Origin of the sequence: Streptomyces gottesmaniae (assembly GCF_031845845.1) — a bacterium.
Taxonomy (GTDB): Bacteria; Actinomycetota; Actinomycetes; order Streptomycetales; family Streptomycetaceae; genus Streptomyces; species Streptomyces akebiae.
On record NZ_JAVRFJ010000009.1, the window covers coordinates 172519 to 230189 of the forward strand.

Annotated in this window: 43 protein-coding genes (2 of these 43 only partly in view); 19 read left to right on the plus strand and 24 right to left on the minus strand. The window is 71.2% G+C overall.

Features of this window, described 5'->3' with window-relative positions:
- From gltX to RM704_RS13055, 3 genes are all read right to left on the minus strand, one after another.
- Positions 1-1404: the 5' portion of a glutamate--tRNA ligase gene (gltX, locus tag RM704_RS13045; protein WP_078937079.1), read on the minus strand. The gene continues 72 nt to the left of window position 1, outside the view; only the first 1404 of its 1476 coding nucleotides appear in the window; its start codon is at positions 1402-1404; the stop codon falls past the left edge of the window.
- A complete protein-coding gene (locus RM704_RS13050) occupies positions 1397-2173 on the minus strand; it encodes a fumarylacetoacetate hydrolase family protein (RefSeq protein ID WP_033526887.1) in 777 nt (258 codons plus the stop codon). Before RM704_RS13050 ends, gltX begins: the two co-directional genes overlap by 8 nt.
- A gap of 204 nt (positions 2174-2377) precedes the next feature.
- On the minus strand, positions 2378-2557 hold the full coding sequence (locus RM704_RS13055) for a hypothetical protein (protein WP_033526886.1): 180 nt from the start codon (positions 2555-2557) through the stop codon (positions 2378-2380).
- A gap of 605 nt (positions 2558-3162) precedes the next feature.
- Here RM704_RS13055 and RM704_RS13060 point away from each other — a divergent pair.
- From RM704_RS13060 to RM704_RS13095, 8 genes are all read left to right on the plus strand, one after another.
- Positions 3163-7020, plus strand: coding sequence for a sensor histidine kinase (locus tag RM704_RS13060; protein ID WP_033526885.1), 3858 nt, complete (start codon positions 3163-3165; stop codon positions 7018-7020).
- A 9-nt stretch (positions 7021-7029) separates the two neighbouring features.
- Positions 7030-7443, plus strand: coding sequence for a roadblock/LC7 domain-containing protein (locus RM704_RS13065; RefSeq protein ID WP_005479910.1), 414 nt, complete (start codon positions 7030-7032; stop codon positions 7441-7443).
- A gap of 111 nt (positions 7444-7554) precedes the next feature.
- Complete coding sequence (locus tag RM704_RS13070; RefSeq protein ID WP_009314205.1) at positions 7555-7953, plus strand: DUF742 domain-containing protein; 399 nt, start codon at positions 7555-7557, stop codon at positions 7951-7953.
- The gene (locus RM704_RS13075; protein WP_033526884.1) at positions 7934-8509 is read left to right on the plus strand and encodes a GTP-binding protein; all 576 of its coding nucleotides are present in this window, start codon (positions 7934-7936) and stop codon (positions 8507-8509) included. Before RM704_RS13070 ends, RM704_RS13075 begins: the two co-directional genes overlap by 20 nt.
- Before the next feature lie 399 nt (positions 8510-8908).
- Complete coding sequence (locus RM704_RS13080) at positions 8909-12127, plus strand: sensor histidine kinase (RefSeq protein WP_192829634.1); 3219 nt, start codon at positions 8909-8911, stop codon at positions 12125-12127.
- Positions 12128-12137: 10 nt separating this feature from the next.
- On the plus strand, positions 12138-12551 hold the full coding sequence (locus tag RM704_RS13085) for a roadblock/LC7 domain-containing protein (RefSeq protein WP_004983065.1): 414 nt from the start codon (positions 12138-12140) through the stop codon (positions 12549-12551).
- A 98-nt stretch (positions 12552-12649) separates the two neighbouring features.
- Positions 12650-13219 (plus strand): DUF742 domain-containing protein, encoded by a 570-nt coding sequence (locus RM704_RS13090; RefSeq protein ID WP_033526883.1) that lies wholly within the window; start codon positions 12650-12652, stop codon positions 13217-13219.
- Positions 13200-13781: a GTP-binding protein gene (locus tag RM704_RS13095; protein WP_013000463.1), complete on the plus strand. Its 582-nt coding sequence runs from the start codon at positions 13200-13202 to the stop codon at positions 13779-13781. The genes RM704_RS13090 and RM704_RS13095 overlap by 20 nt, the downstream gene beginning before the upstream one ends.
- 153 nt (positions 13782-13934) lie before the next feature.
- Here RM704_RS13095 and RM704_RS13100 read toward each other — a convergent pair whose 3' ends face one another.
- The 3 genes from RM704_RS13100 to RM704_RS13110 all read right to left on the minus strand — a co-directional run bounded on the left by RM704_RS13100 (position 13935) and on the right by RM704_RS13110 (position 18284).
- Positions 13935-14129 carry an acyl-CoA carboxylase subunit epsilon gene (locus RM704_RS13100; RefSeq protein ID WP_033526882.1) on the minus strand — a complete coding sequence of 65 codons (195 nt, stop codon included), beginning with the start codon at positions 14127-14129 and terminating at the stop codon, positions 13935-13937.
- Between the two features lie 57 nt (positions 14130-14186).
- Entirely contained in the window at positions 14187-15770 is a 1584-nt protein-coding gene (locus tag RM704_RS13105; protein WP_033526881.1) for an acyl-CoA carboxylase subunit beta, read from the minus strand.
- A gap of 165 nt (positions 15771-15935) precedes the next feature.
- Complete coding sequence (locus RM704_RS13110; protein ID WP_033526880.1) at positions 15936-18284, minus strand: polysaccharide lyase 8 family protein; 2349 nt, start codon at positions 18282-18284, stop codon at positions 15936-15938.
- 147 nt (positions 18285-18431) lie between these two features.
- On the opposite strand from RM704_RS13110, the gene RM704_RS13115 reads away from it, so the two are divergent.
- Complete coding sequence (locus RM704_RS13115) at positions 18432-19049, plus strand: YceI family protein (protein ID WP_033526879.1); 618 nt, start codon at positions 18432-18434, stop codon at positions 19047-19049.
- A 229-nt stretch (positions 19050-19278) separates the two neighbouring features.
- On the opposite strand, the gene RM704_RS13120 is transcribed toward RM704_RS13115, so the two are convergent.
- Positions 19279-19860 carry a YdeI/OmpD-associated family protein gene (locus RM704_RS13120; protein ID WP_033527019.1) on the minus strand — a complete coding sequence of 194 codons (582 nt, stop codon included), beginning with the start codon at positions 19858-19860 and terminating at the stop codon, positions 19279-19281.
- Between the two features lie 100 nt (positions 19861-19960).
- Positions 19961-20833 carry an aminoglycoside phosphotransferase family protein gene (locus RM704_RS13125; RefSeq protein WP_033526878.1) on the minus strand — a complete coding sequence of 291 codons (873 nt, stop codon included), beginning with the start codon at positions 20831-20833 and terminating at the stop codon, positions 19961-19963.
- A gap of 288 nt (positions 20834-21121) precedes the next feature.
- Here RM704_RS13125 and RM704_RS13130 point away from each other — a divergent pair, with 288 nt between their 5' ends.
- Positions 21122-21904, plus strand: a complete 783-nt coding sequence (locus tag RM704_RS13130; protein ID WP_033526877.1) for a serine protease — start codon at positions 21122-21124, stop codon at positions 21902-21904.
- Positions 21905-22006: 102 nt separating this feature from the next.
- Here the strand turns inward: RM704_RS13130 and RM704_RS13135 are convergent, their stop codons facing one another.
- A complete protein-coding gene (locus RM704_RS13135; RefSeq protein ID WP_033526876.1) occupies positions 22007-23392 on the minus strand; it encodes a hypothetical protein in 1386 nt (461 codons plus the stop codon).
- Between the two features lie 373 nt (positions 23393-23765).
- Here RM704_RS13135 and RM704_RS13140 point away from each other — a divergent pair, with 373 nt between their 5' ends.
- Entirely contained in the window at positions 23766-24047 is a 282-nt protein-coding gene (locus tag RM704_RS13140; RefSeq protein WP_052145982.1) for a hypothetical protein, read from the plus strand.
- A 99-nt stretch (positions 24048-24146) separates the two neighbouring features.
- Here the strand turns inward: RM704_RS13140 and cimA are convergent, their stop codons facing one another.
- The 3 genes from cimA to RM704_RS13155 form a co-directional block, all read right to left on the minus strand.
- Positions 24147-25751: a citramalate synthase gene (gene cimA / locus RM704_RS13145; RefSeq protein WP_033526875.1), complete on the minus strand. Its 1605-nt coding sequence runs from the start codon at positions 25749-25751 to the stop codon at positions 24147-24149.
- A gap of 434 nt (positions 25752-26185) precedes the next feature.
- Entirely contained in the window at positions 26186-27271 is a 1086-nt protein-coding gene (locus RM704_RS13150; RefSeq protein ID WP_033526874.1) for a branched-chain amino acid aminotransferase, read from the minus strand.
- A gap of 249 nt (positions 27272-27520) precedes the next feature.
- A complete protein-coding gene (locus RM704_RS13155; RefSeq protein WP_033526873.1) occupies positions 27521-28564 on the minus strand; it encodes a 3-isopropylmalate dehydrogenase in 1044 nt (347 codons plus the stop codon).
- A gap of 142 nt (positions 28565-28706) precedes the next feature.
- On the opposite strand from RM704_RS13155, the gene RM704_RS13160 reads away from it, so the two are divergent.
- A complete protein-coding gene (locus tag RM704_RS13160) occupies positions 28707-30281 on the plus strand; it encodes a purple acid phosphatase family protein (RefSeq protein ID WP_033526872.1) in 1575 nt (524 codons plus the stop codon).
- A 155-nt stretch (positions 30282-30436) separates the two neighbouring features.
- On the opposite strand, the gene RM704_RS13165 is transcribed toward RM704_RS13160, so the two are convergent.
- From RM704_RS13165 to RM704_RS13175, 3 genes are all read right to left on the minus strand, one after another.
- The gene (locus RM704_RS13165; RefSeq protein ID WP_005479955.1) at positions 30437-30568 is read right to left on the minus strand and encodes a hypothetical protein; all 132 of its coding nucleotides are present in this window, start codon (positions 30566-30568) and stop codon (positions 30437-30439) included.
- Between the two features lie 326 nt (positions 30569-30894).
- Positions 30895-32526 (minus strand): L-glutamate gamma-semialdehyde dehydrogenase, encoded by a 1632-nt coding sequence (gene pruA / locus RM704_RS13170; protein ID WP_033526871.1) that lies wholly within the window; start codon positions 32524-32526, stop codon positions 30895-30897.
- A gap of 50 nt (positions 32527-32576) precedes the next feature.
- Entirely contained in the window at positions 32577-33503 is a 927-nt protein-coding gene (locus tag RM704_RS13175; RefSeq protein ID WP_033526870.1) for a proline dehydrogenase family protein, read from the minus strand.
- A 221-nt stretch (positions 33504-33724) separates the two neighbouring features.
- Between RM704_RS13175 and RM704_RS13180 the strand changes: the two genes are divergently transcribed.
- Positions 33725-34927, plus strand: coding sequence for a PucR family transcriptional regulator (locus RM704_RS13180; protein WP_033526869.1), 1203 nt, complete (start codon positions 33725-33727; stop codon positions 34925-34927).
- A gap of 15 nt (positions 34928-34942) precedes the next feature.
- On the opposite strand, the gene RM704_RS13185 is transcribed toward RM704_RS13180, so the two are convergent.
- Entirely contained in the window at positions 34943-35521 is a 579-nt protein-coding gene (locus RM704_RS13185) for a DUF4240 domain-containing protein (RefSeq protein WP_033526868.1), read from the minus strand.
- Positions 35522-35684: 163 nt separating this feature from the next.
- Here RM704_RS13185 and RM704_RS13190 point away from each other — a divergent pair, with 163 nt between their 5' ends.
- The 4 genes from RM704_RS13190 to RM704_RS13205 all read left to right on the plus strand — a co-directional run bounded on the left by RM704_RS13190 (position 35685) and on the right by RM704_RS13205 (position 41197).
- Positions 35685-37175 (plus strand): ABC transporter substrate-binding protein, encoded by a 1491-nt coding sequence (locus RM704_RS13190; RefSeq protein WP_033526867.1) that lies wholly within the window; start codon positions 35685-35687, stop codon positions 37173-37175.
- A 233-nt stretch (positions 37176-37408) separates the two neighbouring features.
- Complete coding sequence (locus tag RM704_RS13195; protein WP_311590568.1) at positions 37409-39196, plus strand: ABC transporter permease subunit; 1788 nt, start codon at positions 37409-37411, stop codon at positions 39194-39196.
- A gap of 232 nt (positions 39197-39428) precedes the next feature.
- Positions 39429-40460, plus strand: coding sequence for an ABC transporter ATP-binding protein (locus RM704_RS13200; protein ID WP_033527018.1), 1032 nt, complete (start codon positions 39429-39431; stop codon positions 40458-40460).
- Positions 40457-41197, plus strand: a complete 741-nt coding sequence (locus RM704_RS13205) for an ATP-binding cassette domain-containing protein (protein WP_078937078.1) — start codon at positions 40457-40459, stop codon at positions 41195-41197. Before RM704_RS13200 ends, RM704_RS13205 begins: the two co-directional genes overlap by 4 nt.
- A 148-nt stretch (positions 41198-41345) precedes the next feature.
- On the opposite strand, the gene RM704_RS13210 is transcribed toward RM704_RS13205, so the two are convergent.
- Entirely contained in the window at positions 41346-41942 is a 597-nt protein-coding gene (locus tag RM704_RS13210; RefSeq protein WP_033526866.1) for a TetR/AcrR family transcriptional regulator, read from the minus strand.
- A 126-nt stretch (positions 41943-42068) separates the two neighbouring features.
- Here RM704_RS13210 and RM704_RS13215 point away from each other — a divergent pair, with 126 nt between their 5' ends.
- Positions 42069-43667, plus strand: coding sequence for an MFS transporter (locus RM704_RS13215; protein ID WP_052145981.1), 1599 nt, complete (start codon positions 42069-42071; stop codon positions 43665-43667).
- Here RM704_RS13215 and RM704_RS13220 read toward each other — a convergent pair.
- The 7 genes from RM704_RS13220 to RM704_RS13250 form a co-directional block, all read right to left on the minus strand.
- A complete protein-coding gene (locus RM704_RS13220; protein ID WP_033526865.1) occupies positions 43628-46561 on the minus strand; it encodes a helix-turn-helix transcriptional regulator in 2934 nt (977 codons plus the stop codon). The genes RM704_RS13215 and RM704_RS13220 overlap by 40 nt on opposite strands.
- Positions 46562-46661: 100 nt before the next feature.
- The gene (gene serA / locus RM704_RS13225) at positions 46662-48251 is read right to left on the minus strand and encodes a phosphoglycerate dehydrogenase (protein WP_033526864.1); all 1590 of its coding nucleotides are present in this window, start codon (positions 48249-48251) and stop codon (positions 46662-46664) included.
- 255 nt (positions 48252-48506) lie between these two features.
- Complete coding sequence (ilvC, locus tag RM704_RS13230; protein ID WP_033526863.1) at positions 48507-49508, minus strand: ketol-acid reductoisomerase; 1002 nt, start codon at positions 49506-49508, stop codon at positions 48507-48509.
- A 118-nt stretch (positions 49509-49626) separates the two neighbouring features.
- A complete protein-coding gene (gene ilvN, locus RM704_RS13235) occupies positions 49627-50154 on the minus strand; it encodes an acetolactate synthase small subunit (protein WP_033526862.1) in 528 nt (175 codons plus the stop codon).
- A 24-nt stretch (positions 50155-50178) separates the two neighbouring features.
- Positions 50179-52026: an acetolactate synthase large subunit gene (locus tag RM704_RS13240; RefSeq protein WP_107072273.1), complete on the minus strand. Its 1848-nt coding sequence runs from the start codon at positions 52024-52026 to the stop codon at positions 50179-50181.
- 247 nt (positions 52027-52273) lie between these two features.
- Positions 52274-55378: a putative bifunctional diguanylate cyclase/phosphodiesterase gene (locus tag RM704_RS13245; protein ID WP_033526860.1), complete on the minus strand. Its 3105-nt coding sequence runs from the start codon at positions 55376-55378 to the stop codon at positions 52274-52276.
- A gap of 392 nt (positions 55379-55770) precedes the next feature.
- Complete coding sequence (locus RM704_RS13250) at positions 55771-56772, minus strand: 2-hydroxyacid dehydrogenase (RefSeq protein ID WP_192829633.1); 1002 nt, start codon at positions 56770-56772, stop codon at positions 55771-55773.
- A 76-nt stretch (positions 56773-56848) separates the two neighbouring features.
- On the opposite strand from RM704_RS13250, the gene RM704_RS13255 reads away from it, so the two are divergent.
- Positions 56849-57671 carry the 5' portion of an aldo/keto reductase gene (locus RM704_RS13255; RefSeq protein ID WP_033526859.1) on the plus strand. It continues 176 nt past the right edge of the window, so the window shows 823 of its 999 coding nt (coding positions 1-823); its start codon is at positions 56849-56851; its stop codon lies beyond the right edge, outside the window.

Consider the following 57671-nt stretch of genomic DNA (forward strand, 5'->3'; position numbering starts at 1 on the left):
CTCGAAGAGGGGGAGGCCGACCGTGCGGCCGGTGACGGCGACGCGGACGGGGGCCTGGGCCTTGCCGAGCTTCAGGCCGTGGACCTCGCCGGCGGCCAGGACGGCCTCCTTCAGGGACTCGGCCGAGGTCCAGTCGGCGGACTCCAGCTTCTCGCGGGCCGTGCGCAGCAACGCGTCGGAGCCCTCCTTCATGGCCTTCGCCCAGCTGGCCTCGTCCTCGGCGGGCTCCGGCAGGAACAGGAAGTCCACGTTCTCCGTGATCTCCGAGAGGACCTTGAGACGGGTCTGGGCGTGCGGGGCGATGGCCTCCCACCTGGCCTCGTCGAAGTCCTCCGGCGCCCAGGTGGCGAAGGGGGCCTTCAGCCACGGGGCGCAGCGCTCGGTGAAATCCTTCACATCCAGCAGACGGATGTGGTCGGCGTTGATCGCCTCGGCCTTCTTCAGGTCGAAGCGGGCCGGGTTGGGGTTCACGTCGGCGACGTCGAAGGCGGCGACCATCTCCTCGATCGTGAAGATGTCCTTGTCGGCGGAGAGCGACCAGCCGAGGAGGGAGAGGTAGTTGAGCAGGCCCTCGGGGAGGAAGCCGCGCTCGCGGTAGAGGTTGAGCGACGACTGCGGGTCGCGCTTGGAGAGCTTCTTGTTGCCCTCGCCCATCACGTACGGCAGGTGGCCGAAGGACGGCACCTCCTTGGCGATGCCCAGCTCGATCAGCGCCTTGTAGAGGGCGATCTGGCGGGGGGTGGAGGAGAGCAGGTCCTCGCCGCGCAGGACGTGGGTGATCTCCATCAGGGCGTCGTCGACGGGGTTGACCAGCGTGTAGAGCGGGGCGCCGTTGGCGCGGACGATGCCGTAGTCCGGCACGTTCTCCGGGGTGAAGGTCAGCTCGCCGCGGACCAGGTCCGTGAAGGTGATCGTCTCGTCGGGCATCCGGAAGCGGACGATCGGCTCGCGGCCCTCGGCCTCGTACTGAGCCTTCTGCTCGGGCGTGACCTCGCGGCACTTGCCGTCGTAGCCGGAGGGCCTGCCGGCGGCGCGGGCGGCGTCGCGGCGCTCCTCCAGCTCGGAGGCGGTGCAGTAGCAGTAGTAGGCGTGGCCCGCGTTCTTGAGCTTCTGGGCCACCTCCCGGTACGTCTCCATGCGCTGCGACTGGCGGTACGGCGCGTGCGGGCCGCCGACCTCGGGGCCCTCGTCCCAGGTGAAGCCCAGCCAGCGCAGCGAGTCCAGGAGCTGCTCGTAGGACTCCTCGGAGTCGCGGGCCGCGTCGGTGTCCTCGATGCGGAAGACGAACGTGCCGCCGGTGTGGCGGGCGAACGCCCAGTTGAACAGGGCCGTGCGGACCAGACCCACATGGGGGTTGCCGGTCGGGGACGGACAGAAACGTACGCGGACGGAGCCGTTAGCCACGCTTGATCACCTTGTTGGTGAGAGTGCCGATGCCTTCGATGGTGACGGCGACCTCGTCGCCGACGTTGAGGGGGCCGACCCCTGCCGGGGTGCCCGTGAGGATGACGTCGCCGGGGAGCAGCGTCATGGCCTCGGTGATGTTGACGATCAGATCCTCGATGGAGTGGATCATCTCGCTCGTCCGGCCGAGCTGGCGCTGCCCGCCGTTGACGGTGAGCTGGATGGTCAGGTCGCTCGGGTCGAGGTCGGTCTCCACCCAGGGGCCCAGCGGGCAGGAGGTGTCGAACCCCTTGGCCCGGGCCCACTGCTTCTCGCGCTTCTGGACGTCACGGGCGGTGATGTCGTTGGCGCAGGTGTAGCCGAAGATCACGTCCTTGACGCGTTCGCGCGGGACCTCGCGGCACATCCGGCCGATGACGACGGCCAGCTCGGCCTCGTGGTGGAGGTCCGCGGAGAAGGAGGGGTACTGGATCGCGTCGCCGGGGCCGATGACCGAGGTGGCGGGCTTGAAGAAGGCGAACGGGGCGTCGGGGACCTCGTTGCCCAGCTCGCGGGCGTGTTCGGCGTAGTTCCGGCCGAAGGCCACGACCTTGTTGGGGAGCACCGGCGGCAGCAGCCTGACCTTGTTGACCGGGACCTTCGTCCCGGAGAGCTCGAAGTCCGCGAACGGGATGCCCTTGATGATGTCGAGGACGAGCTCGTCCGGCTTGTCGCCCTCGACCGCGCCGAAGGCTACGTTCCCGTCGATGGAGAACCTGGCGATGCGCACGGGATGCTTGCGCCCCTTAACTGAGCTGGCTGGAGTCTGACGGTCCAGGCTAACGCGGGGCGGGGTGCCCGCCTCGCGCATTACGCGGAAGGGGGCCCGGCTCGTGCCGGGCGCCCTTCCGCGGAGCCTTCACGGGAATCCGCTGTTTCTTCACCGGAACCGGCTTGAGTGATCGGCGGATTCCGCGCGTACTTGAGCCTGCAACTACTCCGCCGCCTGGCCAGGGACCGTCATCAGGACCGTCCGGCGGGGGTTGGCGGTCACGGAGGGGAGGTCGACGGAGTGCTCCTGCTCCGGCGTACGCAGGTCCTCGGCGTCTTCGAGGTGGGCCAGGGTCGTGCGCCGGGGGTTGGCTATCGTGCGGAACATCGTCGTCGTCTTCACTGTTGTCCTGGACCTCGTCGTGTACGGGCGCCGGGCGGGCCGCAAGGGCCGTCCCACAAGCGCGGGTTGTCGGATTCGCCATCCCTGTAAAGCGTCAGGCTAAACATCCGATTCCCGGGTCAAGTCGTGAAGAAGGCATGATTGGCGTGTGAGTTTCCTCACTCAGTCATGGGTAAAACGGGCATTCCCGGCCATCAACTCACCCCCGCAAAACGGACATCAGTTACCTGAAGCCCGCATTCCGCTCCTGATCATGGCGACTGGGACACCCTGCTCACACCCCTGGATCGCACGGGTATGTCCGCAATGGACGGAAACAGCTTCCACGCCCGGTGACGCAGTCCTCACATGCTGTCACAGTGAACAGACCGTTACCCATTGGCCTTGTTGGAGATCCGGCACTGTGCTGGAATTCCACGGACCGCCGCAGGATCGTGCCGGCGCGCAGAGGCGCAAGAAACAAGCGCCTGGCGGCGGTGGAAGGGGGAGCCAGCGCCGGTCACTCACGACCACCCAATGGGGACGTATTCAGGGCGCCCCCGAAGACGCCGACACCGTCCCGCCGTTCACTCGGTGGGGCGCCTGGTCCAGAGGTTGCGACGCTAGTGCAGGGACGTTTCAAGAGGGATGGCAGCGCTTCGGCGGAGCCGGAGCCACACATCGGAACCGGCAACGGTTCCTCCCCCCAGCACGCCCAGAACCCGGGTCCGGCTGAGATCGGCGACGGCGGGGAGCGCTCCGGGCGCCCCGGCGCGTCAGTTGCTCCCGTGCCGCCCGGGAAGTCCAAGGGCGGCACCAAGGCGGGCGCCGGAAGCGGCTCCCGAATAGCCCTGCGCAACTGGCGCATCTCCACCCGTCTCGTGTCGCTGCTCGCGCTCCCCGTGGTGGCGGCGACCTCGCTCGGTGCTCTGCGTATCGGCGACAACGTGGACGACATCCAGCAGCTCGACAACATGCGGCTGCTGACCGACATGACGAAGCAGGCGACCGAGCTCGCCGCCGCGCTCCAGCAGGAGCGCGACCTGTCCGCCGGTCCCCTCACGCACGGCCTGGACGCCACCGACTTCACCGTCAAGGGCACCCGGGAGAAGACGGACCAGGCCCGCATCCAGTTCACGGACGCGACCCAGGCCGCCGAGACCGCGAACACCACCGCGAAGATGCCCGGCGTCCGCGACAGCCTCGTCCGCGTGGTGCGCGAGCTCTACAACCTCAGCAGCATCCGCAAGAACGCCTACGTGGACCCCAAGAACTCCACGCAGACGGTCGAGGCCTACCACCGCCTGATCTCCCAGCTGCTGGACCTGTCCACGGACATGGCCGAGGCCACCAGCAACCCGGACATGATCAAGCGGACCCGTGCCCTGGCGGCCTTCTCCTCCGCCAAGGAGTACGCCTCCATCCAGCGCGCGGTCATCGCGGCGGCCCTGCCCGCCACCGACGACAAGGCCGGCAAGCTCTCCGAGAACGACCGGCTCTACGCGAACTCGGCGCTGTCGAACGAGGAGTCGGACCGCAGCACCTTCTCCGACATCTACGGATCCGGTGCCGAGGAGCTGACCAAGCCGATCGACGACGCGAGCCCGACCATCGAGGCCGCCGACGTCTACGCGGACCGGGTGCTCGCCAGCGCCGGCGGTCTGGGCGGCCAGGACAACCGCTCGTACAAGGACTGGACCGACGACTCCTCTGCCAAGATCGAGCAGATGAAGAAGATCGAGGGTTCGCTCCTGGAGGAGATGGAGCAGACCGCTCGCAACCTGCGCGCCGACGCCGAGCAAGAGGCGATCATCTCCGGTGCGCTGATCCTGCTCGTCCTCGGTGTCTCCCTGGTCGGCGCGTTCGTCGTCGCCCGGTCCATGATCCGCTCGCTGCGGCGCCTCCAGGACACCGCGACCAAGGTCGCCCAGGACCGGCTGCCCGAGCTCGTCAAGCAGCTGTCGGAGTCGGACCCCCAGGACGTCGACACCTCCGTCGAGTCGGTCGGTGTGCACTCCCGGGACGAGATCGGCCAGGTGGCCGCGGCCTTCGACGACGTGCACCGCGAGGCCGTCCGCCTCGCCGCCGAGCAGGCCCTCCTCCGGGGCAACGTCAACGCGATGTTCACCAACCTCTCGCGTCGCTCCCAGGGCCTCATCCAGCGTCAGCTGTCGCTCATCTCGGAACTGGAGTCCCGCGAGGCCGACCCGGACCAGCTGTCCTCCCTCTTCAAGCTCGACCACCTCGCCACCCGCATGCGCCGCAACGGTGAGAACCTCCTCGTTCTCGCCGGTGAAGAGCCCGGCCGCCGCTGGACCCGTCCGGTCCCGCTGGTCGACGTGCTCCGTGCCGCCGCGTCCGAGGTGGAGCAGTACGAGCGCATCGAGCTGGCCTCCGTGCCGACCACCGAAGTGGCCGGCCGCGTGGTCAACGACCTCGTGCACCTGCTCGCCGAGCTGCTGGAGAACGCCACCTCGTTCTCCTCGCCGCAGACCAAGGTCAAGGTCACCGGTCACGCGCTGCCCGACGGCCGCGTCCTGATCGAGATCCACGACACCGGTATCGGTCTCTCCCCCGAGGACCTCGCGGCGATCAACGAGCGGCTCGCCTCGCCGCCCACCGTGGACGTGTCGGTCTCCCGACGCATGGGTCTGTTCGTGGTCGGTCGTCTGTCGCAGCGCCACGGCATCCGTATCCAGCTTCGTCCGTCCGACTCGGGCGGAACGACCGCGCTCGTCATGCTTCCCGTCGACGTGGCGCAGGGCAACAAGAAGCCCACCCCGGGCAAGCCCGGCCAGGGCGCCCCGTCCACCGGTGGCCCCGCCGCCGCGCAGGCCGCGGCCGGTGCCGCCGCCGCGCGTCGCCAGGCGGGCAACCAGTCGGGTCCGCCGCTCGGCGGCCCCTCCGCCGGTGGCGGGCTGCTGGGCGGCGCGCCGCAGCGTGGGCAGGTCGGCGCGGGACAGGGTCCGCGCGCCGCACTGCCCGGCAACCCCAGTGGTCCGGGCGGCTTCGGCGGCCCCGGTGGCCAGCGTGGGCCGCAGGGCGGTCCGCCGGTTCCCCCGCAGGGCGGTCGGCCGGCTCCGGCCGGTGCCGGTGCCGGTGGGTTCGGCGGCGGTCAGGCGCCGGGTGCCCCGCAGGGGCTGCAGGCCGCCGGGACCGGTGGTCCGGGCGGATTCGAGAGCTTCGACGACTCCGGGCGCCAGGGTGGCTTCCCGACCGGCTCGGGCCTGCGCCCGGCCGGCGGTCCCGGTGACACCGGTGCGGGACGGCCGGGCGGGGCCGACAACGGCCCGGGTGCCGTGCCGCCCAAGCAGGGCAAGGAACGTTCCGGCAGGCGCCGCCCGCAGCTGCCCGGCCGCGGTGGACCGCGTGCAGAGCTGCCCGGCGGCAACTCCCCCGCGCGGCCGAGCTGGAGCGACGACAACGCGCAGCCGCCGGTGCCGCGCGCCTCGCTGGACACCCCGCGCGGCCACGAGGAGCAGCCGGACGTCACCGCGCCGATGCCGCGCGTGGACCCCCACCAGGCTCCGGGCTCGTCCAACGACTTCCCGCGCTCCCCGCAGGGCGACTTCGACAGTCGGCGCCCCGGTGCGGGTACACCGCAGAACGGCACCGGCTCCTACGTCCGCTCCGACGTGTTCGGCGGTGCCGGTGCTCCGCCGGCGCCCACGGGCCCGTCCCGCGGCGTCCCGCAGGACCCGTCCTCCACCGGCCAGTTCGCCCCGTCGGGCTACGACGGCTCCAGCACGGGCCAGTTCCCGGCTCCGGGCCGGCAGAACCCGCAGGACACCGGCCAGTACGGCATGCCCGGCCGCCAGAACGGCCAGGGCACCGGACAGTTCGGCGGGCCGGGTCGGCAGAACCCGCAGGACACCGGACAGTTCGAGCGGCCGCAGGTCAACGGCGAGAGCTACGGCGCGCCCCGGCCGCCGGTCCCGCCGCAGCGTCCCCCGGTGCCCCCGCAGCGTCCCGCGCGTCCGCAGGAGCCGGAGGCACTGCCCCCGGCCACGGGCCCGATGGACGGCCGTACCCCGCTGTACGACACGCTGGAGACCAACTGGTTCCACGGTCAGGGCGGTCAGAACGACCAGCAGCAGGGCACCAACACCGCGCCGCAGCAGCACACCGCTCCGGCTCCCCAGACTCCGGCCGCTCCCCAGCGTCCGGCGGCTCCCGCCGCGCCGGCATCCCCCACCTGGCGCAGCACTCCGAACGACGACCTGGTCCGCCAGGCCGAACGAGCCCGTCAGCCTTCGGCAGGCGGGGTCACCACCTCCGGCCTGCCGCGCCGGGTCCCGCGCGCCAACCTCGTGCCGGGCACGGCTCAGCAGCAACAGCACCAAACCGGTCCGCAGGTCTCGCGTTCGCCTGACGACGTACGCGGCCGGCTGACCAATCTCCGTCGGGGCATCGCGCAAGGTCGACAGGCCGGCAACGGCCAGACCGGCAGCTTCCCGAGCCCCACTCACCAGCAGGAGCGTTAGTTGAGCCAGATGAGCCAAGCGGCACAGAACCTCAACTGGTTGATCACCAACTTCGTGGACAACACCCCCGGGGTGTCCCACACCGTCGTCGTGTCCGCCGACGGTCTTCTTCTGGCGATGTCGGAGGGCTTTCCGCGCGACCGTGCCGATCAGCTCGCGGCCGTCGCCTCCGGACTCACCTCGCTCACGGCCGGGGCGTCCCGGATCTTCGAGGGCGGGGACGTGGCCCAGACGGTGGTCGAGATGGAGCGCGGATTCCTCTTCCTGATGTCCGTCTCCGACGGATCTTCCCTGGCCGTCCTCGCCCACCCCGAGTGCGACATCGGCCTGGTCGGTTACGAGATGGCGCTGCTCGTCGACCGCGCGGGCGCCGTGCTCACGCCCGACCTGCGCGCCGAACTCCAAGGCAGCTTGCTCCACTGACGCCTGCGGATCAACAGAACTCACCACATCACCGTCCGGCCGACACAGTCCCCCCACCGGCCCCCGTCAGACGGCACGACTGACCGACTTGCTGTCCCGCTCGGAGGATCAATGACCCCGCCCACCGCTCCTCACGATCCGTACGCAGAGCCGTACGGAGACGAGGGCGACCAGCCGCTGGTACGGCCGTACGCCATGACCGGTGGCCGGACGCGGCCGCGATACCAGCTCGCCCTCGAGGCGCTGATCAGCACGACGGCAGACCCCGCGCACCTGATGGGGCTGCTCCCCGAGCACCAGCGGATCTGTCACCTGTGCCACGAGGTGAAGTCGGTGGCCGAGGTGTCGGCCCTGCTGTCCATGCCGCTCGGTGTGGCACGGATCCTGGTCGCGGACCTCGCCGAGGCCGGACTCGTCGCGATCCATCAGCCCGGTGGCGACGAGAACGCCGGCGGCGCGCCGGACGTGACTCTGCTGGAAAGGGTGCTCAGTGGACTTCGGAAGCTCTGAAGCGGGACGGGCCACCACCTCCGCGAAGATCGTGGTGGCAGGCGGCTTCGGCGTGGGCAAGACCACGTTCGTGGGAGCCGTCTCGGAGATCAACCCGCTGCGTACCGAGGCCGTGATGACGTCCGCGTCCGCGGGCATCGACGACCTCACCCACACCGGGGACAAGACGACCACCACGGTCGCCATGGACTTCGGCCGCATCACCCTCGACCAGGACCTGATCCTGTACCTGTTCGGCACCCCCGGTCAGGACCGCTTCTGGTTCATGTGGGACGACCTGGTCCGCGGTGCCATCGGCGCCGTGGTGCTGGTCGACACCCGTCGCCTCGCCGACTGCTTCCCGGCCGTCGACTACTTCGAGAACAGCGGCCTGCCCTTCGTCATCGCCCTCAACGGCTTCGACGGGCACCAGCCGTACACGCCCGACGAGGTCCGGGAGGCGCTCCAGATCGGGCCCGACACCCCGATCATCACGACGGACGCCCGCCACCGCTCGGACGCCAAGTCGGCCCTGATCACCCTGGTCGAGCACGCGCTCATGGCACGGTTGCGGTAGGGCACAGGGGTCGAAGCACCGCGACCGGGTCCAAAAACAGGACCCAAGTCCACAACGTCATACGGCAGTTGTCGTAGTTACACCGGAGCCGGCTGTGTCCTTTGACACGGTCGGCCTCGGCGTTCATAACGTTTCGACAGAGAAATAGGGTGGTACGACCACGCGTCGCGGTCGATCGGTGCCGCTGCGCTCACAATGGCCCCGCTTTTTGCCGGGGCTCGCTCTTTATGACCGTTTTATCTGGGACTTACATCACGCGGAATCGTTGCCTCCCAGTGTTTGGAAGTCCTCAGCGTGACGTGCTGGAATGCCTGAACTGCCCATTAGTCAAAGACGTACTAGGGCGTGGAGTCACCCGCGGCACGACGTAGGTGCCGGCGCCGAGAGGTTGTTGGTCGAGTGAGGCGAAGCAAGAAAGGTCCCGAGCCGTCGGCGCGGGGCAACTTCACCCCGCCGCCGCGCGGAGCGGCACCCGCACAAGTGACCGGACCGGAGCCGACGGCAGTTCCCGCGCCCAGCGGCAGTCGTCTCTCCCCCCGCAACTGGCGTGTACCCACCCGCCTGAACGCGATCCTCCTCATACCCGTGCTGGTCGGCCTGGTCATGGGCGGCTTCCAGGTGAAGGGCTCGATCGACACCTGGCAGGAGGCCAAGGACGCCGAGAAGGTCGCCAAGATCGTGGCCGCCGCCGGTGTCTACGCCGAGGCGCTGCTCAACGAGCGTGACCTCTCCGCCCAGCCGTTGCTGGACGGCGACCGGGACAGCGAGGTCGTCAAGGACGCCCGCGCCTTCACCGACGAGAAGGCCGACGCCTTCCACGCCGAGGTAGTCGGCATGCCGTCCGGGCAGGGCCTGGAGCGCCGGCTGCGCCTGGTCGAGGAGGCCGAACCGCAGCTGGAGAAGATCCGGCAGACCGCCTTCACCCGTGCCGCCGACCCGGTGCAGACCGAAGAGGGCTACGTCGACGTCGAGCACCTCCTGGTGGAGTTCTCCAACGAGCTCGGCCTCGGTACCGGCAACATCACCGCGTACGGCCGTACGGTCTACGCGGTCACTCTCGCCAAGGGCGCCGCCTCGCTGCAGCGCTCGATCGGCACCCACCTGCTGGTCCGACCCAGCGAGGACGAGCAGGTCTTCCGCCGTCAGGTCACCGCGTTCACCTCGTACGCCTACCTGGAGAACATCGCCGTCCAGGAGTTCGTCTCCGGTGGCACCGAGGCCGACGCCGCGCGGCTCGAGTCGGTCATGGCGCAGAAGACCGAAGAGGGCAAGAAGCAGGCGGCCGAGGCCGCCGCGAAGGACCCGGACTACGTCCCGCCGCCGGACACCATGCTGAAGATGATCCAGGCGATCGGCAGCGGTGCCTCCCCCGAGGACCTCGCCAAGCAGGGCGTCACCTACCAGAACTGGATGGCGGCCTCCACGCTGAAGTTCGAGGGCTACAGCGAGGTCGAGAACGACCTGATCAACCGCGCGGTGTCCGAGGCCGGCCAGATCGCCTCCGACGCCCAGCGCGACGCCTACATCAACGGCGCCATCGTCATCGTCGCCCTCCTCGCCGCGTTCATCATCGCCGGGATCATGGCCCGCCAGATGAGCCGCTCGATGCGCCAGCTGCGCAACGCCGCCTTCGGCATCGCCGAGCAGCGCCTGCCGATGCTGGTCGACCAGCTCTCGCGCACCGACCCCGGCCGGGTCGACACCCGGGTGGCACCGATCCCGATCACCTCCACGGACGAGATCGGCGAGGTCGCCCGCGCCTTCGACCAGGTCCACCGCGAGGCCGTCCGGCTCGCCGCCGAGCAGGCCCTGCTGCGGGGCAACATCAACGCGATCTTCACCAACCTCTCGCGCCGCAACCAGTCGCTGATCGAGGGCCAGCTGACCCTGATCACCGACCTGGAGAACAACGAGGCCGACCCGGACCAGCTGGAGAACCTCTTCAAGCTGGACCACCTGGCGACCCGTATGCGCCGCAACGGCGAGAACCTCCTCGTCCTCGCCGGCGAGGAGCCCGGCCGCCGCTGGGACCAGCCGGTCCCGCTGATCGACGTGCTGCGCGCCGCCTCCTCCGAGGTGGAGCAGTACGAGCGCATCGAGCTCTCCGGCGTCCCGGAGGCCGAGATCCACGGCCGTGCCGTGACCGACCTCGTGCACCTGCTCGCCGAGCTCCTGGAGAACGCCACCACGTTCTCCTCCCCGCAGACCAAGGTCCGCGTCACCGCGACCCGTCTCCCGGACGGCCGCGTGATGATCGAGATCCACGACAAGGGCATCGGCCTCACCGCCGAGGACTTCGCGGACATCAACCACAAGCTGGCCAACCCGCCGACCGTGGACGCCGCGATCTCCCAGCGCATGGGTCTGTTCGTGGTCGGCCGGCTGTCCGACCGGCACGGCATCCGCGTCCAGCTGCGCCCCTCGGGCGAGCAGGCCGGCACGACGTCGCTGGTCATGCTCCCCGACGTCATCACCCACGGTGGTGGTGGCGAGCAGCAGCCGGCCGCCGACCAGTTCACGGTCTCGCAGATCATCCCGGAGCAGCACTCGTTCCAGCAGCCGGCCGTGGCCCCGATGCGGACCGCCGCCGAGCTGGGCTTCGACGACAGCCGCTACGAGGTTCCGGACGACATCCGCGACCTGGACCCCGTGGGCCGTTCCCTGATGCGCGAGGAGCGCCGCGCGGCCCTGGAGTCGCAGGCGCACCAGAACCCGCAGCTGCCCGCCGGCGAGGCGCCGCGCTACGGCGACGACTTCCAGTCGCCCGGGCCGTCCTACGACAACGGCGCGACGGGCTATGTGGACCCGCAGCGGTCGTTCGACCAGCAGACGGCGTACGAGGAGCCGCAGCAGCCGTCGTACGACGAGGCGTACTTCGGCCAGGGCAACGGCGTGTCGAACGGCAACGGACACCTCCCGGGCGGGAACGACACGTTCACCGCTACCGGCGGTTACCCCGAGCCCGCCTATGCGGAGTCCGTCCAGGAGGACCACGCGGCGGCCGCCGCGCACTCCCAGGAGACGTACACGGGCTTCGAAGAGCAGTCCTATCAGGACGACTGGCCGCAGCAGCAGGACTACCAGAGCTCGTACCGCTCCGAGTACGCTCCGGAACCGGAATCTTCGCAGGCCGCTGACGTGAAGGAGCAGGACCGCGTAGGCTTCGACCGTCCGGGATCCACCCCTTCCGCCGGCCACGCGCTGACCGACGCCGGCCTGCCCCGCCGCGGCTCCACCGCGAGCGCGGGCGGCACGAGCGCGGGCGCCGCGAACGGACGACAGGATGTGGCCCAGGACCAGCCGACGACGGCCGGGGGACCGAACGGCGACTGGCGCTCCGCAAACGACGAGCGCTGGCAGCAGGCCTCCCAGCTGAAGAAGCCCAAGGCAGGCGGGGTCACCTCCTCCGGTCTGCCTCGGCGGGTGCCCAAGGCCAACCTGGTCGAGGGCGCCGCCACGACGACCCCGCAGGGAGGTCCACAGATCTCCCGTGCTCCCGAGGACGTCCGGGGCAGGCTGAGCAACCTGCGCCGGGGTGTCCAGCGTGGGCGCAACGCAGGCAGTGAAACGAACGGCCAGGGCTTCGGTCCTGACAGCACCTACAACCAGGAGCGTTAGTGTGAGCCCGATGAGCCAGGCGGCACAGAACCTGAACTGGTTGATCACCAATTTCGTGGACAACACCCCCGGGGTGTCGCACACGGTGGTGGTCTCCGCCGACGGACTCCTTCTGGCGATGTCCGAAGGGTTTCCCCGCGACCGTGCCGACCAGCTGGCGGCCGTAGCATCGGGGCTGACCTCTCTGACCGCGGGTGCCTCCCGCATTTTCGAAGGTGGCAGCGTCAATCAGACGGTTGTGGAGATGGAGCGGGGATTCCTGTTCATCATGTCCATCTCCGACGGTTCCTCGCTCGCCGTTCTCGCACATCCGGAAGCCGACATCGGCCTCATCGGGTACGAGATGGCCCTTCTGGTGGACCGTGCCGGTACGGTCCTGACGCCCGATCTTCGTGCGGAGCTCCAGGGCAGCCTGCTCAACTAACAGTCAGACGGTGCGTTTTGACGTCCCGGGGCCGTAAGGTTTCGGGACGCGGCTTCCAATGAGCCATGGATGCCAGCACAGTCGGAGGAGGAGAGAACGTGGCAACACCCCCAGGCGGTTCATCGTCGGGCAACTGGTCCTACCCTGGCCAGGGGCCGGGCCAGGGTGACCAGAACCGATACAACTTCCCCTCCGCACCGAGCCGCCAGCAGCCGTACGCGCCGCAGGGCCCCGGCCCCTCGCCGTACGACCAGCCGCCGGCGCCGCGCATCCAGCCCGTGCAGCCGCAGCGCCGCACCCCTGAACCATCGCCCGCCGGGGGGGCGACCAACCCCCTGGTGCGCCCGTACGCCATGACAGGCGGCCGCACCAGGCCGCGCTACCAGCTCGCCATCGAGGCACTGGTGCACACCACCGCGCAGCCGCACCAGATGCAGGGCCAGTTGCCCGAGCATCAGCGGATCTGCAACCTCTGCCGAGAGATCAAGTCGGTCGCCGAGATCTCGGCGCTCCTGACCATCCCCCTCGGCGTGGCCAGGATCCTCGTCGCCGACTTGGCGGAGGCGGGCCTGGTCGCCATCCATCAGCCCGGCGGCGACGAGAGCGCCGGCGGCCAGCCAGACGTGACACTGCTCGAAAGGGTGCTCAGTGGACTTCGCAAGCTCTAGCGGCGGTCCTTCCCGCTCCACCACCTCGGCGAAGATCGTGGTGGCGGGTGGCTTCGGCGTGGGCAAGACCACGTTCGTCGGGGCCGTCTCGGAGATCAACCCGCTGCGTACCGAGGCCGTGATGACGTCCGCGTCCGCGGGCATCGACGACCTCACCCACACCGGGGACAAGACGACCACCACGGTCGCCATGGACTTCGGCCGTATCACCCTCGACCAGGACCTGATCCTGTACCTGTTCGGCACCCCCGGTCAGGACCGCTTCTGGTTCATGTGGGACGACCTCGTGCGCGGCGCCATCGGCGCGATCGTGCTGGTGGACACCCGTCGTCTCGCCGACTGCTTCCCGGCCGTCGACTACTTCGAGAACAGCGGCCTGCCCTTCGTCATCGCCCTCAACGGCTTCGACGGCCAGCAGCCGTACAACCCGGACGAGGTCCGGGAGGCCCTGCAGATCGGCCCCGACACCCCGATCATCACGACGGACGCCCGCCACCGCTCGGACGCCAAGTCGGCCCTGATCACCCTGGTCGAGCACGCGCTCATGGCCCGCCTGCGGTAGCTCCGCGGCGCTCAGCCGAAGACGAGAGGGGACCCCTTCCTTTGCGGGAGGGGTCCCCTCTCGTGTCTCGTCCTGGGCTGCGGCTCCTGTCCTGGGGAGACCCGCATGAGAAAGGGCCCCCTCCATGCGGAGGGGGCCCTTTCAAGCCAGGACTCAGCGCCAGCTGTGCGGCGCCCTGAAGCCGGGCTCGCGCTCCAGGCGGCGCCAGCCCGCGCGGAGGCGGCCTCGGTGGACCGGTGTGGCCTCCGCCGGCTGCGCGGCCGCTCGGGCCATCAGCAGCGCGGTGATCGCGGCCACTTCCTCGGGCTCGGCGTGGCCCTTCTCGACGCGAATATCAGGAAGCTTCATGGGTGTCAGTCTCCGTGGGTGAGGTTTCCGCAGGGGTACCGCGAAGGAACCGTCGGGTTACTGCGGCGGGTTGCCGTGCTTGCGGGACGGCAGGTCCGCGTGCTTGGTGTGGAGCATCGCGAGGGAGCGGATGAGGACCGCGCGGGTGTCCGCGGGGTCGATCACGTCGTCCACGAGGCCACGCTCGGCCGCGTAGTACGGGTGCATCAGCTCGGCCTTGTACTCCTTGACCATCCGGACCCGCATCGCCTCGGGGTCCTCGGCCTCGGCGATCTGACGCCGGAAGATGACGTTGGCGGCACCTTCGGCGCCCATGACGGCGATCTCGTTGGTCGGCCACGCGTAGGTGAGGTCGGCCCCGATGGACTGGCTGTCCATGACGATGTAGGCACCTCCGTACGCCTTGCGCAGGATCAGGGAGATCCGGGGCACGGTCGCGTTGCAGTACGCGTACAGCAGCTTCGCGCCGTGGCGGATGATTCCACCGTGCTCCTGGTCGACGCCCGGGAGGAAGCCGGGTACGTCCAGGAGAGTGACGATCGGGATGTTGAAGGCGTCGCACATCTGCACGAATCGTGCGGCCTTCTCGCTGGCCTCGATGTCGAGGACGCCCGCGAGGGACTGCGGCTGGTTGGCGACGATGCCGACCACCTGGCCGTCGAGCCGGCCCAGGGCGCAGATGATGTTGCGGGCCCAGCGCTCGTGGACCTCCAGGTAGTCGCCGTCGTCGACGAGCTCCTCGATCACCTTGGTCATGTCGTAGGGCCGGTTGCCGTCGGCCGGGACCAGGTCGAGGAGGACCTCGCTGCGGCGGTCCGCCGGGTCGGAGGAATCGACGCGCGGCGGGTTCTCGCGGTTGTTCTGCGGGAGCATCGACAGGAGGTAGCGCACCTCGGCGATGCAGGTCTCCTCGTCGTCGTACGCGAAGTGCGCGACGCCGGAGGTCTCGGCGTGCACGTCCGCGCCGCCGAGGCCGTTCTGGGTGATCTCCTCGCCGGTGACCGCCTTGACGACGTCCGGGCCGGTGATGAACATCTGCGAGGTCTCGCGGACCATGAAGACGAAGTCGGTGAGGGCGGGGCTGTAGGCCGCGCCGCCCGCGCAGGGGCCGAGCATGACCGAGATCTGCGGGATGACACCCGAGGCCCTGGTGTTGCGCTGGAAGATGCCGCCGTATCCGGCCAGCGCCGAGACGCCCTCCTGGATCCGCGCGCCCGCTCCGTCGTTGAGCGAGACCAGCGGAGCACCGGCCGCGATGGCCATGTCCATGATCTTGTGGATCTTCGTGGCGTGGGCCTCGCCCAGGGCACCGCCGAAGATGCGGAAGTCATGGGCGTAGACGAAGACCGTACGGCCCTCCACCGTGCCCCAGCCGGTGACGACACCATCGGTGTACGGCTTCTTGGCCTCCAGGCCGAATCCGGTGGCCCGGTGCCTGCGCAGTTGTTCGACCTCGTTGAAGGAGCCCGGGTCCAGCAGCAGCTCGATGCGCTCCCGGGAGGTCAGCTTGCCCTTGGCGTGCTGCGCCTCGGTCGCCTTCTCGCTGGGGCCGGCCAACGCCTGGGCACGGATCTCGTGCAGTTCGGCCACTCGCCCGCGCGCGTCCGTCGGCTCACCCGGTGCCTCATCCAAAACGGTCATGTAGTGACCTTACGAAGCCGAGCCAGGAAAGCGGTCCGTCGACTCCGTACAGTCTCCGGCGTGTTTTCCTGGTACCCCTGAACAGAACCTCGTCGGCATGCAGTCGAACCGACTGCTCAGGGGGTGTGGGGCTTGTAGGGGTCTCACAAAGACCGGCCGGGTCGCTCAGGCGAGAGTCACGTCACAGGTGTACGTGGCGCAAGCCGTGCCGGGGGTGACGCGGAGCCGCAGCCGGCCGGCCGTGGACTCCAGCACCTCGACCGGGTCGTCCGCCCGGACCACCGCGCGGACCGGTCCGTGCCAGGTGATCTCCAACGGTTCTCCCGTGCGCGGTGGTTCGCTCACGCAGAGGGTACCGGTCCTCCCCCGGCGGCGTACCAGCACACTCGCCCCGGCGGAGGCGGTCAGCGGGCCCGCCGTGCCGGGCTGCCAGAAGTTGGCGGCGGTCAGACCGAGCGAGGGGACGTGGACGGCCTGGCATGTGCTGTCGTTGGCGAAGATCGACAACCAGCGCCGGTCGGCGGCACGGGCCTCGACGGCGTGGCGGGAGGCTCCGGGCATGAGCAGATAGGCGTAGCCGGCGTTCACCGGATCGGTGCCGTGGTCCAGCCAGAGGGTCTGCCAGCGCCGGGTGCGGCGTTCGGTCGTACCCCCGGTGTTGATGTCGGACCAGGCGCCGGCGCGGTCCTCGCGCAGGGTGCGCAGGGCGCCGTCCGACCGTGTCTCGGGGAAGACCCAGCCGCCGTGCCCTTCCAGATGCGCCCAGCGCCGGCCCCGCAGGAGGGCCTGGGGTGCCGTGGCGGTGGGCTCCCCCAGGTTCCGGTTGTCGACCACCGTCTCCACCGGCACCCCGTCCGCGCAGGTGATCCCCGCGCCGAGGCAGATGACGGCGTCCGCGACGCAGAACCACGACTTGTGGGCCCGGAGGGTGGAGCCGAGCCCCGCGAGGTGCTGGCCGACGGTCGCGTACTCGCCGTCGGTCGTACCGCCGACCCAGCGGACCGCGGGCTTCGGCGCGCCCCATTCGCCGCCCTCACGGTCGGCGAGCCGCTTGGTGGAGACGGTGGTGCCGGGGAGGCGGTACCAGTCGACGGTGGGCCAGAACCAGTTCGTGTACTGGTCGCCGTGTCCGTCGGCCCACCACAGGGTCGCTCCCGAACCCGTGTGCCAGCCGCGCGGGTTCTCGCCGTTGCCGCACTCGTAGTGGGCGATGCGGTCGGAGGCCATGGCGATGTTCACCGTGAAGGCGGGGCGGCGGTGGACGGCCCTGTCCATGGCCGGAAAGAGGCGGTGGCCGACGGGTTCGGGCGCGGCGGCGACCGGGGAGGCGGCGACGGCGTGCAGCCGGGCCAGGTCCGCGACACCGAACTGTCGCGCCGTGAGGATCGGTGTCACCGTGTCGCGTTCGATCCAGCCCTTGATCCGCGCGTGCCACCGCTCACGTTCGGCGGCGGTGGCCCCGAGCGCGAGCAGGGCGATCGCGGCGATGATCGCCTGACCGTGGAAGTGGTCGCTCCGCATGATGTGCCGGTCGTCGCCCTTGAGGTAACCGCGGCTGATGGCACGGCCGTTGACGCTGTCCATCACCAGGCCGTCGTGGATGAGCGGCGCGTAGGCCCGCTCCACGCCGTCGAGCACGATCTGCCGGTCGGGATCGGTCACCGCCCAGCTCGACCCGGCCAGCAGCGCGAAGAGCCTGGCCAGGCCGTCGAGCATGACCTGCCCGTACGTTCCCGAGTAGGCGACCCAGGTGTGCTGCACGAACGAGCCGTCGGCGTAGAGGCCGTCGCCCCGGGTCACGTACGGGAAGACGGGTGAGAGGGCGTCACGGGCGAGGGCGATCTTCTCGGGGGCGCGGCCGAGGATGCCGCACAGGGCGACGGAGCGGCACAGGTCGACGCGGTTGGCGCCGGTGGAGGTGCCGGTGTACTCGCGGAGCATCGTGTCGGGGATGAAGTGGTCGACGGCCGCGAAGGCGTCCGCCCTGCGGGCGGGTCCCAGTTCGTCGTACAGGGCCGCGACGATGTCCAGCAGGAGACGGGGGCTGCCGATCTGCCACTCCCACCAGTTGCCGTAGCGGATGGTGCCGGGGTGGTAGACGGTCGCGCCGAGGTGGTCGAGGCCGCGCAGGACATCGGCGAGGAGGGCGGCGTCGCCGGTGCGGCCGGTACCGGGTCGGGCGTACGCCTGGGCCATGGTCCACAGGCGGCTGTAGCTCTGGGTGATTCCGGCGGGCGGGTCGAAGGGGTGGCCCGGCCAGAGGGAGTCGGCGGTGGGCGCCATGGCCGCGCGGAAGGCGTGGGCGAGGTCGCCGGTCTCGCGCAGGCGGGTGGCGTAGGGCTCGGCGGCGGGGTCGTAGCCGTCGCCGAGCGCGATGGCGAGCCAGCGGTGGCGGAGGGTGTCGTACTCGTCCTCGGCGGGCTCCGCGGCGTCCGCGGTGGGGCCGGGCGCGGTCGCCGCCGCGAGGGTCGCGGCGAGGAGCAGGACGGTGCGGCGTGTGGGGGTCATGCCCATGCCGTGTATCACCTGGGCGCCGCAGGATCAACAACGCGTGACACGACGATCACCCAACCGACAAGGTTGAAACTTGAACGGAATAGGACTACGGTGGGCCGTGTTCAGTTCGTTGAACATTGAACGACATCACTCAAGGAGCACGTCATGGGCATCTTCGGCCGCAGCACCACGACCACCGAGACCGCCGCCACCACGGCGACCACCTCCGCGGTGAACCCCGAGCTCGCCGCCCTGACCGGCGACTACACGATCGACGCGTCCCACACCACGATCGGCTTCACGGCCCGCCACGCCATGGTCACCAACGTCAAGGGCGCCTTCCTCGACTTCTCCGGAAGCCTGCACCTGGACGGCACGGACCCGTCCCGGTCCACCGCCTCCATCGACGTCAAGATGGAGAGCATCGACACCGGCAACGCCGACCGTGACGGTCACCTGAAGAGCGCTGACTTCTTCAAGACGGAGGAGTTCCCGACGATGACCTTCCGCTCCACCAAGGCGGAGGCCCTCGGCGGCGACGACTACCGCATCACCGGCGACCTCTCCATCCTCGGTACGACCAAGCCCCTCACCATCGACCTGGAGTTCAACGGCGCCGCGAAGGACCCCTTCGGCAACGAGCGCGTCGGCTTCGAGGGCAAGGCGGAGATCCTGCGCTCCGAGTGGGGCCTGACGTGGAACGCGGCGCTGGAGACCGGCGGCGTCCTGGTGTCGGACAAGATCAAGCTCACCTTCGACATCTCGGCGATCCGGAACGCGTGACCCCCTGGGCGGCGACGCCGCCCGGTCTTGACCACCGCTGAGCACCCTCGCCCTTCGACTGCCCTCCGGGCAGGCGGGCGAGGGCTCGGCATGTCGGCAGTTCGGCACGCGGGCACCCCGCTCGACGTGCGAGGGACGACGCCGCCGGAGCGCTGAACTCGCCGCGCGTCCGTCATCGGACGGCGCATCTGCCATCGGATCGCGCTTCCGTCATCAGATCGCGCGTCCGTCATCGGATCGCGCGTCCCTCCTCCAGCCTGGTGACCGCCGCCGCCGAGCGGGCCGCCCGCTGTGACGGGGTACGCGCCCGCAGGACGCCGAGCATGGCGAGGTACCGCTCCGTCCTGCCGAGCGCCTCGAAGGCGGCCTTCGCGCTAGGGCTTCGCTCCAGTGCGGCCGCGAGGTCCTCAGGGACGACGGCGTTCTTCTGCGACTCGTACGCCGCCGCCCACCGGCCGTCCGCCCGCGCCGCGGCCACCTCCGCGAGACCGCCGGCCCGCATCCGCCCGGCGGCGGTCAGCTCCGTCACCCGCCGCACGTTCACCATGGACCAGTCGGCGCCCGGCCGACGCGGGGTGATCCGCTGGAGGAAGTACGAGGCGTCGAGCCGGCGCCGGACCCCGGTGATCCACCCGTGGCACAGTGCGACGTCATTGACGTCACCGGCGTCGACGGAACGCACCCCGGCCCCCTTCTTGGCGACCTTGACCCAGAGGCCGCCGGACGGCGGAGCGGAGTGGGCGGCCAGCCAGGCGTCGAGGTGGTCGGCGTCGGGGAACGCGCGGGCTTCCACGGCTTCGTGAGTGGTCATGCCCAGCACGGTAGAACGGCTCTAGGACGGATTCTGTCCTAGATTCCGAGATTCCTGGAGCCCTGGATTCCTGGAGCCTGGAGCCTGGAGCCCTGGAGTCTCAGACGACCGCGTCCTCCAGTACGCGGTCGAGCACCCGGCGCTGCTGTCCCTCCGGGTCGGGGCCGGCCAGTCCCGCCGTGCTGATCAGGGCCTTCCACAGCGCCCAGGCCCGGGCCCGTCGCCAGGCGTCGTCGGGCAGGCCGACGGCCTCGCGGAAGACCTTCCTCTCCTCGCCGGTGAAGTGGTTCCAGGCGATGACGAGGTCGCACGCCGGGTCGCCGACGCCGGAGGAGCCGAAGTCGATGACGGCGGAGAGAACCCCGTCGGTGGCGAGGAGGTTCCCGACGGAGACGTCACCGTGGAACCACGTCGGCGGGTAGGGCCAGGCGGACGTCAGCGCCTGCGCCCACACGGCCCGGCAGGCCGCGACGTCGACGGAGTCGGCCAGCCGCTCCAGGGCCGCCTCGACCTCGTCGCCGTAGACGCCGGGCTGACAGCCACGGAAGTACGAGTGCCGTCCGGCGGCCGGGCCCCGCCCGACCGGCGCCTCGCGCAGTCGGGTGAGGAAGTCGCCGAGGTCACGGGCGAGCCGCGTCCCGTCGACGCCCGTCGCGACCTCGACCGTCTCCCCCGGAATCCACCGCCGCACCGACCAGGGGAACGGGTACCCCACCCCGGGCGCCCCGACGGCGACCGGCTCCGGCACGGGCAGCGGCACATGCCGGGCCAGCTCGGGCAGACATCGGTCCTCCTTGGCCACGGCTGCCACATAGCCCTCCGCGCTGGGCAGACGAACCGTCAATCGCTCCCCGAGCCGGAAGGTCCGGTTGTCCCAGCCCTGCCGGTCGACGGCTCTGACCGGGAGGTCGCTCCACTGCGGGAACTGGCTTGAGATCAGGGCGCGTACGAGCTCGGTCGAGATGTCGATCACCGGATCAGTGTGCGCGGTTCTCCGGTGCCGCCGCACTCCGTTTTCCCGCAGAACGTTCGTGGGACGTTCTGCGGGACGTTCGTGGGCAGGCAGCAAGGCTGGCTGGTTCGCGCCCCTTGTGTGAGGGCTTCCGGCGTTCTCATAATCCTGCAACAGAAATTGACCTGGGCATGCCACCAGAGGCGATTTCATGTCGCCTGATTGGCATGTCTGCGTCATGCCTGCGGTTCGGCAGTACGCGTCATCGCACGACTCATCGCATGTCAACCCCCCACGGAAGGCATCACGTTGAAGCGACTCATCACCGCTCTGAAGAGATGCGCGGCTGTCGGTGCCGCCGCGCTCGCGATCGCCAGCCTGCAGCCCGTGTCGGCGGCGACGGCCGCGCCGGCGCCGGTGGTCGGCGGCACGCGGGCCGCGCAGGGCGAGTTCCCGTTCATGGTCCGGTTGTCGATGGGCTGTGGCGGTTCGTTGTACACGCAGCAGATCGTGCTCACGGCCGCGCACTGTGTCGGCGCGACCGGCAACAACACCAGCTACACGGCCACGGCCGGTGTCGTGGACCTCCAGAGCACCAGCGGCCGGGTGCAGGTCCGCTCGACCAAGGTGTACCGGGCCCCCGGTTACAACGGCGACGGCAAGGACTGGGCGCTCATCAAGCTGGCCTCGCCCATCAACCTCCCGACGCTGAAGATCGCCACGACCACCGCGTACAACTCCGGCACCTTCACGGTGGCCGGCTGGGGCGCCGCCACCCAGGGCGGCGCGCAGCAGCGGTACATGCTCAAGGCGACCGTGCCGTTCGTGAGCGACGCGACCTGCCGTTCCTACAGCGGCTACGGCGGGCTCATCGCCGCCGAGGAGATCTGCGCCGGGTACGCGGCGGGTGGCGTCGACACCTGCCAGGGCGACTCGGGCGGTCCGATGTTCCGTCGGGACAACGCCAACCAGTGGATCCAGGTCGGCATCGTCAGCTGGGGCATAGGCTGCGCCCAGCCCAACGCCCCCGGTGTCTACACCGAGGTGTCCACCTTCGCGTCCCAGATCGCGGCGGCCGCGGCCACTCTCTGACCGACGCCCCGCAGCACTCTCGTACGACGTCCACGGGCCCGGCGGCTCCCAGCGCCGGGCCCGTGTCCGTACCCACGGTCGGCCTACGGCGAGAACGGGGCGTCAGAAGCCTCCGCCGAAGTCCCCACCGCCGCCACCGAAATCACCGCCTCCGCCGAAGTCCCCGCCGCCGAAACCACCGCTGAAGTCGTCCGTGTCGAAGTCGCCGCCCGAGACGTCGCCGCCGCCGTAGCCGGAGGCCGCGCCGAAGTCGCCGTAACCGGAGCCGTACATGGCGGCGTACGAGGGGGTGGCCATCATGCTGCCGAGCATGGTCCCGACGAGGAGGCCGGGGAGGAGACCGCCGCCGTAGTAGCCGCCCGCCCAGGGGCCGTAGGCCGGGCCGGCGTCCCAGTAGGGGCGGCGGGCTCCGGACACCGTCTCCACCTCGCGGATCATGGGGTCATCGCCGTCGGCGAGGCGGGCCCGGTCGGCGGCGCAGACCGGGACCTCGCGTGCGGTGCCGACGCCCGGGGTCCACAGGACGTCCGCGACCGACGGACCGTGGCGGGGGTCGAAGAAGCAGGGCGCGCGGCGCTCCGGCAGGGGGCGGCCCTCCCTGCGGGCGGCGAGCTGGGCCAGGGAGAAGCGGCCGTCCTCCAGGGTCTGGGTCACCGCGCGGACCTCCTCGGGGCGGGTGGTCGCCGCCATGAGGGACTTGGCCTTCTCGTAGGCGTCCAGGGCCCGTTCGTAGTCGGCGCGCATCGCGTCGTCGGCGCCCGCCTCGGCGGGGTGGAAGTCCAGGCGCTCCAGTTCCTCGCCGAAGGCCGTGATGTCCTCGTCCACCACCACGGAGAGCTTGGCCAACGCCTCGCGGCGTTCCTCCTCCTTGCGCCGCCGGTTGCGGCGGACCAGCGCGTACGCGCCGACGCCGCCCGCCACCACGACCGCGCCCGCCGCGGCCAGGGCACCGGCGTCCACGCCCGCGTCGCCGCCGTCGCTCCAGCTCGACGGGGCCGTGCCGCCCGGGTTGCTGCGCAGGGCGTCGTCCACGAAGTCGTTGAGCTGGGCCTTCGGGTCGCCGGCGCCCTGGACCGCCGTGACCAGGTTGGCGACGGCCTCCTGGCTCAGGACACTGCTGTCGGCCCGGGCGTCGAAGCGGTCGCCGAGGCGGACCCCGTAGAGGCCGGTGACGCCCGTCTCGGTGCGGAGGTTCTGGAAGAGGTTCTCGCTCGGGTAGCCGGCAGGGAGGACCGCCACGAAGATCGGCTCGTCGGCGTCCTCGATCTTGTCGGCGAGGGCCTCGGCGTCCGCCGCGGAGAGCAGGTCGGTGGCGGCCGGGTCGACGTAGACGGGGCCCTCACGCAGGGCCGCGGCCACCGTCGACAGGTCGGTGGCCCCGTGTGCGCTCGGCGCACCGACCGACAGCACCGCCAGGATCGCCAGCGCCATCGCGGCGAACGGCACCATGAGGAGGCGGAGCAGACGTCGAACCGGTGCGCCCTTCATACCTTCGAAGCTACCTCGTTCAGCCACAAAACGGACGATCCGCTTTCGTGACCCGATGGGAGCGGACCGTCGACTTGGGCGGACGCCGAACGGCTGCACAACGTTCGAAGGGGTTCGGACCAGGTCCTGGCGCCGGCGAAACGGGGGCGAGCGGTTGCTGCGGAGGGTGCCGGCGATGGTGGGAGCGGTCGGCGGGGCGACGCTGTTGAGCGGTTGCCACGGCCCGGGAGCTGCCGCTCGTGGCCATGTCGGTGGACGACGACGGGACGCCCAGGGCGCTGCTGCGGCCGTGCGGGGACGAGACCTACCGTGGCCCGCTGCTGACGGGCTGGGCCGGCTCCTTCGAGGACCAGCCGAGGGACGACGACGTGGCGTGGACATCACCCTCTGGCGGGCGGAAGGGGAACGGTCGGGCGACACCGCGTTCGCACTCTTCTCGCCGCCACCCGCGTGGAGGGCCGACGGCGAGGGTGAGCGTCGATTGCTGCCGGACCGCACCTACCAGTTCACCTTCACCCACCACGAGGACGACTACAACGGCACGGTCGCCTTCACCGCCGGGGACCTCTCCGGTCTGGGGACCGGGCAGGTGTGTGCCGACGACCGGGCGATGGACCTCGACGAGTTCGAGGAATTCGCCGAGGAGTCGTGCTGAGGAGGCGTGCTGAGGAGCGGACCGGCCCGGTGCGCCGAGCGGGCGGCCACGGACCGCCCGCGGCCGCCCCGCGCATCCCGTCCACCGACTCGCGGCCGATCACTCCGCCGGTTCGACACCCGCGCGCAGCAACCCGTAGGTGTACGCGTCCTCCAGCGCCTGCCAGGACGCGGCGATGACGTTCTCGGCGACACCGACCGTGGACCACTCCCCCGCACCGTCCGTGGTGGAGATCAGCACACGCGTCGTGGAGTTGGTGCCGTGCTTGCCCTCCAGGATGCGGACCTTGTAGTCGACCAGCTCCAGCTTGGCGAGCTGGGGGTAGATCTTCTCCAGGGCGACGCGCAGGGCGCGGTCGAGCGCGTTGACGGGGCCGTTGCCCTCGGCCGTGGCGACGATGCGCTCGCTCTTGGCCCACAGCTTGACGGTGGCCTCGTTGGCGTGGCTGCCGTCGGGGCGGTCCTCGACGATGGCCCGCCAGGACTCCGTGCGGAAGTACCGCTGCGGCTTGCCCGCGACCTCGTCGCGCAGGAGGATCTCGAAGCTGGCGTCCGCGGCCTCGTAGGTGTAGCCCCGTAGTTCGCGCTCCTTGACCCGCTCGACGACCCGGCCGACCAGCTCCCGGTCGTCGCCGAGATCGACGCCCAGCTCCTTGCCCTTGAGCTCGATGGAGGCACGGCCCGCCATGTCGGAGACCAGCATCCGCATGGTGTTGCCGACCTGCTCGGGGTCGATGTGCTGGTACAGGTCCGGGTCGACCTTGATCGCGGACGCGTGCAGGCCGGCCTTGTGCGCGAACGCCGAGACACCGACGTAGGGCTGGTGGGTGGAGGGGGTGAGGTTGACGACCTCGGCGATCGCGTGCGAGATCCGCGTCATCTCGCGCAGGGCGCCCTCGGGGAGGACCTTCTTGCCGTACTTCAGCTCCAGGGCGGCGACGACCGGGAAGAGGTTGGAGTTGCCGACGCGCTCGCCGTAACCGTTGGCGGTGCACTGGACGTGGGTGGCGCCGGCGTCGACGGCGGCCAGGGTGTTGGCGACCGCGCAGCCGGTGTCGTCCTGGGCGTGGATGCCGAGGCGGGCGCCGGTGTCGGCCAGCACGGTCGCGACGACGGCCTGGACCTGCGCCGGCAGCATGCCGCCGTTGGTGTCGCAGAGGATCACCACGTCGGCGCCGGCCTCGGCGGCGGCGCGGACGACGGCCTTGGCGTACTGGGGGTTGGCCCGGTAGCCGTCGAAGAAGTGCTCGCAGTCGACGAAGACCCGGCGGCCCTCGGAGCGGAGGTGGGAGACGGTGTCGCGGACCATCTCCAGGTTCTCGTCGAGCGTGGTGCGCAGGGCGAGTTCCACATGACGGTCGTGGGACTTGGCGACCAGGGTGATCACCGGGGCGCCGGAGTCGAGCAGGGCCTTGACCTGCGGGTCCTCACTGGCCTTGCCGCCCGCGCGGCGGGTGGCGCCGAACGCCACCAGCTGGGCGTGCTTGAAGTCGATCTCCTTCTGCGCGCGGGCGAAGAACTCGGTGTCGCGCGGGTTCGCGCCGGGCCAGCCGCCCTCGATGAAGCCGACGCCGAAGTCGTCCAGGTGCCGTGCGATGGCCAGCTTGTCCGCGACGGTGAGGTTGATGCCCTCGCGCTGGGCGCCGTCGCGCAGGGTGGTGTCGAAGACGTGGAAGGAGTCGTCGAGTTCGCTGGTTTCCGTCATGGTGTCAAGGCTCCTGCTGTTGGATCCCGCTGGATCACGGTCTGTACCGGAATGACCGGCTCCACCGCCCCCAATGCTCCCTCACGCTGCGCTCCCGGCTGAAGGTGGGCCAGAAAAGCGAAAAACCCCTCGCGGGTGCGAGAGGTCTGCGCGCGGGTCGAGGACGACGGTGTCCGCCCGTACGTGGTCGTACGTGGCGGTCACTGCGGACCGGCGCGCCTGCTGCCGATAATCATGGCGAACGAGAGCACGGGGGCAGTCTGGCACAGACCGTCCCCGTGCTCACCGTCCGTCTCAGGATGCGAACAGCGCGCTGATCACTTCACGGTCGTCGCGACGAGGTCCTCGGCGGTCTGCGCCGTTCTCCCCGAGCGCGGCAGGGCCGCCGCGGACGCATCGTCCGTGGCGGCCCCGGAGGGAATCGACGGCCGGCGTCAGCCCAGCTCGTGCATCCAGCCGTGCTTGTCCTCGGCCGTGCCGCGCTGGATGTTCAGCAGCGCCTCGCGGAGCTTGAGGGTGACGGGACCGGGCTCGCCGCCGGACTGCTGCCAGGCGGCGCCGGTGCGCTTGACCGTGCCGACGGGGGTGATGACGGCGGCCGTACCGCAGGCGAAGACCTCGGTGAGGGCGCCGCTCTCGGAGTCGGCCTGCCACTGGTCGATGGAGATCCGGCCCTCCTCGGCGGTGTAGCCGAGGTCGGCGGCGACCGTCAGCAGGGAGTCGCGGGTGACGCCCTCCAGGATGGAGCCGGTGAGGGAGGGGGTGACGATGCGGTCGCCGTACACGAAGTACAGGTTCATGCCGCCGAGTTCCTCGACCCACTTGCGCTCGACCGCGTCGAGGTAGCAGACCTGGGCGCAGCCCTCGGCCGCCGCCTCGGCCTGGGCGAGGAGGGAGGCGGCGTAGTTGCCGCCGGTCTTGGCGTCGCCCATGCCGCCGGGCACGGCGCGGACGTGGTCCTCGGAGACCCAGATCGAGACCGGCTGCACTCCGCCGGGGAAGTAGGCGCCGGCCGGGGAGGCGATCACCAGGAAGAGGTACTCGCCCGCCGGCTTGACGCCCAGGCCGACCTCGGTGGCGATCATGAAGGGGCGGAGGTAGAGGGACTCCTCGCCCCCGTGGGCGGGGACCCAGCCCTGGTCCTGCTTCACCAGCACGTCGCAGGCCTCGATGAACGTCTCGACCGGCAGTTCCGGCATACCGAGCCGACGGGCGGAGGCCTGGAAGCGCCTGGCGTTCTTCTCCGGACGGAAGGTGGCGACGGAGCCGTCGGGCTGCCGGTAGGCCTTCAGTCCCTCGAAGATCTCCTGGGCGTAGTGCAGGACCATGGTGGCCGGGTCCAGGGAGAGCGGCGCGTACGGAACGAGCTGGCCGTCGTGCCAGCCACGACCCTCGGTCCACTTGATGACGACCATGTGGTCGGTGAAGTGGCGGCCGAAACCGGGGTTGGCCAGAACCGCGTCGCGCTCGGCGTCGGAGAGCGGACTGGCGGAGGGCTTGAGCTCGATCGTGGGCGTCATGAGTGGGTGTCCTTCACCGGTTGTGTGTGACGGGCCGCGCTCACATCCGTACTCCAGTGGCGAGTGCTAGGGCGTCCGAGCATTCCCTCGTTCGGCGGCTCCGCGTTCGATTATCGCAAGCGGAGTCGGCGGAAGAAAACGGCGTGAATGCGACCCGGGGATGATGGTGGCACCCGGCGGGGACATGCGGAAGCCGCCGGGTGCGGTAGCGACCCGGCGGCTTCGAAAGATCTCGAGTGGCGCGGCGGGTCAGCCGGCTACTCGTACGGCGAGGGCGTCGCCGATCTCGGCCGTCGAACGGGCGGGCTTCCCGACGCGCTCCGCGAGGTCGGCGGAGACGGCCTCCTCGATCGCCGTGGCCTCGGCCTCGTAGCCGAGGTGGCGCAGGAGCAGGGCGACGGACAGGACCGTGGCGGAGGGGTCGGCCTTGCCCTGGCCGGCAATGTCCGGGGCCGAGCCGTGCACGGGCTCGAACATGGACGGGAAGTCGCCGGAGGGGTTGATGTTGCCGGAGGCCGCGACGCCGATGCCGCCGGAGACGGCCGCGGCGAGGTCGGTGATGATGTCACCGAAGAGGTTGTCGGTGACGATGACGTCGAACCGGGCCGGGTCGGTGACCAGGTAGATCGTGGCCGCGTCGACGTGGATGTAGTCGGTGGTGACCTCGGGGAACTCCTCGGCCACCTTGTTGAAGATGTTCGTCCACAGGTGACCGGCGAAGGTCAGCACGTTGTTCTTGTGGACGAGGGTGAGCTTCTTGCGCGGGCGGGCCTGGGCGCGGGCGAACGCGTCACGGACCACGCGCTCGACACCGAAGGCCGTGTTCACCGAGACCTCGGTGGCGACCTCGTGCTCGGTGCCCTTGCGGATGGTGCCGCCGTTGCCGGTGTACGGGCCCTCGGTGCCCTCACGGACCACGACGAAGTCGATCTCGGGCTGGCCGGCGAGCGGGGTGGCGACACCCGGGAGCAGCTTCGACGGGCGCAGGTTCACGTGGTGGTCGAAGGCGAAGCGGAGCTTGAGCAGGAAGCCGCGCTCCAGGACCCCGGAGGGGACGCTCGGGTCGCCGATCGCGCCCAGCAGGATCGCGTCGTGCCGCTTCAGCGCGTCGAGGTCGGCGTCGGTGAGGGTCTCACCGGTGGCGTGGTAGCGCTGGGCGCCGAAGTCGTACTCCTTGGTCTCCAGCTTCACATCCTGCGGAAGGACGGCGGAGAGGACCTTGAGCCCCTGGGCCACGACTTCCTGACCGATGCCGTCACCGGGGATCACTGCGAGATTGAGGCTGCGAGACATGACGGCACCGTACTCCTGGTCCCACGGGATGACACAAGGTGTCCGCGATACGGACGCACGGTCGGGTGACGCTGCCCACACGTCACCACGCGTTCACCCGTACGGGGGGCGGGTGTTGGAATTCGCTGGGAACTTCGTCGACATGGATATACCCGACTTCGGCATCCCGCCGCAGCTCGCGCGCCGGATGAGCATGGCCGAGCAGCACGAGTACCTGCGTACGAAGCTGTCACGGCGCCGCACGCTGGTGACCGCCGGCTCACTGGCGGCGGGCGGGCTGCTGACCGGCTGCGGCGGTTCCGATTCGTCGGCCTCACCGAACGCGACGACGTCGGCCCCCTCGCCCGCCACCTCCAAGGCGCCCGGTTCCGTGGTCACCCCGTTCGGGCGTCATCTGGCCTTCGGCAGCGACCCGAGGACGCGGATGCGGATCTCCTGGCAGGTGCCGCTCGCGGTGCGGAAACCGTACGTGCGGGTGGGCCTGAAGCCCGATGAGCTGACCCGGAAGGTCGAGGCGGAGGTCCGCGACCTGCACACGCCGGGGATCGAGGGAGTGCGCCTGGAGCTGGAGCAGTACTACCTGCACGCGGCCCTGGACGGCCTGCGTCCCGGGACGACGTACTACTACGGCGTCGGCCACGAGGGCTTCGACCCGGCCGCCCCCGCCCACCGCTCCACGATCGGCACCTTCCGCACGGCGCCCGCCGCACCGGAGAAGTTCGTGTTCACCGCCTTCGGCGACCAGGGCGTCGGCAAGGCCGCGGCGGCGAACGACAACCTGATCGTCCGTCAGAAGCCGGCCTTCCATCTCCACGCCGGCGACATCTGCTACGCCAACGGCAACGGCAAGGGCGTGGAGTCGGACGGCTACGACCCCGGGTTCTGGGACCTGTTCCTCAAGCAGAACGAGCCGGTGGCCAGGTCCGTGCCGTGGATGGTGACGACCGGCAACCACGACATGGAGGCCTGGTACTCGCCGGACGGCTACGGCGGTCAACTCGCCCGCTGGTCCCTCCCGGACAACGGCTTCGACCCCCGTTCCGCGCCGGGGGTGTACGCGTTCACCTACGGCAACGTCGGCTTCGTGGCGCTGGACGCGAACGACGTGTCGTACGAGATCCCCGCCAACCTCGGCTACTCGGGCGGCCGGCAGACCAAGTGGCTGGACAAGAAGCTGGGGGAGCTGAGGGCCGCGAAGGGCGTGGACTTCATCGTCGTCTTCTTCCACCACTGCGCCTACTCGACGTCCGCGCACGCCTCCGACGGCGGAGTCCGTGACGCGTGGCTGCCGCTGTTCGCGAAGCACCAGGTGGACCTGGTGATCAACGGCCACAACCACGTCTACGAGCGGACCGACGCCGTCAAGGACGGCGAGGTCGGCAGGGCGGTACCGGTCGGCGCGTCGACCGACCCGACCCGGGACGGGATCGTGTACGTCACGGCGGGCGGCGGTGGGCGCGATCTGTACGGCTTCCCCTCAGGCGTGAAGGAGAGCTACGAGGGGCACGTCACCCGCCATGAGGCCGTGGAGACCTTCGAGTGGACCAGGTCGCGCAGGTCGAAGGCGGAGACGGTGGAGTGGTCGCGGGTGCGCTACCGGGGGTTCTCGCTGCTCTCGGTGGAGGCCACAGGCGGTGCGCGACCTGCTCTGAAGGTGTCGGCGCTGGCGCAGAACGGCGACCGCATCGACCACTTCGAGGTGCGGCGCGGGGCATGAGTGCGGCGCGGGACATGAGTCGGCGCGGAGCGTGAGTCCGGCGCGGGGCGCGGACGGCTCGTGAGGCCGCTTCGGGGCGCGGCACGGCGCGTAGGTCGTCGTCCCACTCGCCGCACCGCACCCCGAACGGGTGCGGCTCCCGGCTGGTGGGGCGCTCAGTGCCCGGTCGAGCCGCCGTTGTCCCGGCGGTCGAGGGCGCGCTGCAGGGCGGCTGCGGCGTTCTTGCGGTCGGACTCGGTGGTCCGGGAAACGTGGCGGACTCGGCGGCGGACGGTCGTCTCGGCCATGGGGAATCGACTCCTTCGAGGCAATCCGGAGTACGGAAACGGGAGGGTTGCGAGACGCCGGATGGGGCGGGGAGCGGGGCCGCAGGGGTTGCCTGCCTAGGGCTCCGGCTCACGTCCGCCATTCGCTGGATCGAGCGAGACGTTCGGCTCCTACAAAGCTAGGTGAGCGCGGCGCATCTGTCTCCACAATTAGTCGGACTTCCTACTATCTGAGACGGTGGATTGGATCACACCCCTCTGACCTGCGCTTTCTTGGATTCCCCCGGATACGGCAGCGCCCGGCCCCTCCTCGACGGAGGGGCCGGGCGCGCTGTCGGTGGCGGGCGTCAGCCCATGTGCGGGTACGAGTAGTCGGTCGGCGGGACCAGGGTCTCCTTGATGGCTCGGGTCAGGGTCCAGCGCATCAGGTTCTGGGGGGCACCGGCCTTGTCGTTGGTGCCGGAGGCACGGCCGCCGCCGAAGGGCTGCTGGCCGACGACGGCGCCGGTGGACTTGTCGTTGATGTAGAAGTTGCCGGCCGCGTAGCGGAGCTTGTCCATCGTGTACGCGGCGGCCGCGCGGTCGCCCGAGATGACCGAACCCGTCAGGGCGTACGCCGACACCGACTCCATCTGGGTCAGCATCTCCTCGTACCGGTCGTCCTCGTAGACGTGCACGGCGAGGAACGGGCCGAAGTACTCGGTGGTGAAGACCTCGTTCGTCGGGTCGGTGCACTCGACGACGGTCGGGCGGACGAAGTAGCCGACCGAGTCGTCGTAGGAGCCGCCGGCGACGATCGTGCAGGTCGGGTCGGACTTGGCGCGGTCGATGGCGGCCTTGTTCTTGGCGAAGGAGCGTTCGTCGATGACTGCGCCGATGAAGTTGGACAGATCGGTGACGTCGCCCATGGTCAGGTACTCGACCTCGGCGGCGAACTCCTCCTTGAAGCCGGAGTTCCAGATCGACGCCGGGATGTAGGCCCGGGAGGTCGCGCTGCACTTCTGGCCCTGGTACTCGAAGGCGCCACGGGTGAGGGCGGTCTTGAGCACGGCGCGGTCGGCGCTCGGGTGCGCGACCACGAAGTCCTTGCCGCCGGTCTCGCCGACGAGGCGGGGGTAGGACCGGTACTTCTCGATGTTGGCGCCGACCGTCTTCCACAGGTACTGGAAGGTCTTGGTCGAGCCGGTGAAGTGGATGCCGGCGAGGTCACGGTGTTCGAGGGCCACCTTGGAGACCTCGATGCCGTCGCCCGTGACGAGGTTGATGACGCCCTTGGGCAGACCCGCCTCCTCCAGCAGCCGCATGAGCAGGACGGCGGCGTGGGTCTGCGTCGGGGACGGCTTCCACACCACCACGTTGCCCATCAGCGCCGGGGCGGTCGGCAGGTTGCCCGCGATGGCCGTGAAGTTGAACGGCGTGATCGCGTAGACGAAGCCCTCCAGCGGGCGGTGGTCGAGGCGGTTCCACACGCCCGGGGAGTTGGCCGGGGGCTGCTCGGCGAGCAGGTCACGGGCGTACTTGACGTTGAAGCGCCAGAAGTCGACCAGCTCGCAGGGACAGTCGATCTCGGCCTGCTGGGCGGTCTTCGACTGGCCGAGCATGGTGGAGGCGGCCAGCGTCTCGCGCCACGGGCCGGCGAGGAGGTCGGCGGCGCGCAGGATGATCGCGGCGCGGTCGTCGAAGGACATCGCGCGCCAGGCGGGCGCGGCGGCGAGGGCCGCGTCGATGGCGTCCTGGGCGTCCTGCCCGGTGGCGTTGGCGTAGGTGCCGAGGCGGGCCTTGTGGTTGTGCGGCTGCACCACGTCGAAGCGGTCACCGCCGCCCATCCGCTTCTCGCCGCCGATGGTCATCGGCAGGTCGATCGGGTTCTCGGCCAGCTCCTTCAGCTTGACCTCCAGCCGGGCGCGCTCGGGCGAGCCGGGGGCGTAGCCGTGCACCGGCTCGTTGACGGGGGTGGGGACCTGGGTCACAGCGTCCATGGGTTCCGTAACTCCTTACTGAGCGGTGTGGGGCGAGCCGTGGTGCGGGCTCAGCCCTTGCTGACCATGGCGCGGAGGAAGAACCGCAGGTTGGCGGGCTTCTCCGCGAGGCGGCGCATGAAGTAGCCGTACCAGTCCGTGCCGTACGCGGTGTAGACCCGCATGCGGTGTCCTTCGGCGGCGAGCCGCAGATGCTCGTCGCCGCGGATGCCGTACAGCATCTGGAACTCGTACTCGTCGAGCTTGCGTCCGGCGCGGTGGGCGAGTTCCTGGGCTATGGAGATGAGGCGCGGGTCGTGGGACCCGATCATCGGGTACCCCTCCCCGTCCATGAGGATCTTCAGGACGCGGACGTACGCCTTGTCGATCTCGGCCTTCTGCTGGAAGGCCACGTCGGCGGGCTCCTTGTAGGCGCCCTTCACCAGCCTCACCCGGCTGCCGTTCTCGGCCAGGCGGCGGGCGTCGGCCTCGGTGCGGAAGAGATAGGCCTGGATGACGCAGCCGGTCTGCGGGAAGTCCCGCCGCAGCTCGTCGTGGATGGCGAACATCGAGTCGAGGGTCGTGTGGTCCTCCGCGTCGAGCGTGACCGTCGTCCCGATCTCGGCGGCGGCCTCGACGACCGGGCGGACGTTGGCCAGGGCCAGATCGTGGCCGCCGTCGAGTGCCTGGCCGAAAAGGGAGAGCTTCACGGACATCTCGGCGCGCTCGCCGAGCTCCAGCTCCTTCAGCCGGTCGATCAGCTCCAGATAGGCGTCGCGGGCGGCGGCCGCCTGCTCCGGGCGGGTGATGTCCTCGCCGACGACGTCCATCGTCACGTCGAGACCGCGGCCGGTGAGCTCCCGGACGACGGGGACGATGTCGTCCACGCGCTCACCGGGGATGAAGCGGTCGACGACCTGCTTGGTCACGGGCGCCGCCGAGATCAGGCGTCGTATCCGGTCGCTGCGCGACGCGGCGAGAATCACGGGACCCAGCACGGGGCACCTCCACAAACCAGCAGATAGAACCACCGTGAAACCTAAGGATCCTCCCGTTCGCCGACCATCGACAGCTGTCACGTATCCGTGCCGCAGATCTCAGACAGATGTATGAAGGCCTGGGGTGGGGCACGTGGCGGGAGTGCGGGCGGTCAGGCCGCGGGACATCGGCGAGGGCAGCGGCGACGGCATCGGCAAGGACTCGTCAGTGCCTTCGCGGCGTGCGCGAGAATGCCCGGGTGACGCCGGAATCCGCATCGCCCCACCCCCTGGGTGGCTACCAGGACCTCGTCGACGAGATCTCCGCGCTGCTCGGCGCCCCGGCGACGCTGGAGAACCGCGACTTCGAGCTGATCGCCTTCGGCGCGTACGACAGCGAGGGCGAGCTCGATCCGTCGGCCCTGGACCCGGTCCGCACCCGCTCGATCCTGACCCGCCGCTCCACGACGGCGGTCCGGGAGTGGTTCGAGGGCTTCGGCATCACCCGGGCGACGGGCCCGGTCCGGATCCCGCCGACGCCGGAGGCGGGGGTGCTCCGGGGGCGGGTCTGCCTCCCGGTACGCCATCGGGGGGTCGTCCTCGGTTACGTCTGGCTCCTGGACGGCGATCCGGGCCCCACCGACGCCCAGCTGTCCGCCGCCATGGCGGTGGCCTCCCGCATCGGCGCCCTGCTCGCGGACGAGGCCCAGGCAGGCGCAGATCTCACCCGCGAGCTGCGCGCGGTGCTCACCGCCGAGCGCGACTGGGAGCGCGACATGGCCGTGGCGGAGCTGCGCGCGGCACTGGGTCCCCGCGGCGACGGCGTCCACGCGCTGGTGTGCGTGGCCCCCTGGCCGCGTCCCGACCCGGACGACGCGCCGTCCTTCCGTACGGTGCCGGGGGCGACCGCGCTGTGCACGGTGCCGTGGGGCGCGGCGGGCCAGGGCCTGGCCCTGCTGGTACGGCTGCGCTCGGCCGACGTACCGGGCCCGGCGCTCACCGCCGCCGCCCGGCTGTTGGAACGCGCGGGCGCGCACGCGGCGGCGGGCGTCTCGGGGGCCCGCGCCGGCCTCGCCGAACTGGGCACCGACTGGCGGGAGGCCTCGGCTGCGGCCCGGGCGGCGCTGGCGGAACCGGGGCTGGGCCCGATCGCCGAGTGGCGCTCCATCGGCCCGTACCGGCTGCTGACCGCGTTGCCTCCCGGCCTCCCCCAGGACCCCGCCGTGCGCACCCTCCTCACCCCCGCCCACCGTGAACTCGCCCGCACCGCCGAGGTCTTCCTCGACCACGCGGGCCAAGCGGGGCGGACGGCCGCCGAGTTGGGCATCCACCGTCAGACCCTCTACTACCGCCTCTCCCGCGTCGAGCAACTCACGGGTCTGCGCCTGACCGACGGCGAGGACCGTCTGCTGCTGCACATGGCGCTGAAGGGGGCGCGACTGTGAGGCCTCCCGGGGACGTCAACTCGCCGGGGAGAGCGGGAACAGCGCGCTGAGGCGCGGCAGGCGACGGTGCGACTCCTCGTCGTCGCGCGCGTCCCAGCGCTCGCCGGCGGGGTCCATGGGCTCGGGGTCGTCGCCGAGGCTCTCCACGGCCGCGTAGAAGTCGTCCGCCGTACGACCCGTGACGTGTTCGTAGGCCCGCACGGCGACATAGTCCAACTCCTCCCACTCGAGCCATTCCTCGTCGTCCCAGACCTGCGACGAGCGGCCCACGAGCCGCCGCACCCCGGGCACGTCGGCCAACGAGTCCGGATCACGTGTGACACGGTCGAACCCGTCCCGGCCCAGCCCGACGAGCCAAAGTCGGAAGTAGAAGAAGCTGTCGTCGGAGCACCAGCCCATGATCCGGTCGGCCGCGCCCCACAGGTCCCAGGTGAGCGTGGGGGCCACCACCCGGTCCAGGCTCGCCTGGAAGCGCAGGATCTCGGTCTCCGGCCGGCCCGCCAACCGCCCGCGCAGCCACTCCAACCGCTCGTCGGGGTCCCGCGTCACCCGTCGGCAGCCCTCGATCGCGTCCCAGAAGGTCTCGTCGTCCACGTCCCCACCATGACAGGCGGCACTGACAACGCGACCGGCCACCGATGGAGGGGGTCGTGTGGCGGCATCGTGGTGGCGTGAAAGCGCACTTCTGAAAATGATTGTCATCATGCTACGGTCTGGCACGTTGAAACTTTGACCACCCCTGTACTCGGAGTGTCCCGTGCGCCTCCCGGCCCGTTTCGTCCCCCTCACCGCAGTCACCACCGCGACCTCCGCCCTGCTCACGGGCTGCTTCTCGGCGACGAGCCCCGAGGAGGCCGGGAGCGAGGGCAAGCGGATACGGGTCGCGATGATGCTGCCGCCCCGCTCGGGCCTGTCCCCGCTCTCCGACGACGCGTTCAAGCTGTCGCGCTGGTCGACTGCCGAGACCCTGGTGAAACTGGACGCGGAGGGCGACGCGCGACCCGCGCTCGCCACCGGGTGGAAGCGCTCGGGCAGGACGTGGACGTTCACGATCCGGGAGGGCGTGACGTTCCACGACGGTACGAAGCTGACCGGTGAGGCCGTCGTCAACTCGCTCACCGAGGCGGCCACCGCGGCCCCCAAGCCGCGCATCCTCGACGGCGTGGACCTGACGGCGAAGGCCGACGCCGACACCGTCACCGTCACCACGGCGGTCGAGGACCCGCTGGTCCCGCAGCGCCTCAGCTCGCCGCAGCTGTCGATCCTCGCGGCGAAGGCGTACGAGGGCAAGACGGTGAACCCGCTCGGCGCCGGCACCGGCCCCTTCGAACTGACCGAGGTCAACGGCACCGCCTCCGCCGCCCTCGACCGCTACGACGACTACTGGGGCGACAAGGCCAAGGCCCCTGGTATCGACGTGAAGTTCGTACCGGACGGCACCGCCCGCGCGGCCTCCCTGCGCAGCGGCGAGGCCGACATCGTCGAGGCGGTCCCGGTGTCGCAGGCCGCCGTGCTCGACCAGGACCTGATCACCGAGGTCCCGATGCCCCGCACCAACACCCTGTATCTGAACACCGAGAAGGGCGTCTTCAAGGACGCCTCGCTGCGCGCCGCCGCCCGCGAGGCCCTCGACGTCGAGTCGATCGTCGAGGGCGTGTACGAGGGGCGTGCCGACGTCGCCGAGGGGCTGCTCGGGCCCGCGCTCCCGTGGGCGGCCGGGCTGCGGTCCCCGCTGAAGCGCGCCGAGGCGGGGGACCCGGACGGCGCGGCCATCACCATCGGCACGTTCACCGACCGCGCCGAGCTGCCCGAGGTCGCCGCCACCCTGCAACAGCAGCTGCAGAAGGCCGGGTTCAAGGTGAAGCTCGACGTCCGCGAGTACGCCAACATCGAGTCCGACGCGCTCGCGGGCGAGTTCGACGCCTTCATCCTCTCCCGGGCGACCGTTCTGGACTCCGGCGACCCGGCCGCGTACCTCTACAGCGACTTCGCCTCCGACGGCTCCTTCAACATCTCCCAGCTCGCCGACAAGACCGTCGACACCGCCCTCGACCGGGCCTCCGACACCGCCGCCGGTGACGCCCGCCGACAGGCCGTCATCGACGCCGAGGCCGCCGTCCTCACCACCGACGCGGCCGTGCCGATGCTCCACGAGCGCGTGATCCAGGGCGACGCGGCCGGAGTCGTGGACGCGGCCCACGACCCGCGCGAGCGGGAGCTGGTCACGGCGGACACCTACGTCAAGTGAGCGCGTCCGCAGGGGAACCGACCGAGGCGGCACGCGGCACGCGCGTCGCGGAGAGTGCGGGCACGGATGCTGCCAGCACAGAGGGTGCGAGCGCGCAGAGTGCGAGCGCGGCGCGGAGGGGCCGTTCCGCGGCGGAGTCGGCCGGACCCGTCCGACGGACGGGGGGTGCCAGGGACTCCGGTCCGGGGCGGGGGCCGGTGCGGGGGCGGGTGCGGGGGCGAGTGCGGGGGCGGGTGCGACACTTCGCCGAACCGCTGGTCGGTCCCGCCGGGCTGACCCGTCTCGGCTGTCTCCTCGCAGTGCTGACCGTCGTCGGTCTGCTCCCGTGGCTGTCCGGCCGTGATCCCGCGCTGACCGTGCTGCGCGCCCGGTCGGCCGAGCAGGAGGCGACGCCCGAGGCGCTGGCCGCGATCCGCGAGGACCTGGGCCTGGGCGCGGGGCCCCTCTCCCTGTTGGGGGGCTGGGCCTCCGGGCTGCTGCGCGGCGACCTCGGCACGTCATGGGTGTCGGGCACGGACGTACTGCCCTCGGTGGTCTCCGGCCTGCAGGTCTCCCTGAGCCTGATGGGCACCGCCTTCGTCGTCGCGCTCCTGCTGGCCTGCGTCCTGGTCGCCCCGGTGCTCGTCCGGGGCCGGGGGTCGGCCGGCGCCTTCGCCGCGATGCTCGCCGCCGTCCCCGAGTTCCTGCTGGCCACGGTGGCGCTGCTGGTCTGCGGGGTCTGGCTGGGCTGGCTGCCGACGTCCGGCTGGGCGGGCCCGCAGTACCTGGTGCTGCCCGCGATCGCGCTCGGTGTCCCGGCCGGCGGTCTGCTGGGCCGCCTGGTCGCCGACGCGCTGCCCGCCGTGCTCGACGAACGCTGGGTGGAGCTGTGGCGGGGCGCGGGCGTGAGCCGGGCCCGGGTCTCGGCGGCCGCGCTGCGCCGCGTACTGCCGCCCCTGGTACCGCAGTTCGGCATGGCCGCCGTCGGCCTGACCGGCGGCGCGGTCGCCGTGGAGATGGTGTTCGCCGTGCCCGGCATCGGCCGGACCGCACTGGGCGCGGCCAAGTCCCAGGACCTGCCCCTCCTCCAGGGCGCGGTCCTCGCCCTCCTCGCCCTGGGCCTGGTCGCGGGCGCCCTGGCCGCCCTCGTCCGGCGCCGGCTCCTCGGCCCGGCCCTGCGCGACGCGGGCCTCACCCTGCCGCCGGCCCGCCCGGTCCGCGCCCACCCGGCGATACCGCTGACCCTGGCGGCCGTCCTCCTGATCACCATCGGCTGGGGTCTGCTGCGCGACCCGTACGCCGTGGACACCACCGCCCGCCTCCTCCCGCCGTCCTGGGCGCACCCGCTCGGCACGGACGGGCTCGGCCGCGACGTCCTGGCCCGCCTCGGCCACGGCGCGGCCGCCACGGTCGGCACGGCGGCGGCGGTCTGCGCGCTGAGCCTCCTCGTCTCCCTGGCGCTCGGCTTCCTGCCCCGGGTGGCGGCGGGCGCGGCGGACATCGCGAACGCGCTGCCCCCGGTGATCGTCGGCATCCTCGTCGCCGCGGCGGCCGGCCCCGGCACGGGCGGCGCGGCCCTCGCCGTGGCGCTGATCTCCTGGCCCGCCCTGTCCGCCCACGCGGCGGCGCTGGTGCAGGAGGTCCGCGCGTCCGCGTTCCTGACCGCGCAACGGGCCATCGGCGCGAGCCCGTGGTGGATCCTCACCCGACACGTCCTCCCGTCGGTCGCCGCCCCCGTCGCCCGCCACGCCGTCCTGCGTCTCCCGGGCATCGCCCTCGCCCTCGCATCCCTGGGCTTCCTGGGCCTCGGAGCCCAACCGCCCACCCCGGAGTGGGGGTTGCTCCTCGACGAATCGCGCGCGTACGTGGAACGCGCGCCGTGGGCGGCCCTGGCACCGGCGGTCGCCCTGGCCGTGCTGGCCGGTCTGGCGGTGTCGGGGGCGGCGTACGCGCAATCGCGGACGGCTCGCCGCACGCGGAAACCCGGTCGGGCACACCATGGGAAGGGAAAGACGTCCGTTGAAGTCGCAGCCGAGGTCTGACGTGCCGCCCGGGGGCCTCCCGCCGAAGGACGTCCCGCCGGGGTCCGACGGGCCACCGCAGTCCTACCTGCCACCGGAGTCCCATGTGTCACCGGCGTCCCACGTGCCACCGGCGTCCGACGTGCCACCGCAGTCCCATGTGCCACCGGCGTCCGACGTGCCACCGGCGTCCGACGTGCCGCCGAGGTCGGACGCGCCGACGGCGTCTCCTTCGCCGTCGGCGGCCGACGTCCTGCTCTCGGTCCGCGGGCTGCGGATCGCGTTCGACGGGGTCGAGGCCGTGCGCGGACTGTCCTTCGACGTCCGGCCGCGCGAGGTGCTCGCCCTGGTCGGCGAGTCGGGCGCGGGCAAGTCCCTCACGGCGCGGGCGCTGCTCGGGATGCTGCCCGAGGGTGCGACGAGCAGCGGAACCGTACGGCTGCGCGGGGAGGCGGACCTCGCCGCCCAACGGGGCCGGCGTATCGCCCTGGTGCCCCAGGACGCGTTGTCGGCGCTCTCCCCCGTGCACCCGGTGGGTGACCAACTCGCCGCGGCCGTACGGTCGGTGGCGGGCGTCTCCCGCAAGGAGGCCCGTGCCCGGGCGGTCGCCGCGCTCGACCGGGTGGGCATCCCCGATGCCGTGCGCCGGGCGCGGGCGTATCCGCACGAGTACTCCGGCGGTATGCGCCAGCGGGCCGTGATCGCCATGGCGACGATCAACGAACCGGATGTCGTCGTCGCGGACGAGCCCACGACCGCCCTCGACGCGGAACTCCAGGAACAGGTCCTGCGAGTCCTCGCCGCGCAGCGGGAGGCCGTCGGCGCCGCGCTCGTGCTGGTCACCCATGACCTCGGTGTGGTCCGGGAGCACGCCGACCGCGTGCTGGTCATGTACGCCGGACGTCAGGTCGAACAGGGCCCGGCGGCGGCCGTGTGGGGTCGCCCGCGAGCGCCGTACACGGCGGGCCTGCTGGCGTCGCTGCCGCCGGACGACGGCGACCGCGACGGCCACGGGCACGGACACGGCGACAGCCGCGGCGACGGTCCGCGCCTCGCCGGTCGTCGTCACCGTCGCCGTCGGCTGCCCTCCATCCCGGGTTCCCCGCCCGCGCCCGACGCCCTCCCGCCGGGCTGCGCCTTCGCGCCGCGCTGCCCGCTCGTCGAGGACCGCTGCCGTCACGAGGAACCGCGGACCTCGACGGCCGACGACGGTCACGAGGTCTCCTGCCACCGCTGGGACGAAGTCCCCCACCCCGCGACCGAGTTGTTCCTGGAGCCAGCGTGAACCCGAACGCCCCTCTGCTCGACGTGCGCGACCTGGTCGTCCGCTACGGCCCGGTCACAGCCGTCGACCGGGTGTCCTTCACGGTGGACGCGGGCGAGACCCTGGCCCTGAACGGTCCGTCCGGCTGCGGGAAGTCCTCCACGGTCGCCGCCGTGCTCCGACTGCGCCGCCCGGACGCCGGCCGAGTCCGCTTCGAGGGCCAGGAGTTGACCTCGCTCAGCGAACGCGAGCTGCGCCCGCTCCGGCCTCGTATGCAGCCGGTCTTCCAGGACCCGTACGGCTCGCTCAGCCCTCGCCGTCGCGTCCGGGAAGCGGTGGCGGAACCCCTGCGCGTCCAGGGCCGCTGGGACGCCACGGGTCCCACACGGGTCGCCGGGCTTCTGGACCGGGTCGGTCTGGACCCGGCTCTCGGCGACCGCTTCCCGCACGAGTTGTCCGGCGGTCAGTGCCAACGGGTCGGCATCGCGCGGGCTCTGGCGTCCGAGCCCCGTCTGCTGGTCCTCGACGAGCCGGTGTCCGCCCTGGACCCCTCCATCCGGGCCGGCGTCCTCAACCTGCTCGCCGACCTCCAGGACGAGCTGAACCTCGGGTACCTCTTCATCTGCCACGACCGCGCGGTCGTACGCCACTTCGCCGACCGCTCGATCGAGATGCGCGCCGGGAGACTCGTACCGGCTCCGGCCCCGGCCGCCGGCCGCGCCGGCCGCGCCGGCCGGGGCAGCCTAGGGCGCTTCTGATGGATCTTCGCGGCGTCGCGACGCCCGGCACGCCATCGCCGCACCGCGCGAAAGCCCAAGTACGTCCAGTGCGCGGGCTTCCGCGCGGCACGCCGAGAGCACGCACCGGACGCCGCTCCTTCTCCCGCGGAGATCCATCAGAAGCGCCCTAGACGATGCCGCCCCGGTCCCTCGCCGCCTCCATCACCTGACGGAGCCCCTCGGTGAGGGCCTCGGCGTCGGGCGCGGTGTCGGGGTCGAAGGTCCACTGGGCGACGAGGCCCAGCAGAAGGGTCAGGTAGAACCGGCCGAGGGTGTCCGCCGCCGTGTCCGTGACGTCCTCGTCCCGGCCGCCCATGAACAGCGTCACGATCCCGCGCGCGCCCTCCCGCTGGGCCCGCGCCAGATGCTCGCGCACCTCCGGCAATTGGTCCCCCATGGCCAGCACCTCCATGCTGAGCCGCCACATCGAGCCCGGCGCCCGCATGGTCTCCACGGCGTTCGCCCACACCTCACGGAACCGCTCGACCGAGCCGGGATCACTGTCGCTGCCGACCGCCCCGCCGCCCTCGAAGGTGTCCGAGACCTCCTCGACCATCGCCACGTACGCCTGCGCCAGCAACGCGTCCTTCGAGCCGTAGTGGTAGCCGATCGACGCCAGGTTCGTTCCCGACTCCCTGACGACGTCGCGCGCCGTCGTTCGCGCGAACCCCTTCTCCAGCAGGCAGCGCTTGGCGCCTTCGAGTAGATCCTCACGGTGTCCCATGGGGTCAGCGTAACCTCGCCCACGAACAAGCGTCCAAGACGTACGTTTTACACACACGTCCCATAGGGCCGGGATTTATACGCTCGTGCTAGACGCACGTATTAGACACTCGTACAGTCACGTGTCATGACGACCCATCCCGCCCCCATGGCCCGCGCCGGACGCCGGGAATGGGCCGGCTTCTGCGTCCTGATGCTTCCGCCGCTGCTGGTCTCGACGGATGTGTCGGTGCTCTGCTTCGCGGTCCCGGCGATCAGCGCCCAGCTACGACCGAGCGGCACCGAACTCCTGTGGATCTTCGACATCCACGCGTTCGTGCTGGCCGGGCTGCTGATCACCATGGGCTCGCTCGGTGACCGGGTCGGCCGTCGGCGGCTCCTGCTGATCGGGGCGGTCGTCTTCGGCACGGCGTCCCTGCTGGCCGCCGGCGCGAACAGTGCCGAGACGCTCATCGCGGGGCGTGCGCTGCTCGGCGTCGGCGGCGCCGCGCTCCTGCCGTCGACGATGGCGCTGACCCGGACGATGTTCACGGACCCCGGCCCACGGGCGATGGTGATCGGCATCTGGTCGGGCGTGCTGACGGCCGGCGTCGCACTCGGCCCGGTGCTCGGCGGCGTCCTGGTGGAGCACTTCTGGTGGGGCTCGGTCTTCCTGGTGAACCTCCCCGCGACGGCACTGCTGCTGCTCCTCGGCCCGTCCTTGCTCCCGGAGTCGAGGGACCCGGCCCCGGGCCGCTTCGACCTGCCGAGCGTCCCGCTGTCGATGGCGGCGGTCCTACCCGTCTTCTACGGCCTCAAGGAGATCCCGTCCGAGGGCTGGAACGTGCGGTACGTGATGGCCGTGAACATCGGCCTGCTCTTCGCGGTCCTGTTCGTCCACCGCCAGCGCACCACGGCCTCGCCGCTCGTCTCCCCCGCGCTGTTCCACGCCCGCGGCTTCACCCCGGCCCTCGCCCTCAACGTGGTCGCTGCCTTCGGTATGACGGGGTCGATGTACTTCACCACCCAGTATCTCCAGTCCGTCCTCGGCAAGAGCCCGCTGGAGGCCGCGCTGTGGGGGCTGTTCCCGTCCGTGCTGGTCGGCGTCGCCGTGCCGGTCACGACACTCCTCGTACGGCGGGGAGCCGACCGCGTGCACCTCGTGGCCTCGGGCTTCGCGACCGCCGCGTCCGGATACGCGCTGTCGGCCGCCGTCGGCACCGGCTCCCTCCAGCTGGTCCTGGTCGGCTCCGGGGTCCTCGCGGCCGGTCTCGTCGCCGCCCTCGCCCAGCTGACCGCCCTCGCCCTGGACGCCACCCCCGTCGAACGCGCCGGCTCCGCGTCCACCCTCGTGGGGACCGGCCAGGCGTTCGGCGGCGCCCTCGGTGTGGCCGCCCTCGGCTCGGTCGGTACGGCCCTCTACCACCACCGGGTCACGGCATCCGCGCCCACCCCGGCCCGCGAGACCCTCGGGGGCGCCCTCGCGGTGGCCGAACGCCTGCCGGGCCCGGCGGCCGAATCCCTGCGGGCGGCAGCCCGCGCCGCCCACACCACAGGTATGCGGGGCGCGATGACGGCGGGCACCGTCGTTCTGCTCGCCGCGGCGGTGGCGTCACTCGTGGCGCTGCGGGGCGGGCGGATCCGCAACGGCCGGGAGCCGGGGTCCGGCCACGGAGACAAAGACCGCGACGCCGACGGCGCGCGGGATCAGGTCGGCGAGCCGGTCGTGATCAGTCCCTCCCGGTAGGCGATGGCCACCGCCTCCGTACGGCTCGAAGCGCCCAACTTGGCCAGGATGTTGGAGACATGGACGCTCGCCGTCTTCCCGGTGATGAACAGCTCGTCGCCGATCTGCCGGTTGGTCCGGCCGCGCGCGAGCAGCCGCAGGACATCGTTCTCCCGCGCGGTGAGCGCGGGCACGCCCCCGTTCCCAGGGGTCTCGCCCAACCACCCCCGCCGGACCAGCGCGTCCAGGGCCGAGCGCAGCGGCACGGCGCCCAGCCGGTCGGCGGTCTCCCCCACCGCCCGGGCCTCGGCCACCGCCTCCTCCCGCGCCCCCGCCGCCAGCAACGCCTCCGCCAGCCGCAGCCGGCAGCGGGCCGACTCGTACGGATCACCGAACCCGAACGCGTCCACCGCCACGCGCCAGACCTCCACCTCGGGGCCGATGCGCAGTCGCGTCCACTCCGCCTCGGCCCGGGCCAGCCAGGCCAGCCCCTCAGGCCCCTGTTCGATCCCGTCCTCCCCCGCGGCGGCCGTGTCCCGGGCGACCCGCACCAACTCCTCACCCGTGGCGGTCCAGCGCCGCACCGCCTCCTCGTCCCCGGCGGACCGCCGCTCCGTCACCGCGTCAGCGAGCGCCCCCAGCGTGAGCGCGGCGAACCGGACGGTCGCGTCGGGCCGGGCCCCGGCCTGCTCGGTGAGGGTCGCGACACTCGTGCGGAACTGCGCGACCGCGGCCTCGGGATCGTGCCGCAGGAGGGCCGCCTCGGTGAGGGTGATGCCCGCGACGAGGGCCGCCATGAAGTCGTACGGCCTCTCCAGGAGCGCCCGCGCCCGGTCGACGGCGCTCTCGTCGCCCCGGGCGAGGGCGACGTACAGGGCGGGACCGACCGCGTAGCCGGCGTCCGCGGGCAGCCGGTCGGCGTCGGCGGCCGAGCGGACGCACTCGTCCCAGCGGCCCAGCGTGTAGAGGCAGAGCGAGTGGAGGTAACGCATCTCCACCGGGTACGGGGAGGAGAGCAGACCGGCGCGGCGCGCCCGGTCCAGCCCCTCGGAGAGCCAGGCGAGGCAGTCGTCGAGGTCGCCCGATTCGAAACAGCCGACGGCGAGGTTGAACAGGGCACGCATCTCCACCGGGACGTTGCCCGCGCCGCGGGCCAGCTCGCGGGCGTCGCTCAGCCGCCCGCGGCCCTTCGTCGTACGCCGGTTGCCGCGAGGGTCGAGGCCCACCGCGGAGATGATCAGATCGGCCTGTGCGTCGGCCAGTCCGAGCCGCTCGGCCACGTCCAGCGCCTCTCGCGCCACCCGCCCGGCCTCCTCGTCCTCCCCCACGTACCGCGCCGCCATCACATGCGTGGCCGCCGCCCACACCCAGGTACGGGACGGCGGCTCGGCGGGGATCATCGCCAGCGCCTCGCTGCTGTACCGGAACGCCGCCTCCAGATGGTCGACGCGCATCAGGTCGCCGGCGAGCGTGTAGCGCACCCGGGCGGCGAGCTCGGAGTCCGCGTCCGGGCCGGCTCCGGCGAGCGCCGAGCGGGAGAGCGAGACCGCGCGGTGGTTCTCCCCGGCGCGCGCGGCGGCGGCCGAGGCACGCAGGGTCAGGGTCACCGTGTCCAGGTCCCGGGGCCGGGCACCGGCGTCCACGGACGACCACAGATCGAGAGCGCCCTCCAGCTGCCGCAGTTCCTCGGCGGGCGCCCCGATGCCGCGCGCGTGGTCGGCGGCCTCGACGGACGCCGTCAGCGCGTCGGCGAGGTCGTGGCTCTCGCGCGAGTGGTGGGCTCGCTCGGCGCTCTCCCCCGCCCGCCCGCGGCGGGCCAGCAGCTTGGCGAACACCCCGTGCAGCCGGACCCGTTCGCCCGGCAGCAGATCCGCGTAGACGGCCTCCCGGGTGAGGGCGTGCCGGAACTCGTACGTCGATCCCTCGCCCGGCAGCAGCAGTTGCCGGCCGACCGCCTCGCGCAGCGCGGACTCCAGCTCGTCGTCGGGGAGTTGGACGGCGTCCCGCAGCAGGTCGTGCTCGACCCTGCGGCCCGCGACGGCCGCCGTGCGCAGCACCTGCTGGGCCGCGCCGGGCAGTTGTTCGATCCGGATCAGCAGGACGTCGGCCAGTCCGCTCGGCAGTACCGCGCCGGGCTCCTCCGCCGTCGCGGCCAGCAGCTCCTCCGCGTAGAACGCGTTGCCCTCCGCCCGCTCGACGATCCGGCCCACCGTGGCCTCGGGCAGTGGCTCGGCACGCAGCGAGCGCACCAGCCGGGCCACTTCCGTGTCCGGCATCGGCCTCAGCTCCAGCCGTTCCACGGCGGGCAGCCGCACCAGTTCGGCGAGCAGGGGGCGCAGCGGGTGCCGGCGGTGCAGATCGTCCGCGCGGTACGAGGCGAAGACCGCGAGCCGGTGGGCCGGGGCACCGGGGGCGGGCCGCTGGAGCACGGCCCGGCTGAGCAGGAAGCGCAACAGGTCCCGCGAGGACTGGTCGGCCCAGTGCAGGTCCTCCAGCACGAGCAGGACGGGCGTCGTGGCCGTGAGGTCCGTCAGCAGCGCCGCGACGCCCTCGAAGAGCTGGAGCCGGTCGCCGCCGTCCGCTCCGCCGCCGAGGAGGCGTGCGGTGGCCGGGTGTGCCCGGAGGAGCGGCTCGAAGCGCTCGTCCGCGGCGAGGGCGCCGAGGACCTCCGTGAACGGCAGGTACGGCAGCCCCACGTCACCGAGGTCCACGCAGTGCCCGGTGAACACGGTGGTTCCGCTGCACGCCGCGTACGCCGCGGCCTCGGCCAGCGTGCGGCTCTTGCCCACGCCCGCGTCTCCGGCGACCAGCACGGCCCGGGGCTCGCCGGCCCCGGCCCGGTCCAGCACATCCGTCAACCGGGCCAGCTCGGTGTCCCGCCCGACGAACGGCGCGTGGAATATGTTCTGCGGCACACGGCCATCCTGACATGCCCCTCCGTCCCGCCCCCGGCATGCGGAAGGCGGGGCCCCGCCACCTCGGTGACCGGGCCCCGCCTCCGGCGGAACAGTGACCTCAGACCAGGTTGACCGACCGGGCCGACGTGGCGCCGATCTCCTCGGCGACCTCGGCGAGCACCGTCTGGGGAACGGTGTCGTCCACCGTCAGCACCGCCAGTGCCTCGCCACCGGCCGTGGAGCGGGCGACCTGCATCCCGGCGATGTTGATACCGGCCTCACCGAAGATGCGGCCCACCGTGCCGACGACGCCGGGACGGTCGACGTAGCTGAGGACGACCATGTGATCGGCGAGGGCGAGGTCCACGTCGTACTCACCGACCGCGACGATCTTCTGGTGGTGCTTCGGCCCGGCCAGGGTGCCGGAGACCGACACCTCCTCGCCGCTGCCGAGCGTGCCGCGCACGGTGACGACATTGCGGTGGTCGGGCGACTCGGAGCTGGTGGTCAGCCGCACCTCGACGCCGCGCTCCTGCGCGAACAGCGGGGCGTTGACGTACGACACCGTCTCGTCGACGACGTCCTCGAAGACACCCTTGAGCGCGGACAGCTCCAGCACCTTCACATCGTGCTGGGTGATCTCGCCGTACACCTCGACGTCGAGGCGGACCGCGACCTCACCGGCGAGCGCGGTGAAGATCCGGCCGAGCCGCTCGGCGAGCGGCAGACCCGGCTTGACGTCCTCGGCGATGACACCGCCCTGGACGTTCACCGCGTCCGGGACCAGCTCACCGGCGAGGGCGAGCCGCACGGAACGCGCCACCGCGATGCCCGCCTTCTCCTGGGCCTCGTCGGTGGAGGCACCGAGGTGCGGGGTGCAGACGACCTCGTCCAGCTCGAACAGCGGCGAGTCGGTGCAGGGCTCCTTGGCGTACACGTCGAGGCCCGCGCCCGCGACGCGGCCCTCCTTGAGCGCCGAGTACAGCGCGGCCTCGTCGACGATCCCGCCGCGCGCGGCGTTGACGATGCGCACCGAGGGCTTGACCTTCTGCAGCGCCTCGGCGCCGATCAGGCCGACCGTCTCGGGGGTCTTCGGCAGGTGGACGGTGATGAAGTCGGAGACCTCGAGGAGCTCGTCCAGGGACAGGACCTTGACGCCCATCTGCGCGGCCCGAGCGGGCTGCACGTAGGGGTCGTAGGCGACGACCTTCATGCCGAAGGCGGACATGCGCTGGGCCACCAGGGCACCGATGCGGCCGAGGCCCACGACACCGAGGGTCTTCTCGGCCAGCTCCACGCCCGTGTACTTGCTGCGCTTCCACTCACCGTTCTTCAGCGCCGTGTTCGCCTGCGGGATGTGGCGGGCGGTGGCGAGGAGCAGACCGCAGGCCAGCTCGGCGGCGGTCACGATGTTCGAGGTCGGGGCGTTGACGACCATCACGCCGGCCTTGGTGGCGGCGGAGACGTCCACGTTGTCCAGGCCGACACCGGCGCGCGCGACGACCTTCAGCTTCTTCGCGGCGGCGATCGCCTCGGCGTCGACCTTGGTGGCCGAGCGGATCAGGATCGCGTCGACATCGGCGATGGCCGGGAGCAGTTCGGCTCGGTCCGCTCCGTTGACGTTCCGGATCTCGAAGTCCGGGCCCAACGCGTCGACGGTGGCGGGCGACAGCTCTTCAGCGATCAGTACGACTGGTTTCGAGCTCACGTGAGTCCTCACAAGTCCAATGCTGCGGACGGCCGTCCCGACGGCCGCAGGCGGTGGAGGGGAGTGACACCCGGAATTCCCCGGTGTCGCTTGGCCGCGTGGAAGACGCACGACGCTGTGGGCCTGACGCGTATGTAGTACGGCAGTGTAGTGGCGCCGAGAGCGTCGTCCCACGCCGCTGCGGAAAGGTCACCCGGACGTGAAGACGAGGCCGGTCATGGCACCGGGTGAACCCGCCACGACCGGCCTCTCGGATCACGCCTCTTCGTCGTTGACCCAGCTCATGAGCTTGCGCAGCTCCTTGCCCGTGGTCTCCAGCAGGTGCTCGGAGTCCTGGGTCTTGTACTCGTTGTACTTCTTCAGACCGCCGTGGTACTCGTCCATCCACTGCTGGGCGAAGGTGCCGTCCTGGATCTCGGCGAGGACCTTCTTCATCTCGGCCTTGGTGGCGTCCGTGATGATGCGGGGACCGGTGACGTAGTCGCCCCACTCGGCGGTCTCGGAGATCGACCAGCGCATCTTCTCCAGGCCGCCCTCGTACATGAGGTCGACGATCAGCTTCAGCTCGTGCAGGCACTCGAAGTACGCGATCTCCGGCTGGTAACCGGCCTCGGTCAGCGTCTCGAAACCGGCCTTGACCAGCGCGGCCGTACCACCGCAGAGAACGGCCTGCTCGCCGAAGAGGTCGGTCTCGGTCTCCTCGGTGAAGGTCGTCTTGATGACGCCGGCGCGGGTGCCGCCGATGCCCTTGGCGTACGACAGCGCCAGCGCGAAGGCGTTGCCCGTGGCGTCCTGCTCGACGGCGGCGATACACGGAACGCCGCGGCCCTCCTCGTACTGGCGGCGGACCAGGTGGCCCGGGCCCTTGGGGGCGACCATGCAGACGTCGACGCCGGCCGGGGGCTTGATGAAGCCGAAGCGGATGTTCAGACCGTGGCCGAAGAACAGCGCGTCGCCGTCCTTGAGGTTGTCCTTGATGTGGTCCTCGTAGACCTGGGCCTGGATCGGGTCCGGGACGAGGATCATGATGACGTCGGCCTCGGCGGCGGCCTCCGAGGGGGTCACCACGCGCAGGCCCTGCTCCTCGGCCTTCGCCTTGGACTTGGAGCCCTCGTGCAGACCGACGCGGACGTCCGCACCCGAGTCGCGCAGGGACAGCGCGTGGGCGTGGCCCTGGCTGCCGTAGCCGATGACCGCGACCTTGCGGCCCTGGATGATGGACAGGTCGGCGTCAGCGTCGTAGAACAGCTCGGCCACTTTGGGTTCTCTCCTTGAGTGCAGGTGTTGCGTCCCACCGTATGACGGCGGGCGGAATGAAGGTCTGCGGGTCTCGGCATACGGGCGGCCGCACGTCGTCGGCCGCCCGTCGCGTGGGTCAGGCCGATCGGTCCAGGGCGCGCAGCGAGCGATCCGTGATCGAACGGGCACCGCGGCCGATCGCGATCGTGCCGGACTGGACCAGCTCCTTGATGCCGAACGGCTCCAGCATCTTGAGCATGGCGGACAGCTTGTCGCTGGACCCGGTGGCCTCGATGGTGACGGCCTCCGGGGAGACGTCGACGGTCTTGGCGCGGAACAGCTGGACGATCTCGACGATCTGGGAGCGCGTCTCGTTGTCGGCGCGCACTTTCACCAGAACGAGTTCCCGCTGAACGGCGGAGCCCGGCTCCAGTTCCACGATCTTCAGGACGTTGACGAGCTTGTTGAGCTGCTTCGTCACCTGCTCCAGGGGCAGTTCCTCGACCACCGTCACCACGATGGTGATGCGGGAGATCTCGGGGTGCTCGGTGACGCCGACCGCGAGGGAGTCGATGTTGAAGCCGCGGCGGGAGAACAGGGCGGCGATCCGGGCCAGGATGCCGGGGGTGTTCTCCACCAGGACGGAGAGCGTGTGCTTGGACATGGTCGGTTCCTTTACCTACGGCTCTCAGTCGTCTTCGTTGTCGCCGAAGTCGGGGCGGACGTCCCGGGCGGCCATGATCGTGTCGTTGGAGGTGCCGGCGGCGACCATCGGCCACACCATCGCGTCCTCGTGGACGACGAAGTCGACGACGACCGGGCGGTCGTTGATCGAGTTCGCTTCCTCGATGACCTTGTCGAGGTCGTCCGGGGACTCGCAGCGGATGGCGTAACAGCCCATGGCCTCCGACAGCTTGACGAAGTCGGGGACGCGGGTGCCGCGGGCGTTGGGGTTGACGTCGTCCGGGCCGCTGTGCAGCACGGTGTTGGAGTAGCGCTGGTTGTAGAACAGCGTCTGCCACTGGCGGACCATGCCGAGGGCGCCGTTGTTGATGATGGCGACCTTGATCGGGATGTTGTTCAGGGCGCAGGTGGTCAGTTCCTGGTTGGTCATCTGGAAGCAGCCGTCGCCGTCGACCGCCCAGACGGTCCGGTCCGGGGCTCCGGCCTTGGCGCCCATGGCGGCCGGGACCGCGTACCCCATCGTTCCGGCGCCGCCGGAGTTCAGCCAGGTGGCGGGCTTCTCGTACTGGATGAAGTGGGCGGCCCACATCTGGTGCTGGCCGACGCCCGCCGTGAAGATCGTGCCCTCGGGGGCGAGCTGTCCGATGCGCTCGATGACCGCTTGCGGGGAGAGCGAGCCGTCGGCCGGCTGGTCGTAGCCGAGCGGGTAGGTCTCGCGCCAGCGGTTGAGGTCCTTCCACCAGGCGCTGTAGTCGCCCTGTCCGCCCTCGCTGTGCTCCTTCTGCACCGCCTGGATCAGATCGGCGATGACCTCGCGGGCGTCACCCACGATCGGCACGTCGGCCGCGCGGTTCTTGCCGATCTCCGCCGGGTCGATGTCCGCGTGGACGATCTTCGCGAACGGTGCGAAGCTGTCCAGCTTGCCGGTGACACGGTCGTCGAAGCGGGCGCCGAGGGCGACGATCAGGTCGGCCTTCTGCAGGCCGGTGACGGCGGCCACCGAGCCGTGCATGCCGGGCATGCCCAGGTGCTGCGGGTGGCTGTCGGGGAACGCGCCGAGCGCCATCAGGGTGGTGGTGACGGGGGCGCCGGTCAGCTCGGCCAGCACCTTCAGCTCGGCCGTGGCCCGCGCCTTGAGGACACCGCCGCCGACGTACAGCACGGGGCGCTTGGCGGCGGTGATCAGCTTGGCGGCCTCGCGGATCTGCTTGGCGTGCGGCTTGGTAACGGGCCGGTAGCCGGGCAGGTCCATGGTCGGCGGCCAGGAGAAGGTCGTCTTCGCCTGGAGGATGTCCTTGGGGATGTCGACCAGGACCGGCCCCGGACGGCCGGTGGAGGCGATGTGGAACGCCTGCGCGATCGCCCGCGGGATGTCCTCCGCCTTGGTGACGAGGAAGCTGTGCTTGGTGATCGGCATGGTGATGCCGACGATGTCCGCCTCCTGGAAGGCGTCCGTACCGATCGCCTTGGACACGACCTGTCCGGTGATCGCGACCAGCGGCACGGAGTCCATGTGCGCGTCGGCGATCGGCGTGACCAGGTTGGTGGCGCCCGGCCCGGACGTCGCCATGCACACCCCGACCTTGCCGGTGGCCTGCGCGTAACCGGTGGCCGCGTGGCCGGCGCCCTGCTCGTGGCGGACCAGCACGTGGCGCACCCGCTTGGAGTCCATCATCGGGTCGTACGCCGGCAGGATCGTGCCCCCGGGAATGCCGAATACCGTGTCGGCCCCGACCTCCTCGAGAGAGCGGATGAGGGACTGCGCACCCGTGACGTGCTCGACGGGGGTGGTCGGTCCTCCGGATCGGGGCCGCGGCTGCGGATGGTGGGCCCCGGTGGCCTGCTCGGTCATCGGCATTCTCTTCTCGATGCTGAGGGTGTTTTGCGAGGTTCGTGCGGTGTTGGGCTGGCGCCCGACTGGTGCCCGTGCAACAAAAAACCCCTCCTTGCCACGAGGCAAGCGAGGGGAGCGCGCCGGGTACGGTCGCTGGGGATTCCGGATCGCCGTCCGGTGGGTCCCAGCTTCAGCCGACGCGCTTTCCAAGTACGAGGATTCGGGTGCGCATGGCACTGACCCTCCCCCTCGCGCGCACCGCGTGTCAAGCGGGTGGGACGGGAGTCTCATTATGTGAACGACGGGCACTTCCGCCTCCGTAGACAGCGGGTACACCACTTGTGTACACCCCCGCGCCTCGCCACGCCCGCTCACCCCCGACGCGTCCCTCGGGCTCTCTCGCGCCACCCGCGAACGCGGGTTCCGCGGGCCCTCCGGGCACCGGGTAGTGGCCGAGGGACAGGGCCCGGCGGAGCCGGTACTCGTCCAGGGGTCCGGAGAAGGCCGCGCCCTGGCCGTGGGTGCAGCCCATCGCGCGCAGGGCGACCACCTGCTCGGGCAGATCCACGCCGTCGGCGACGGACTGGAGCCCCAGGTCGTCGGCGATGCGCAGCAACCCCCGGGTGATCTTGTGCAGCCGGGCTGACTCCACGATGCCCTCGACGAGGGTCCGGTCCAGCTTCAGCACGTCGACGGGGAGACGGCGCAGCGCCGTGATGGCCGCGTGACCGCTGCCGAGGCCGTCCAGGGCGATCCGGACACCGAGGCGCCGCAGGTGCTGCAACCGGCGCTCCAGCTCGTCGAGCGGGACCTTGAGCTCGGTGTCGGAGAGCTCGACGACCAGGGAGCCGGAGGGCAGCCCGTGGCGGGCCATGAGCGTCTCCAGCGAGCCCGGGGGAAGTGAGCGGTCCAGCAGGCGCCGGGCGCTCATCCGGACGGACACCGGGACGTTCAGGCCGCCCGTGAGACGGTCGGCGGCCTGCTCGACGGCCTGCTCCAGCATCCAGCGGCCCAGCTCGGCGGTCTTGTCGCTGTCCTCGGAGACCCGCAGGAACTCGGCCGGTGTGAACAGCACCCCCTGGGACGAGCGCCAGCGGGCCGCCGTGGCGACCGACGAGATCCGGCCGGTCTCCAGCTCCACCACGGGCTGGTTCAGCAGCATGAACTCGCCGTCGTGCAGCGCGGCCCGCAGCCGGGTGGCCAGCTCGGCCTTGCGTACGACGTCCTGCTGCATCTGGGGCTTGTACAGCTCGACGCGGCCCTTGCCGGACGCCTTGGCGCGGTACATGGCGAGGTCGGCGTTGCGCAGCAGCTCGCCCGCGCCGAGGCCGGGCTCGGCGAAGGAGACCCCGATGGAGGCGGCCACCCGGACGTCGTTGCCGTCGATGGTGTACGGCTGCGAGAGGGCGATCCGCAGGCGGTCGGCGAGCTCCAGGATGTGCTGTTCCCGGGCTGCGCGGTCGCGGGAGCCGTCGCCGACGATGAGGGCCGCGAACTCGTCGCCGCCGAGCCGGGAGGCGGTGTCCCCCTGCCGGACGGTGTCCTGGAGTCTGCGGGCGGCCTGGACGAGCAGTTCGTCCCCGGCCTGGTGCCCGATGGTGTCGTTGACGGCCTTGAAGCCGTCGAGGTCGATGAAGAGGACCGCCGTGTTGCGCAGGGCGACGCCCCGGTCTGAGGAGCGGCGGCCGGAGAGCGCCTGCTGGACGCGCTTGGTGAACAGGGCGCGGTTGGGCAGGTCGGTGAGCGGGTCGTGCTCGGCGTTGTGCTGCAGCTGGGCCTGCAGGCGCACTCTTTCGGTCACGTCCCGGCTGTTGAAGATCAGGCCGCCGTGGTGGCGGTTGACCGTGGACTCCACGTTGAGCCAGCCGCCGTCGCCGGACTTGAAGCGGCACTCGATGCGGGTGGTGGGCTCCTCGGCGGGGCTGGCCGCGAGGAAGCGGCGCACCTCGTGGACGACGCAGCCGAGGTCCTCGGGGTGGATGATCGAGGCCAGCTCCTTGCCGACGAGGTCCTCCGCGGGGCGTCCGTAGACCCCGGCGGCGGCCGGGCTGACGTAGCGGAGGATGCCGTTCGGTGCGGCGATCATGATGACGTCGCTGGAGCCCTGGACCAGGGAGCGGAAGTGGTTCTCCTTCTGGGCCAGTTCCTGGGTGAGGGTGATGTTGTCCAGGAGCATGATGCCCTGGCGGACGACGAGCGCGAGCACGACGGTGCAGGCGGTGATGAGCACCACGCGGTCGACGCTGCGGCCGTTGAGGACGTTGTAGAGGATGCCCAGGGTGCAGACGGCGGCGGCCAGATACGGAGTGAGTGCGGCCAGGGATCCGGCGATGGGGCGGTTGGCCGGATACCGACTGTGTCCTCCTCCCTGGAGGAGCACATGGACGTGCCCTCCCTGAGAAGCGTCGTGCCGATGGCCCGGCTGCACCTCGTGGCGGTGGCCCGCGTGCGCGTCGTGCCGCTGACCGGGGATGTGTTCGTGCACCACTCGCCCGTGCCCGCCCTCCTCCGCCTGTCCGTTGCGCCGGCCGGCCCAGGGGGCGTAGGCGAGGAGCAGGGAGCCCGCGAACCAGCCGGCGTCGAGGAGCTGACCGGACTGGTAGCTGGTGTGCAGCAGGGGCGAGGTGAACAGGGCGTCGCACATCACGGTGAGCGCGAGGGCGCCGATCGCCGTGTTGACCGCGGAGCGGTGCATCGAGGACCGGCGGAAGTGCAGGGCGAGCACCATGCTGACCAGGGCGATGTCGAGCAGCGGGTAGGCCAGCGACAGCGCGGTGTGGGCGGTGTTGGAGCCTTCGAGCTGGGCGGTCTGGGCGAGCGCGAGGCTCCAGGAGAGGGTGACGAGGGAACCGCCGATGAGCCAGGAGTCCAGGGCCAGGCAGATCCAGCCGGCCTTCGTCACGGGCCTCTTGGCCAGCACCAGCAGACCGACGATGGCGGGTGGCGCGAAGCAGAGGAAGAACAGGTCCGCGTAGCTCGGCTCGGGCACGGGCCGGTCCAGGACGACCTCGTACCAGCCCCAGACGCCGTTGCCCAGGGCCGCCATCGCGGAGGAGAGGGCGAACAGCAGCCAGGCGGGTCGAAAGCGGCTGCGGCGGCTGCGCGCGTAGCGGAAGCAGGAGACGGCCGCGGCCGCCGCGGCGGCGCTGAGCCCGAAGTCGCCCATGACGAGGGCGACTTGCTCGTTGCCCCAGCCGAACGCGGCACCGACGGCGTAGGCCGCGCAGAGCAGGGCGAGGATGAGCTGGGCCCGAAGGCTCGCGCCACCGCGACCGGGCACCTGCCCGCCGGGCGGCTGTGGTCCGGGCGGCTCCTTGGCGGCCCGGAGCGTGGGGTCCAGCGTGGAGGCGGGGGACGGGCGGGTGCTCACGGGGTCTCCCCGGTGCGCACCGCTCCCGTGTCCCGCTGGTCCCGCCGCGTCGGGTGGGTGTGCTTTCTGCGGCTGCCGTGCCTGCGGTACTGACCGTGACCGCCGCGTCCGCCGTGGCTCCCGTGCGGGTGCCTCCGCGTCGCAGCTCGCCAGGGCCGCAGTCGCCGGCTCCGCCGCGTCGGATCGTTCGTCCATAGGCAGTGCATCGCCCGTCGCCCCCCTCGCTGTCTCAAGTCCGTCCCCGGCGCCGAACGGTGCGCGGCGCAGCCCCTGTCGGGGACGATACACCAGTCTCGTCACTCAGGGACATAGTTCCTCTACGCTCAGTGACCACCTGCGGCCACACGAGCACGTTCCGCTTCCGAAGGAATGCGGAGGGTGCCCGAAGTGGATTACGCGTCGTCCGTCTCGCCTGTCGTAAGGACCACGTTGCGCAAGGGCTCCCGGTTCACGAAACGCCCCAACTGGTCCACCAACAGCCTTTTGGCACGCGGCAGGAAGGCCGAGGTGGGGCCGCCGACGTGCGGGCTGATGAGCACCCCCGGCGCGCGCCAGAGCGGGTGCCCCGGCGGCAGCGGCTCGGGGTCGGTGACGTCGAGCGCCGCGGTGATGCGGCCGTTGTCCAGTTCCGCCAGCAGTGCCTTGGTGTCGACGACGCCTCCGCGGGCAACATTCACCAAGAGGGCCCCGTTCTTCATACGGGCCAGGAAATCGGCGTTGACCAGGCCTTTCGTCTGTTCCGTGAGAGGCGTGGACAGGATCACGACATCCGCCTGCGGCAGCAGGGAGGGCAGTTCGGTGAACGAATGCACCGGTCCGCGCGCCGTGGTGCGCTCAGAGCGCGCGACGCGCGCCACCCGCGCCACCTCGAAGGGTACGAGCCGGTCCTCGATGGCGGCGCCGATCGCGCCGTAACCGACGATCAGCACGGTCCTGTCGGCGAGCGCGGGGCGGAAGTCGCCCTGCCAGCGCTCCTGTTGCTGGGCCCGCACGAAGTCGGGGACACCACGCAGCGAGGCGAGGGTCAGGGTGAGCGCGAGTTCGGCGGTGCTGGCCTCGTGCACTCCGCGGGCGTTGCACAGCTGGACACCGGGCGCGACCGCCGACAGCCGGGCCGTGATGTCGTCGACCCCCGCCGTGAGCGTCTGGACGACCCGCAGGTTCCGCATGGACGCCAGCGGGTTGGCCGCCACCGCCTTGCGCTTCATGTAGGGGACCACGTACAGGACGCAGTCGGCCGGGTCGCCCGGATACGGCTGCGTGCCGTCCTCGCCCCCGTCCCAGAAGAGGTAGTTGGGGCCCTGCGGGAGCCCCTCGATCTCGTCCGGCGGGATGGGGAGCCACACGTCGGCGTTCACGTCCGGCATCGGGTCGGCAGTCGCGTCAGCAGTCATGCTCCGGAGGCTATGTCAGGTACCCGCTACGGCAGAGGTTAGGTTGGGGGTTCGGGAGAGGGAGGGTCACGACCAGGTGGAGCGCAGGACGATCGGCGCGGCGACGCTCGAGGTGGGGGCCGTAGGACTCGGGTGCATGCCGATGAGCTGGGCGTACACCGGGTCGCGGCAACGGGGCGACGAGTCGATGCGGACGGTGCACCGGGCCCTCGACCTCGGCGTCACGCTGCTGGACACGGCCGACATGTACGGCCCCTTCACCAATGAGCTGCTGGTGGGCCGGGTACTGAGGGAGCGCCGCGCGGAGGCCTTCGTCTCCACCAAGGTGGGCCTGCTGGTCGGCGAACAGCACATCGTGGCCAACGGCCGCCCCGGCTATGTGAAACGTGCCTGTGACGCCTCGCTGCGTCGGCTGCAGACCGATGTCATCGACCTCTACCAGCTCCATCGGGCGGACCCCGAGGTCCCCGTGGAGGAGACGTGGGGCGCGATGGCGGAACTCGTCCAGGCCGGGAAGGTGCGGGCGTTGGGCCTGTGCGCGGTGGGCGCGCGGGCGGGCCGGCGGCCGGGAGCGGGTGTGCACGACACCACCCTGCGCCAGCTCCAGCGGGTCCAGCAGATCTTCCCGGTGAGCGCGGTGCAGGCGGAGTTGTCGGTCTGGTCGCGGGAGGCCCTGGACGCCCTCCTCCCCTGGTGCGTGGCCCGTGGCATAGGTTTCCTCGCCGCCATGCCTCTGGGGAACGGTTTCCTCACCGGCACCCTGACACCCGGCGGAGGCTTCGAGCGGGACGACCTCCGTGCCCGCCATCCCCGTTTCACCGCCGAGATGATGGCGGCCAACCAACCCCTCGTCGTCGGTCTGCGCCGGGTCGCGGCCCGCCACGGGGCGACGGTGACCC

Excerpts from the sequence above, each read along its gene's own strand:
- RM704_RS13210 (WP_033526866.1), bottom strand. The coding sequence starts at position 41,942 with ATGGGACACCGTGAGGATCTACTCGAAGGCGCCAAGCGCTGCCTGCTG.
- RM704_RS13065 (WP_005479910.1), top strand. The coding sequence starts at position 7,030 with ATGAGCCAAGCGGCACAGAACCTCAACTGGTTGATCACCAACTTCGTG.
- RM704_RS13070 (WP_009314205.1), top strand. The coding sequence starts at position 7,555 with ATGACCCCGCCCACCGCTCCTCACGATCCGTACGCAGAGCCGTACGGA.
- RM704_RS13105 (WP_033526881.1), bottom strand. The coding sequence starts at position 15,770 with ATGACCGTTTTGGATGAGGCACCGGGTGAGCCGACGGACGCGCGCGGG.
- RM704_RS13165 (WP_005479955.1), bottom strand. The coding sequence starts at position 30,568 with ATGGCCGAGACGACCGTCCGCCGCCGAGTCCGCCACGTTTCCCGGACC.
- RM704_RS13155 (WP_033526873.1), bottom strand. The coding sequence starts at position 28,564 with ATGTCTCGCAGCCTCAATCTCGCAGTGATCCCCGGTGACGGCATCGGT.
- RM704_RS13150 (WP_033526874.1), bottom strand. The coding sequence starts at position 27,271 with ATGACGCCCACGATCGAGCTCAAGCCCTCCGCCAGTCCGCTCTCCGAC.
- RM704_RS13115 (WP_033526879.1), top strand. The coding sequence starts at position 18,432 with ATGGGCATCTTCGGCCGCAGCACCACGACCACCGAGACCGCCGCCACC.
- ilvN (WP_033526862.1), bottom strand. The coding sequence starts at position 50,154 with ATGTCCAAGCACACGCTCTCCGTCCTGGTGGAGAACACCCCCGGCATC.
- pruA (WP_033526871.1), bottom strand. The coding sequence starts at position 32,526 with ATGGACGCTGTGACCCAGGTCCCCACCCCCGTCAACGAGCCGGTGCAC.
- RM704_RS13100 (WP_033526882.1), bottom strand. The coding sequence starts at position 14,129 with ATGAAGCTTCCTGATATTCGCGTCGAGAAGGGCCACGCCGAGCCCGAG.
- RM704_RS13120 (WP_033527019.1), bottom strand. The coding sequence starts at position 19,860 with ATGACCACTCACGAAGCCGTGGAAGCCCGCGCGTTCCCCGACGCCGAC.
- cimA (WP_033526875.1), bottom strand. The coding sequence starts at position 25,751 with ATGACGGAAACCAGCGAACTCGACGACTCCTTCCACGTCTTCGACACC.
- RM704_RS13085 (WP_004983065.1), top strand. The coding sequence starts at position 12,138 with ATGAGCCAGGCGGCACAGAACCTGAACTGGTTGATCACCAATTTCGTG.
- RM704_RS13135 (WP_033526876.1), bottom strand. The coding sequence starts at position 23,392 with ATGAAGGGCGCACCGGTTCGACGTCTGCTCCGCCTCCTCATGGTGCCG.
- RM704_RS13215 (WP_052145981.1), top strand. The coding sequence starts at position 42,069 with ATGACGACCCATCCCGCCCCCATGGCCCGCGCCGGACGCCGGGAATGG.
- RM704_RS13160 (WP_033526872.1), top strand. The coding sequence starts at position 28,707 with ATGGATATACCCGACTTCGGCATCCCGCCGCAGCTCGCGCGCCGGATG.
- RM704_RS13110 (WP_033526880.1), bottom strand. The coding sequence starts at position 18,284 with ATGGGCATGACCCCCACACGCCGCACCGTCCTGCTCCTCGCCGCGACC.
- RM704_RS13250 (WP_192829633.1), bottom strand. The coding sequence starts at position 56,772 with ATGACTGCTGACGCGACTGCCGACCCGATGCCGGACGTGAACGCCGAC.
- RM704_RS13240 (WP_107072273.1), bottom strand. The coding sequence starts at position 52,026 with ATGACCGAGCAGGCCACCGGGGCCCACCATCCGCAGCCGCGGCCCCGA.